The organism is Bradyrhizobium elkanii USDA 76, assembly GCF_023278185.1.
Lineage (GTDB): Bacteria > Pseudomonadota > Alphaproteobacteria > Rhizobiales > Xanthobacteraceae > Bradyrhizobium > Bradyrhizobium elkanii.
Genome location: NZ_CP066356.1, coordinates 5,857,441 through 5,915,111, shown reverse-complemented (window position 1 = coordinate 5,915,111; position 57,671 = coordinate 5,857,441). Strand labels below are relative to the sequence as shown.

Here is a 57,671-nt window from a genome sequence, read left to right as displayed (position 1 = left end):
ACGCCGCTGAACCTCGGCACCGGCGTGTTCACGATCCAGGACAGCGGCCCGACCGCCGGCACGGTGACCGGCCCGACCGATACCTTGGTGCTGGACGAGACGCGTCCTGTTGGCACCGACACCGCGGGCGGCACGGCGCCGAACGGGCTTGTTTCCGTGACGGCGAACTTCTCCGACAACTTCACCGGCGGTAGCTATGGCAGCGACGGTGCTGGTTCGACGACCTACACGCTGAAGCTGACGGGCTCGAACGTGGCCTCCGGCCTCTATGCGCTCGATGCGACCGACAAGACTGCCGGCGACGGCGATGGTATCGGACAGGGTGCGCAGATTCTGCTGAACCAGTCCGGCAACACGATCACCGGTTCGGTTGGCGCGACGACCTACTTCACGATCACCATTGATCCCGCGACCGGGATCGTGACCTTCACCCAGGTCAACAACATCTGGCACTCCGATCCGAACAATTCGGACGATGCGGCCACGCTGACGCTGGCTAGCGCCAATCTGTTGCAGGTGGTGCAGACCATCGTCGATGCCGACGGCGACAGCGTGTCGACGCCGCTCGACCTCGGCACCGGTGTGTTCACGATCCAGGACAGCGGTCCGACGGCGCCGACAGCGACGGTCAGCGCAGCTAACATCGGCGTGGACGAGACGCCCGGCGTGCAGACCATCGGTGGCGCGAGCGACGTGCTCGGCTCCACTGCGATCACGTTCAACGGTGCCGCCAGCACTGTCGCCGCGCTGTTCAGCACGGTCGCGAACAAGGGCGTCGACACCGATGTGTCGGCAGCGTCACTTGACAACGGTGCGCTCAGCTTTGCCTCGACGGGCGCGAGCAGCATCCTGGCGGTGGCCGGCGGCAGCTTCGGCTCTGACGGCGCGGGGTCTACGACCTATGCGTTGAGCGTCCTCAGCGCTGCGTCAGGTCTGACATTGACGGATGGCGCAGGGATCGAGCTGTCGCTGGATGCCAGCGGCCGGATCATCGGTACTGTGGGCAACGATGTCGCCAACCCGAGCCTGACGGGCCAAACGGCCTTCGCGATCGCCATCGATCCGATCACCGGTCAGCTCTATGTGGCGGACTATCTCTCGCTCCACCACAACAGCACCGCCAGTCCGAACGATCTGCTGACGATGACGGCCGGCAAGATCGGCGCGACGGTCACGTTGACGGACGCCGATGGCGATCATGTGACGGCCACCGCCGACATCAGCACTCATATCAGCTTCCTCGACGACGGCCCGAGTTTCGGCACGATCGAGCATGGAATCATTGCCGATTACGCGGGAGTGTCCGTGCTCGGTAACCTACCCGTGTTCTCCGGCGCCGATGGTTTTGGCGCATATGACTTCACCTTGACTGGAAACACGCCGCCGGCCGGTCTGACGTTCAATGGCCAGACCGTGCACTATTCCATCGACGCATTTGGACAGAATTTGACGGCCTATATCGGTGCGGCCCCGTCGGCAGCGAATAATATCTTCACGCTGAATCTGGATGACACAAGCGGTCACTACCTATTCACTTTGCTTCAGCCATTCACGGAGACGACGATCCAGAATGTCGGCAGTTCATCCTCCTTCGGCTCGGGACCATCGGAAGAGCAGATTCTTTCTTCGAACACCGATCAGCTGGCGGTTGTTTCGGGCTCGACCTCCGGCGGCAGCCAAGGCGGTGTGAACGGATCAACCAGCGGTTGGGGCGTCGACAACAATAACTTCGACCCCAATGAAAAGCTGCTGTTCGATTTCACGAGCGGCGCAATCGCCAGCCCGGTCGGCAACGCCGCGTTCCATCCGCCGGCAAACGAATCGGTCGCGAACTACACGTTCTCGCACTACGCCAGCGGCGACAAAATCCACTATGTCGTATCTTATTGGGACGGAGTGCACGCCGCCTCCATCACATCGGTATCCGGTGATTTCGATCCTTCCACCCACACCACGGTCGCCACCGAATGGTCGACGCCCACAGCGCCGGCCGGCATGCAGCTCTACACTGTCCAGTTCACGGACGTGACAGGCAGCGGCAAGGTCGACCTGGTTGGCGTCGGAGTTTCGTCGACCACGAACGTCTCCGAGGATCTGAGCTTCAACGTGTCGACGATTGACGGTGACGGCGACACGGCGTCGAGCACCATCAATATCAACATTAATGGCACCACGACCCTGTTGGGCACGGCCGGCAATGATGTCATTGTCGCCGGACCAACCAGCGAGACGCTCACTGGCAATGGTGGGGACGACAAGTTTGTTCTCAATCTCAGCGCCCACCAAATCATCAGTGATTTCAACAGCGGTGATACGCTCCTTCTCGACGTGGCCGGTCTGAGCCTGCCGACGGGCGCCTCAAACGCCCTTACGGCCGGTCAGTTCACGTCATCGGCAGTCACCGGCGGGACCGAGAACAGCGCCAGCGCCTGGAACGAAAGTGCCAGCACGAACAAGTTCTTCTTCAACAATACGACCCATGAGCTCTGGTACTCGGCAAATGGCACGGGCTCCGACAAGGTGGACCTCGCACATGTGAGCACCGGCTTGCCGGCGGCTACGAACGTTCATATTTTCTAGGCCAGGCTTGCAGCAAAATCGAAAATCCGCGGAGACCTCTCCGCGGATTTTTACTGATTGAATTGTCGCCTTGCTCGCGCGCAATCACATCAGCACGGGCAGGAAGCCCAAGAGCGGGCTTGCCGCGTCCAGCGCTTCCGCGCCGGTCCATTCGGTCTCCACCGCATTGGCGGCCGCCGGCGCCGCGTCGAGTTCATCGCCGAGCGGGAGCCGCTTGGCGTAAGGTGCCGCAAACAGCTGCACGCCGCGGTCGTTGATCGCGAACATCGGCGTGAAGTTGCCGAGCTCGCCGTCGTCGATCAGTTCGGAGCGGCGGCTGTCCAGGATCAGCCAATGGCCATCCAGGCGCGCCGCCAGCACGGCATGATCCTGGCGGATGGTGCGATCGCGACCCAGCACCAGGCGCAGATCCTCGCGCGGGAAGCCGGCTTCGCTGAGCGCGATGTATTTTGCGATCGCATAGTCCTCGCAGTCGCCCTTGCCGGTCGCGAAGGTGGCGAGCGGGGCGGTCCAGCGGTCGGCCTCGCCGTGCTGGGCGAAGTCGCTGACATAGCGGATCGCCTGGTTGACGGCGCGGTTGGCCTCATCCAGCCGGTCGCGTCCGGATCTGGACTTGACCGCGCCGATCAGGCGAAGGAATTGCGCGGCTTGCGATGGGCAGCCGGCAGCGCTGTCCCGGCATTGCTCGAGAACGCTCTGCTCCTTTGCGAGATCGGATTCGAGGCCGCGCCATTTGCGCCACAGGCCGTTTTCCGGTGCGCGGAAGGTGAACAGGCCAAACGGCTCGGCGCCGACAGGCGGAAGCGGCTTTGCCGCGGGCACCGCGTCGGTCGCGGTGTTTGGCGGCGTGAGCGAGGCGGTGCGAATGGCGTTCGGACCACGGCCGCGCTGCCGGTCGAGCTTGGCCAGGACGTCGGCGATGGTGAAGAAGGTGGCAGGCGGGCGGTTCGACGCGGCGTCCACGGCGCGCGCGCGTTCGCCGGCGGGTCTTCCAAGAGAGAGCTCGTCCGCGGCAAACGCGGCAGGCGTGGCGCAAAGACCGATTGTCAGTGCAGCCGCGGCCAAGACCGCCGACGAAGCAAACTTCAACGACTTCATATGACGTCCCCAATGTCGGGGACCGTCAACGTCTGTGCGTCGATCTGCGTCCCCGCTGTTATCGGGACGCAAACTGGCGCCTTGGCAGCTTAAGCGGAGTTAAGTGGAGGGGGCCGCCGCCTCGAATGTCAAAAACGCGGTCAATCCGGGGTTTGCCGGTTCGTTCGAAATTGAACGAACCGAGGTCACGATCGGTTAACCACGGACTCCCTGGTCGCGATCAGCGTTCGCGCAGGGCCTCGTCGCGCAGCAGGCGAGCGGGCTTCACGATGTAGTCCAGCACCGATTTCTCGCCGGTCAGGACCTCGACCGTGGTCACCATGCCCGGAATGATCGGCAGCGGATGCTGTTCGGTGCCGAGATGGTTCTTATCGGTGCGCACCATGACCCGGTAGAAGGTTTCCTGGCGTTCGGTCTTTTCCGCCTTGTCGTCGACGATGGTGTCGGCGCTGATGCGTTCGACCTTGCCCTTCAGCGATCCATAGACCGAAGAATCATAGGCGCTGATCTTCACCACCGCATCCTGGTCGGGACGGATAAACGCGATGTCCTGGGGACGAATCCGGCCTTCCACCAGCAGCGTGTCGTCCAGCGGCACGATGTCCATCAGGTTGGCGCCCGGCTGCACGACGGCACCGATGGTGCTGATGTTCAGTTTGTTGACGATGCCATGGACCGGCGCCTTCAGATCCGTGCGGCGCACCCGGTCCTGGGCGGACTTGATGTTCTCGTCGAGCACGGCGAGGTCGGCACGCGATTTGGCGAGATCCTCGTCGGCCTGCGAACGGAACGACGCGGTGATGTTCGCGATCTTCGACTGCGCTTCGGCCAGCTGTCCCTTCATCTCGGTTGCCTGCCGATCAAGTCGCAGCATCTCGATCTCGGGCACGACCTTCTGCTCATACAGCCTGCGCGTCAGGGTCTGCTCGCGCTCCAGGAGCTTGAGGGAGCCGGTGAGGCGGGTGACCTGCTGGTTGAGAACGTCGATGTCCTGCGCGACCTTCTGACCCCGCATCTTGAACACGCTGGTCTCCGTCGCGACGGCGGCGGGAACCATCTTGTCGAGATCATCCGGGAAGGTGATCTCGGCTCGGCCGCGCGCCTCGGCGTCGAGACGCGCCACCCGCGCCGCCATCGCCGCGCGGCGCTCGCGGATCTCGCCGAACTCGGAAGCGAATTTCGTATCGTCGATGCGCATCAGGGACTGGCCCTGCTGAACGATGTCGCCTTCCCGGATCAGGATGTCGCCGACGATCCCGCCTTCGAGCGATTGAACCACCTGCATCTGTCGCGACGGCACGACGCGGCCGCTGCCGCGCTTGACCTCGTCCAGCACGGCAAAATGAGCCCAGATCAAGAACGTCGCAAGCAGCGCGCACGAGGTCCACAGCAGCATGCGGGAGGTGCGCGGCGTGCGCAGCAGCGCCGCGGACCGGATATCATTTGCAAAGGTGAAATCGGAAGACGCCATAATGTATTTGCTCGTTATGCGGATTTCGGCTGAATCGTATTCTCCGGCGACGGGGCCGCGGACGCCGGCCGGCCCTGGAGCAGGGCGAGCACCTTGTCGCGCGGGCCGTCGGCAACCAGGCGGCCATTGTCGAACAGCAGCAAGCGATCGACCATATTCAGCAATGACAGGCGATGCGTCGAAATGATGATGGTCATGCGATCATCATTGAGCCCCTTGAGCCGCTCAAGGAATTCCTGTTCGCTGCGAATATCGAAGTGCGCCGTCGGCTCGTCGAGAAACAGCACGCGAGGCTTGCGGATCAAAACGCGCGCGAGCCCGATGGCCTGCTTCTGGCCGCCCGACAGGCTGCGGCCGCCTTCCGAGATGGGCATGTCATAGCCCATCGGGTGGCCGGCGATGAAGCTCTCGACGCCGGAGAGCCGCGCGGCAAGCAGGACTTCCTCGTCGGTCGCTTCCGGTTTGCCAAGGGCGATGTTGTCGCGCAGCTTGCCGAAGAACAGGTCGGTATCCTGCATCGCGAAGCCGATGCCGGCGCGCAGGTCCGAGGGATCATATTGGCGCGAGTCGACGCCATCGACCAGGATGCGGCCTTCCTTCGGCTCGTAAAATCCGAGCAGCAACCTGCCGACCGTGGTCTTGCCAGATCCCACCCTGCCGATGATGCCGACCTTCTCTCCGCCCTCGATCTTGAAGCTGACCTTTTCGAGCGCGTTACCCGGCGCGTTGGGGTAGGCGAACGACACGTTCTCGAAGGCGACCTTGCCGTCTTCGATTCGTCTTGCGACATAGGACCGGGTCGGCGACCGTTCCCGCTCGATCGACATGATGCGGTCGATCGCCTTGAGGGCCGTGATCGTCTGCGTACCCTTGGTGATCACCGAGGCGATCCCGGCGATCGGCGCCAGAACGCGGCCGGCGAGCATGTTTGCGGCGACCAGCGCGCCGACGCTCAGCTTGCCGTCGAGGATCAGGAAAATGCCGACGATGACGAGGAGCAGGCTCGTGATCTGCTGGGCCGTGCTCGCGCTCGTCAGCGACATCGACGACCAGAAGTGAACGTCCTCGCCGGATCGGGCGGTCGCGGCAACCGAGCGTTCCCACAACGTCTGCATGCGGGCCTCGGCGCCGGTCGCACGGACGGTTTCGAGGCCGGACAGGGACTCGACCAGCACGCCGTGCCGGGCGGCGGATTCTGCCTGCAGCCGCTTGATGGCGCGATCGAGCGGGCGCTGCAGCAGGAAGCCGATCAGCATGACCAGCGGCAGCATGATCAGCGGAATCCAGGCCAGCGGTCCGGCGATGAGGAACAGCACGCCAACGAAGAGGATGGCGAACAGCAGGTCGGTCGCCGAAACCACGCTTCCGGAGGTGAAGAACTCGCGCACCGAGTCGAAGTCGCGGAGCTGATTGGCCAGGATGCCGACCGAAGTCGGCCGCTGCGCCATCTTCACCGACATCACGTGCTCGAAAATGTTCGCTGCCAGCACGACGTCGATGGTCTTGCCGGTCACGTCGATCATGCGGCTGCGGACCATGCGGAAGATGAAATCGAAGACGATGCCGAGCCCCATGCCGATCGAGAGCGCGATCAGGGAAGGGATCGCCCCGTTGGGGATGACGCGGTCATAGACGCTCATCGTGAACAGCGGTGTCGCCAGCGCGAGGATGTTGGTCAGAAAGGCCGCGACCGCGATGTGCCCGTAGCTGCGCCAATGCGTCTTCACCACCGACCAGAACCAGTGGCTCTTGGGGATGTCGCCTGCGGCGACGGCGCGCGCATCGGCCTGCGGCGCGCTTCTCACCAGGAACGCATAGCCGGTATAGTCCGTGGCGAGCGAGGCGATGTCGGCGACGCGCGGGCTGGTCGGCGTCGCCGGATCAACGACCTTGATCGACTTGTTCGCCGGGTCCACACCCAGAAGGATCAGCGCGGAGCCGTTCTTCATGACGAGGACGGCCGGCAGGACCAGCGCGGGAATGTCTGAAATGTCGCGCTTGACGGCCTCGGTCTCCAGACCGGCGCGCCTTGCCGCGCGGTCGTAGAGCGAGACGGACAAGCGTCCGTCCGTGATCGGAAGTCCGCCGAGCAGAGCTTCGCGGCTCACCGCGCGGCCGTGATGGGCGGCGAGATAAGTCAACGATGCAGTGAGGGGATCGTCGCCCAGCGCGCGTGGCCCATTTATCGCGACAGGCTTTGAGGTTGAGTCATCCGGCGAGGGGCGGACGGCGTCGGCCGCCGCGCTGGGGGTTCGAAACAACAACTGAAACCTCGACAAGCAAAATGGAAATGCAGCAATCGCACTAGATTTCGGGCAGACTACAACAAACAGCGAACAAATTCAGCGAAACTTATCTTAACGATTAATAAGGAATCGAAAGGGCCCCGACTTGGGGCCCTTCCGGCAGTCCTGTCCTGAGCTTGTTGGCGGTCGCTATCGAGCGGAACTCGGGAAGGCCGACAGCAGCCAGTGGGGCTTGGTCGACGCATAGGAGCTCGCGTTCGCCGTGACCGACGGATCCGCGTAAATGACGTTCGGGCCGTCCGCAGCGGTCTTTTGCTGCTGCATCCATTCCGCTGAGCCGGGCACCGCTGCAGTCGTCGTCGCGCCGGTGAAGCGGTCCGCAAAGCCAACGTCCTTCGTCTGGGCTGCCGCATAGGTCTTGGCAGGACGGACGACAGGCGCCGGAACGGCGACGCGCAGCGGCTCGGACCCGGTTTGCGGGAGGTTCACGCGAAGCGTCGGGAACGAGTAGCGGGGCAGGCCAATCGAAAGCATGTCCGTCGGCGCGGCATCGACCGGCGGCGGAGCCTTCAGATACTCAATCAGCGTCCCCATCGCGGCCAGCAGCTGATAGTCCGCGAACACGACCACGCCGCGGGCGGAGGTGAGCGAGACGGACGTGTTGAAGAACTGGTTTTGCGCGTTCAGGAGATCGATCAGGGAGCGCTGGCCGAGCTCGTATTCCTTCTGGTAGGCCGTGATGGTCTTCCTGGCTGCTTCCAGCTCACGGGTCAGGGCGCCGATGCGCGTCGCCGTAATCGTACGGGCATTCCACGCCTTGTCGATCGACTCATACGCGTCGCGCTGCAGGCGGGCGTGGCGCATGGTCGCTTCGGTATAGCGCTCGGCCTTCTCCGACCGATTCCACGCATCCTGGCCGCCGCGGAAGATGTCCCACGACATCACAACCTTGCCGCTGTAGTCCTCATGCGTGATGGAGGGAGTTCCCGGGGCCGCCACGTAAGGGTAGGAGTTGTCGTAATGGGTTGCCCGTCCCTCGAGATAGAATTTCGGACCGAACGTGCCGTCGGTGGCCTTGAACGCATGCTTGGCGGCGTCGGCGTCGGACTGTGCCGCCGCGATTGTCGAATTGAACCGGAGGGTGGTCGCCAGCGCTTCGTCGCGGCTGTGCGGCAAGCCCGCCAAAGGAGCAGGGAAGCGAACATTGATCGGCTCAAGGCCAACCGTCTTGCGGTACTTCGCCCTGGCGTCATCCAGGCTGCGCTGGAATTCGGCGAGTGCCGCGCGGGCGGCCTCGACGCGCTCGCGGGCTTGCTCCAGATCGCCTTCGCCGGCCCGGCCGCCCGAGAAGCGGGAGTTCACGTTTGAAAAGATCTTTTCGTGATTGGCGACGTTTTGCTGGGCAAGGCTGACCAGCCGCATGTAGCGCACGACGTCGATGTAGCCTTCGGCGGCGTCGAGGGCCAAGAGCTCGGTTCTCTCCTTGACGCGGGAGGCAGCGGCATTGACGCGCGCGGTCTGGCGCCAGACGTCATAGATCGACGAAAAACCGTCCCACAGCAGCTGGCGCACCACCACCGATTCCTGGCTGCCATTGCGCCATGGGCCTGACCCCACGGTCGGCGCTGCCTGAATGTTCGGGCTGATGAAGCCCGGCGATTGATCGAATTTTTCCGGGCCGTAGCTGGCGTCAATGCGCACCTGCGGCAGCAGCGTGCTTTGGGTTTGCCGCAGCTCGCTTTCCGTCGCCCGCCGGTTCGCGGAAGCCTCGCCAACACCCGGATTGGTCAGCATGGCCTGGCGCAGAGCATCATTAATTGAAAAAACCTCGGCACATGCTGGCGTCGCCGCCAAGCATAGGCACGCAATGACCGTGTATGCCGACTTCATAATCTCAGCCCCTACTCACAAAAATATTCTGTAGAATCCTCCAAAGGGTAACAAAGGACAGTTCCGCGACCTATGACATTTGAGCCACACAGTGGCTCTAAGTGGGGGCATGTCATGGCGGACGGGTGAGCAGAATCTCAAGATTTTGATTAAATTTCAATACTTTAGTTGTATTTGCTTGGGCTCGGGATGGTTGCCAAGGAGCAACACCGAAACCCGGAACAGCAGGTCAGTTAAGTTTGTCCTAATGGCCGGCCAGCGAGGCTACTGTTCGTGGCAGGTCGCGAGGTAGGTCGCGACGAGGGGCGGGGCCTTTGGGTCTGACGAGGGGCCGTCCAGCCGGCTGGTCAGTTTGTAAAGCGACCTGCTGGCAAAATAGAACCGGAAGATCTCTGCAGTGGACTCGTCCACGCGGGTCGCAACGATCGACGCAGCGGTGCGTTGGGCGGCGGCGAAAACATAGGTCATGACCTTGGTTCCCCTGCCTTCAATCGCGACCGACGTTCCCCACGTGACCGTGAAGGTCTGGCCATCGATCACAACAGCGGGCCGGACCGCGTCCAGATCGTCATCGATCCATCGAACGTCACTGCCTTTGCCTGAGGTGCCAGGCTCGATCCGCTTGCCGCGCGGCGTGTCGCAGGTGAACTTTGAAGGTTCAGCTACCGCTGCGCTCGTCGCCGCCAAGAACAACAACAGGCAGCCGACCGACCTCCACATTGATTCTCCCCTCTGCAGTTGCGTTGGTTGGAATCATACTGATGTCTCCGAGCGGCCTGCGCAACTCGGTGATGTACGGATGTGGCTGACACGGCCGCGCTCCGGTATCCGGCCGATCTCAGCGGCAACGTCGGCGTCGTCCGTGGCTTCACTCCGGGGCGATCGGATGCGGCGGACGTTCGATCGATGCCCTGAGGCTTTCGAGTTCGAGGAAGACGTCAGCTTGCCTGCGAAGCTCATCGGCGATCATGGGAGGCTTGGTTCGGATGCTGGAAACGACCGTCACCCGGACACCAGCCCGCCTGACGGCTTCGACAACGGCGCGCAAATCACCGTCGCCAGAGAACAGGTACGCGTGGTCGATGCGGTGCGCGATTTCCAATGCGTCGACCGCGAGCTCGATGCCGATGCTGCGCTTCATTCGCCGCCTCCCTTCGCCGTCATCGTGGGTTTTGGCTAACTTTCTCCTGACCGCATATCCGTTGTAATCGAGCCAATCCACCAGCGGCCGAAGGCTGCTGAACTCGTCGTCGTCTCTCACGACCGTGTAGAAGTAGGCGCGGACGATCTGTCCATACTTGCCGAACTCCGAGAGCAGTCGCCTGAAATCGATTTCAAAACCGAGGTTCTTGACCGTGGTGTGAAGATTCGCGCCGTCGATGAAAAGTGCAATGCGATCGGTCATCTCAAGTCCCCATGACGCCCGGATCAGTCGCTGTACGCTTTGGTTTTGAATAATTCTCGAGCGCATCGTGGGTGAGCGCCAATACTGAAATGACTGATCCTAGAGCAAGGACTCGGCCTGGAAAAAGTGAAAATTTTCGCCAACCCGGATGCCATACGAATCATGCGCCTGTTGATAACATAACGGTCGAAAGCGCGCGGCTGGCCGCCCACGCAAACAAAACGATTGTCGTTGAACAACGATGCGGCCGTTCGCGCCGACGAAGCACGGAGGCGCATTCGCCGGCGCAGAAAAGTCGGCCGCCATGGCGATTCGATGGCACGCCGGTTCGAGCGCGTGCGCTGCGCCGATTCTGATCTCTGCAGCGTCAGAAACGAATGCACGCCCGCCGTGGATGCCGAGCAAAGGTGCAGCGCGGCCGTGCCGCCGCGCCGCTACTCACAAGGCGATTGTTGCGTCACCGACAAAACTACATCTAAAGTCAATCTAGTGTAGCGGCATCATTTCGTGCCGGCGCGATATTTCGAGATACCACTTTTTTGCAGATGCAGATTTTGGTCGATACCAATTTCGCCGCAGGAAGGACGGCCTTGCGTCCCCACATTACGCAGATGGTTATTCTAGCGGGCGGGTGTGGATGCGCGGCGGCGTGTCTGTCGCGCCGCCTCAACCAGCCTCGCGCACGCATCGCTAACGAGCCGTCGCGATCGACCCATTGCTCGATGTTCCGATCAGCAGGAGGCAGGGTGGGGCGCTCGCGATGGGGCTTGCCGTGATCGATGTGGCAATCGGGCGTCCGATCGAGGCGGGCGGCAGGGAGTGTTGGGCAAGGCGCGCGAGATGCCTGGTCGTTCTCTCGTTCTGCATCATGCTATCCTGTTGCGGGGCCGCTCGCCAGGCCATCGAGAAGGAGGCGGGACCGGCACCGGATCCAATAACGGAGACGGCAACAGCGGCCACAGAGCCGACACCAGCGGCGACAACGAGACCGACGCCGGAGGCGACAGGGACGCCGGCACCGGCGGCGGAACCGGTCAACCTGAACGGCGCACTCGCGGAATGCCGGAGCGCGTTTCCGGATCAGATCGCGCAAGCCGTGGCGCGGGCGTCCTGCGTGATCAAGGCGACCGATCTCGTCCGGCCGCTGATGCCGTTTCCCGAACTGCTCGACCGCGAGAATGCGCTGCGCAAGGCGCTGGCCGAGCAGGTTCAGACAAGAACGATGTCGCTGCTCGAGCGCAACATCCAGATCCAGAAGCTTCATTCGCAGCTCCTCGATGAAGAGCGCAGTAGGCTATCAGCCGCGACAGCGGACGGGAGCAAGCCGCAGCTCGCCGTCACGCAGTGGCGGCAATCCAATGGTGAGAGTTGCGGCCGGCTCGGCGGGGACTCTGGGGCGTGTTATTGAGTGAAGGCCGTATGTCCGCCTCTTCCGGTAGGTGGCTCGCCCCACACTGCGCGTCCGAGGGGCACTTGGGCGGTCCGAGCCGATCCTCATCACAGGAGGACGAGCCGTGACAGATTGTTGGGAAGCTTTGTCGGAATCTACGTTACGAAGCTTGGAAATGCTATTGCGATCGCCGAAACAGGCCGGGAACGAGAGGTTCGTTTTTCCAAGAGGTCGACGTGTTGGCGACGGGCATGTATGTGCCGAATCGTTGAACGAATCGCCAGCCAGTTTGTAGATGCATTTCTGTTATGAGACCGGTCCGGTTGGCTACGGCTTTCTCGCGAGATCCTGTCGCTCGGCCATGAACGCGCGACCCTAGGTGCGCCATCGCTGATCCCGGGGAGGGCGAGCTGGTGAAGGTCAACCGCTGAGGCGCGCCATCAACTCGATGATGTACGACCCGTCGTCTGGCGGATCGAGAGCGAGCTTGGCGCGCCTCCGGCCGTCACCTGGGCGCAAAACCAAGTGCTCGGCAACACCAAGGCGCACCTCGGTCTTACGTCGCTGGCAAATGGAAGGGCCAGCGCAGGATCTGGCCTGGCGCGCAGTAGTCGACCAGTGGGGCGTCATCTCGTAGATCCGCGATCAGACTTAATTAGCGTACCGCGTACCTCCGAGGGCTGCGTCGGCATGCCCGGCGCCCCAGGTTTTCTCGTCAAAGCCTGCGGATTGCATCGCGTGCCGGTCTCTCAAGGACACCTTCAGATTCGCCCCATGATCCACGGTTCGTCCCAAGCGATAAGCACTGCAACGGTCAATGCGGCGATGACATAGAGGAGGAATTCGGTTCTCGTGACGTTGAACATCATTTGAATCTTCGTTTTGCCTCTGTTTGTCTCAGGTGGCGTGTGTGGTTCTAAATCCACGGGTGCATCGTGGGTGAGCGCCCTACCTGAAATGGCTAATCCTAGAGCAATGGCTTGGCCGGGAAGAAGCGGAAATTTTCGCCAAACGCCAACACGGTTCTCATCGAGCGCTGCGGGCCGTTCGCCAGGCCATCGAAAAGGAGGCGGGACCGGTAGCGGAGCCAACAACGGAGACGGCAACAGCGCCCAGAGAGCCGGCGCCAGCGGCGGCAACGATACCGGAGGCGACACCGGTATCGATGGCGGCAACGGTCAACCTGAGCGGAGCGCTGGCGGAATGCCGAGTTTCCGGATCAGATCGCGCAACCCGTGGCGCGAGCGTCCTGCGTGATCAGGTGACCGAGCTCGTCCGGCCGCTGCTGCCGTTTCCCGAGCTGCTCGATCGGGAGAACGCCCTGCGCAAGGCGCCGGCCGAGCGGGTTCAGACAAGAACGATGTCCCTGCTCGAGCGCAACATCCGGATCCAGAAGCTTCATTCGCAGCTTCTCGAAGAGGAACGCAGCAGGCTATCGGCCGCGCCCGCGGACGCCAGCAAGCCGCCGCTGGCGCTCACACAGTGCCGGCAGTCCAATGGGGAGAGTTGCGGCCGGCTCGGAGGGGATTCCGGGACTTGTTATTGAAGCGTCCGCTGCAGGCTGTTCTTGACGTTGCCCAGCATGCACTGCATTTGGAGACAGGCTCGCTATAAGCTCGAACTGTTCAGTGACGAAACAAGGCATGGTCGGGATGGCGTCGGAGCCCGCGGCGCCCAAACCGGCGTTGCGCCCGGATACGACGTTTGGGGCGGCCCGTAAATCAACGGGGCATTGTTGAAGACAGGAGGGAACTCCATGGCGGCACGGCGTTAATCGTTAAAGTAGAGCAAATCGCTCGGCTCTAGACGGCTGCGCAAATTTGCGGCAAATTGCATTCAATTAGATTTAGAGGTTTGGGCGCCCGCAGTCTTGCGGGCCAGGCGCCGAAGCCTCTCGAAGCTGAATATTTAAAGACAAGAAAAATTGCGAGCATGCGGAGTGCAGGGCCGCACGCGAAACGGGCAGGGTAATGGCGGTCGGAGTCTTTTCACGGTAGGCGTCTAATGGCACATGGGCGGCCTTTGGCCGCGCGCCCCACGAATATTGCTGATGGGCATCGTGCGTGTTGTTGTGAATTGATTTTCGGGTGCGATCACGCCTGCTCTGCGTTAGCAGAGTTCAAGGAGTGTGTATTGAGTCGCGTCAATTTCATCCCGAAGGCCCAGCCACTGATCAACTGGTCCGAAGTTGAATCGCGCCTCCAAGGAATTTCAAATTCTGCTTCTTCATCGTCAGCCGATCTTCCGATCGAGCCTGCGCTCACTCCGGCTAGTGATCGGCCGGCTCTGATTGCTTTTCCTGTCGCTCTATCAAGACATCATTCCCGGAATCGAGCCAGCTAATCACGCATCCGTTTGATCAAATAGCAGAAGCTGTGACGCGAATTGTACGAAAAGAATTATTGGAGCATCTCTAATGGCAAGCGCCAGCGGCGACACCACCATTATCATGACGGGAACCACTAACGACAATCTGGTCGGAGGTTCTGGCAACGACACGCTGTACGGAGGTGCAGGTAGCGATCGTCTCAACGGTGGTTCTGGAGACGACACCCTTAACGGCGGCAGCGGCTTTGATACCGTTTTGGGCGGATCAGGATCCGATACCCTGATATATAAGGCCTATGAAAATCAGTACATCTTGGGATCGACCGGCTTCACCGCCACCAACCAGCAAATCAGCGGCGGGACTATTTATTCAGGAACCGATCAGACGAGTCTCGGCATTGTTGGCGCGTCTACGGTCGTCTCAGGTACAACATTCCAGGGCTACGACTCCTACGACGGCGGAAATGGTGCTGTGCAGCTCGGCAAGGCGGGGGCGACGCCGGATGTCGATACGCTCCAGATCTGGCTGAGCGCCGCGCAGTTAGCCGATGCAGATATTCGGGCCGAGATTTCATATTATAAGAACGTCTGGGTTCCTGCGCACATCAGTGCTCAAACCGGACAAGCCGACGGTACCATCTATACCTTCAAAACTCTCAATTTGCAGGTTTCTGCGATCGAGAAAGTTGAAGTACGTGATGCCTCGGGCAATCTTACTATCGCAGCCACTGCCGATACAGCATCGGCGACAGAAGCGGGCGGTATTAATAACGGCACTGCTGGCGTCAATCCGACCGGCAACGTCCTAACGAACGATTTCGATTTCAATGCAGCTTCCAAGGCGGTCGCGGGCGTTGTGGCGGGCACCACCAGTGCCGCGTTGAGCTCGGGCGCCGGCACCGATGTGGTTGGTGCGCACGGTACCCTGCATCTCAATACCGATGGCTCTTATACCTATACGGTGAACAACGGCCAGGGCGCGGTCGAGGCGCTGCGCACGTTTAGTGACACGCTGACGGATACGTTCTCCTATACAGTAAAAGATACCACGGGGGCGACGGCTACCACGACGCTGACGGTGACGATCCATGGCAGCAACGACAATCCGACGGTTTCGGCGCTGGTCGATCACAACCTCGTCGAAGCCGGCGGCGTTGCCAATGGCACGCTCGGCACCGCGACTGCGACCGCAACCATCACCAAGGGCGACGTCGACGGCACCGCCAGCTACGACACCGCCGCCTTGACCAGCGACGGCTGGACCGATGCCGGCTCCGGCAATTGGACCAAGGCCGGGACCTACGGCACCGCCACGCTGCATACCGGCAGCAACACGCTCACCTATGCGCTCGACGATACGCTGACCGCCACCCAGGCGCTCAACACCAGCAGCCATCCGACCGAGACCTTCACCGTTCCGGTCACCGATGGCACCGCCACGGCATCCACCAACGTCGTGTTCACCATCGACGGCAGCAACGACAATCCGACGGTTTCGGCGCTGGTCGATCACAACCTCGTCGAAGCCGGCGGCGTTGCCAATGGCACGCTCGGCACCGCGACTGCGACCGCAACCATCACCAAGGGCGACGTCGACGGCACCGCCAGCTACGACACCGCCGCCTTGACCAGCGACGGCTGGACCGATGCCGGCTCCGGCAATTGGACCAAGGCCGGGACCTACGGCACCGCCACGCTGCATACCGGCAGCAACACGCTCACCTATGCGCTCGACGATACGCTGACCGCCACCCAGGCGCTCAACACCAGCAGCCATCCGACCGAGACCTTCACCGTTCCGGTCACCGATGGCACCGCCACGGCATCCACCAACGTCGTGTTCACCATCGACGGCAGCAACGACAATCCGACGGTTTCGGCGCTGGTCGATCACAACCTCGTCGAAGCCGGCGGCGTTGCCAATGGCACGCTCGGCACCGCGACTGCGACCGCAACCATCACCAAGGGCGACGTCGACGGCACCGCCAGCTACGACACCGCCGCCTTGACCAGCGACGGCTGGACCGATGCCGGCTCCGGCAATTGGACCAAGGCCGGGACCTACGGCACCGCCACGCTGCATACCGGCAGCAACACGCTCACCTATGCGCTCGACGATACGCTGACCGCCACCCAGGCGCTCAACACCAGCAGCCATCCGACCGAGACCTTCACCGTTCCGGTCACCGATGGCACCGCCACGGCATCCACCAACGTCGTGTTCACCATCGACGGCAGCAACGACAATCCGACGGTTTCGGCGCTGGTCGATCACAACCTCGTCGAAGCCGGCGGCGTTGCCAATGGCACGCTCGGCACCGCGACTGCGACCGCAACCATCACCAAGGGCGACGTCGACGGCACCGCCAGCTACGACACCGCCGCCTTGACCAGCGACGGCTGGACCGATGCCGGCTCCGGCAATTGGACCAAGGCCGGGACCTACGGCACCGCCACGCTGCATACCGGCAGCAACACGCTCACCTATGCGCTCGACGATACGCTGACCGCCACCCAGGCGCTCAACACCAGCAGCCATCCGACCGAGACCTTCACCGTTCCGGTCACCGATGGCACCGCCACGGCATCCACCAACGTCGTGTTCACCATCGACGGCAGCAACGACAATCCGACGGTTTCGGCGCTGGTCGATCACAACCTCGTCGAAGCCGGCGGCGTTGCCAATGGCACGCTCGGCACCGCGACTGCGACCGCAACCATCACCAAGGGCGACGTCGACGGCACCGCCAGCTACGACACCGCCGCCTTGACCAGCGACGGCTGGACCGATGCCGGCTCCGGCAATTGGACCAAGGCCGGGACCTACGGCACCGCCACGCTGCATACCGGCAGCAACACGCTCACCTATGCGCTCGACGATACGCTGACCGCCACCCAGGCGCTCAACACCAGCAGCCATCCGACCGAGACCTTCACCGTTCCGGTCACCGATGGCACCGCCACGGCATCCACCAACGTCGTGTTCACCATCGACGGCAGCAACGACAATCCGACGGTTTCGGCGCTGGTCGATCACAACCTCGTCGAAGCCGGCGGCGTTGCCAATGGCACGCTCGGCACCGCGACTGCGACCGCAACCATCACCAAGGGCGACGTCGACGGCACCGCCAGCTACGACACCGCCGCCTTGACCAGCGACGGCTGGACCGATGCCGGCTCCGGCAATTGGACCAAGGCCGGGACCTACGGCACCGCCACGCTGCATACCGGCAGCAACACGCTCACCTATGCGCTCGACGATACGCTGACCGCCACCCAGGCGCTCAACACCAGCAGCCATCCGACCGAGACCTTCACCGTTCCGGTCACCGATGGCACCGCCACGGCATCCACCAACGTCGTGTTCACCATCGACGGCAGCAACGACAATCCGACGGTTTCGGCGCTGGTCGATCACAACCTCGTCGAAGCCGGCGGCGTTGCCAATGGCACGCTCGGCACCGCGACTGCGACCGCAACCATCACCAAGGGCGACGTCGACGGCACCGCCAGCTACGACACCGCCGCCTTGACCAGCGACGGCTGGACCGATGCCGGCTCCGGCAATTGGACCAAGGCCGGGACCTACGGCACCGCCACGCTGCATACCGGCAGCAACACGCTCACCTATGCGCTCGACGATACGCTGACCGCCACCCAGGCGCTCAACACCAGCAGCCATCCGACCGAGACCTTCACCGTTCCGGTCACCGATGGCACCGCCACGGCATCCACCAACGTCGTGTTCACCATCGACGGCAGCAACGACAATCCGACGGTTTCGGCGCTGGTCGATCACAACCTCGTCGAAGCCGGCGGCGTTGCCAATGGCACGCTCGGCACCGCGACTGCGACCGCAACCATCACCAAGGGCGACGTCGACGGCACCGCCAGCTACGACACCGCCGCCTTGACCAGCGACGGCTGGACCGATGCCGGCTCCGGCAATTGGACCAAGGCCGGGACCTACGGCACCGCCACGCTGCATACCGGCAGCAACACGCTCACCTATGCGCTCGACGATACGCTGACCGCCACCCAGGCGCTCAACACCAGCAGCCATCCGACCGAGACCTTCACCGTTCCGGTCACCGATGGCACCGCCACGGCATCCACCAACGTCGTGTTCACCATCGACGGCAGCAACGACAATCCGACGGTTTCGGCGCTGGTCGATCACAACCTCGTCGAAGCCGGCGGCGTTGCCAATGGCACGCTCGGCACCGCGACTGCGACCGCAACCATCACCAAGGGCGACGTCGACGGCACCGCCAGCTACGACACCGCCGCCTTGACCAGCGACGGCTGGACCGATGCCGGCTCCGGCAATTGGACCAAGGCCGGGACCTACGGCACCGCCACGCTGCATACCGGCAGCAACACGCTCACCTATGCGCTCGACGATACGCTGACCGCCACCCAGGCGCTCAACACCAGCAGCCATCCGACCGAGACCTTCACCGTTCCGGTCACCGATGGCACCGCCACGGCATCCACCAACGTCGTGTTCACCATCGACGGCAGCAACGACAATCCGACGGTTTCGGCGCTGGTCGATCACAACCTCGTCGAAGCCGGCGGCGTTGCCAATGGCACGCTCGGCACCGCGACTGCGACCGCAACCATCACCAAGGGCGACGTCGACGGCACCGCCAGCTACGACACCGCCGCCTTGACCAGCGACGGCTGGACCGATGCCGGCTCCGGCAATTGGACCAAGGCCGGGACCTACGGCACCGCCACGCTGCATACCGGCAGCAACACGCTCACCTATGCGCTCGACGATACGCTGACCGCCACCCAGGCGCTCAACACCAGCAGCCATCCGACCGAGACCTTCACCGTTCCGGTCACCGATGGCACCGCCACGGCATCCACCAACGTCGTGTTCACCATCGACGGCAGCAACGACAATCCGACGGTTTCGGCGCTGGTCGATCACAACCTCGTCGAAGCCGGCGGCGTTGCCAATGGCACGCTCGGCACCGCGACTGCGACCGCAACCATCACCAAGGGCGACGTCGACGGCACCGCCAGCTACGACACCGCCGCCTTGACCAGCGACGGCTGGACCGATGCCGGCTCCGGCAATTGGACCAAGGCCGGGACCTACGGCACCGCCACGCTGCATACCGGCAGCAACACGCTCACCTATGCGCTCGACGATACGCTGACCGCCACCCAGGCGCTCAACACCAGCAGCCATCCGACCGAGACCTTCACCGTTCCGGTCACCGATGGCACCGCCACGGCATCCACCAACGTCGTGTTCACCATCGACGGCAGCAACGATGCGCCGGTGGCCAAAGCCGATACTGGTGAGGTGAACGAGGATGCTACGCTCACGGTGTTGGCGGCTAATGGCGTAGTCCAGGGCACGACCGGCGGATCAGTAGCCGATACCGATGTCGACAACGCCACGAACACGCTGGTGGTCTCCGGCGTGGTTGCCGGCACTGGAGCCGTAACGCAGGGGGTTGGCGTCGCGACCTCGATCGCGGGCACCTACGGTCATCTGACGCTGAATGCGAACGGCTCGTACAGCTACGTAGCCGACACCGCCAACAGCCTCGCCACGGGTGTCACGGCGATGGACACCTTCACCTACACGGCCAAGGACCCGGGCGGGCTCGTGTCCAACAGCACGACGCTGAAGATCACGGTGACCGGCACCAATGACGCCCCAGTTCTCGATCCGTCCAAAACGCCGGTGCTCACGGCAGAGAACCAAGGCAGCGGTGCGCCAGCGGGAGCTGTCGGTACGTTGGTCTCTAGCTTGGTGGATCTTAATCCACCCAGCGGGGGGGTAGACAATGTTACCGATGTCGATACAGGGGCCGTGGTCGGCATCGCACTTACCGGTACCGATACGAGCCACGGCACCTGGTTCTTTTCCACAAATAACGGCACAACGTGGAACCCTGTAGGAGCGGTGTCAAACAGCACGGCTCTACTCCTCTCGGCGGACGCCAACACGCGGCTTTACTTCCAACCAAGCGCGGGCTTTACCGGTATAGATACAAATGCCATCACCTTCCGCGCTTGGGATCAGACCAGCGGCTCGAACGGGGCCAAGGTGGATACCTCGTTAAATGGCGGTACTACGGCATTTTCGACCACCACTGATACTGCGAACCTCACTATCAATGCGACCGACACAACTCCGCCTACGGTGATATCGATTACGGGTGGCAACTCGTTGCCTGCGGGCAATAGCGAAACGATCACGTTTACCTTCAGCGAAAAAGTTGCAAATCTGACGCTTGGAGATATATCGCTAAACGATAGCTCAAATGGGACTAGTTTGAGCAATCTTCAGACCGCCGATGGCGGCCTCACTTGGACAGCGACGTTCACCAAGGGCAGCTCCAATAGTACAACAATCACCGTTTTTAACAGTGGCACCTCGGCTGCTACGGATCCCTATTGGACTGACCTTGCGGGAAATGCCGGAGTAGGTGGTGGATCCCTGACTATTTCGAAAAAGGCTCCCGCGGGTGTCTCGGGTCAGCAAATCAACCTCGGCTTGGAGCAACCGGAAGGAAATGACACCGCTGTATCGTTGACGATAACAAATCTCCCGACGGCGTGGATCGTACCAAACGGCTCCAAGCTTAGTGACGGTTCCTGGGCCGTAACCGAGACCGACATAAGCGCGCTTACAATTGTGACGCCCGTTGAGTTTGTCGGAGCTGCGGTTATCACGGTTTCCGCCACCTGGGCGAATCCCGATGGTAGCTTCGGCACACTTCTGGTCGGCGACAATGTCGAAGCGTACGCCCCAGGATCCCCAATTTTTGCGTGGTCCGGCGACGATCACCTGACCGGCTCGAGCGGCCACGATACCTTCGTGTTCTCGCAGCCGATCGGCAACGACGTGGTACACAGCTTCGAGGTATCCTCCGACGTCATCGACCTGATCAGCTATGGCTGGCAGAGCTTCGCGGACGTTCAGGCTCATACCGCCGATAATGCGAGTGGTAATGCTGTGATCACGTTGGCCGACGGCCAAACGATCACGCTCGATGACGTACACGCGTCGGATCTCACCGCCGCGAACTTCGAATTCGACGTAACACCGACGGTCGAAAACCCGGGTCCAATGACCATCGGCGATGGCGCGATGCTGCCGCTGTCGGGTATCATGCACAATACCGGAACGATCGAGCTGCAGGCCTCTGGCGATGACACGCTGCTGCAGATCATCCAGACCGGGATCACGCTCAACGGCGGCGGCCACGTGGTCCTGTCCGACGATGATCACAACATCATCGCTGGCACGGCCTCGAACGTCACGCTGGACAACGTCGACAATATGATCTCCGGTGCCGGCCAAATCGGCCAAGGCAGCTTGACGCTGAGCAATGAGGGCACCATCGATGCCACCGGCAGCCATGCCCTGGTGATCGATACCGGCGCCAACGTGATTTCGAATGCTGGCACGCTGGAAGCGACCGGCACGGGTGGGCTGATGCTCGCTAGTGCGGTGGCCAACAGCGGCCTGATCTGGGCCAATGGCGGCACGGTCACAGCACAGGGCGAGGTTACCGGCAACGGCGGCGCTCTGATCAGCGGGGCCGGCACTATCGAGTTTGGGGCGGCCTCGGCGGCAGGCGTCATTTTCGACACAACTGCTGCCGGCCACCTGATCCTGGACGATGCCTTCCACTTCTCCGGTACAGTGAGCGGCCTCGATGGCAATGACGACATCGACATCAAGGGCGTCAGCTTCGGCGCCGGCACCACGTTGAGCTTCACGGAGAACGAGGCCGGGACGGGCGGCACTTTGACGGTATCCGACGGGGCGCACACGGCGAACATCGTCCTGCTCGGTCAATACGATCCGAATGGCTTTGCCGAGAAGGCCGACGCCGCGAACGGCACGGTGATCACCTATGATCCACACCACATCGCCTGAACGTCGTGAACGCGTCGCTCGCGGCGAATAATAACCGGGGGAGGTTGACCCCGTAAGTTTACCCTCTTGGCGGTTTCGCGCCGGCGGCGGCTGTTCGCGTGGCCGTCGGCCATGTAAAGTAGGAGCCGATTGTATGTTTGATTTTTTTGAGCTTTTCGGCTGTCGGCTCATAGCTGCCGGCCATCATGTTTAAGGGGGGCTCCGGCCAGGATTCCAAGTGAGTACCCTTCGTAAAAGAGCAGACGAATTCCGGCAGGCACTGCAAGCCTGCCAGAGCTATTTTGTGACTGCAGCGATATTCAGCCTAGCCATCAACCTGCTCTATTTGGCGGGTCCGCTCTACATGCTGCAGGTCTATGACCGCGTGATTTCGAGCGCTAGCGAGGTCACGCTGTTGATGCTGACCCTTGCGCTGTTGCTGGCGTTCATGGCGCTTGCGGGTCTCGATGCGGTACGCGCGCGCGTACTGGCGCGCACCAGCATCCGCCTTGATCGGAGGGTCGCGCCGCGGGTGATGACCGCCATCATCGATCATTCGGCAAAAATTGGCGGCGCGCGCAGCCAGCTGTTGCGCGATTTCGACACGTTTCGCCAATTCATCACCGGATCGGGAATTCATGCGATCTTCGATTTGCCGTGGGCGCCGATCTATATCGCCGTGATTTTCGCTCTGCACCCGCTCCTCGGGGCATTTGCCCTGGGGTGCTCGATCATTCTGGTGCTGATGGGCTTCCTGAATGAATGGGTCGTCAAGCCGCCGCTTTCCGAATCCAGCGAGGCGGCAAATCGAAATTACGGTTTCACCGAGATGAGCCTGCGCAACACCGAAGTGGTGCGCGCAATGGGGATGTCCGCCGGCCTTCTGAAGCGCTGGAGCAGGGACCGCGACCGGATGATCGAGCGCCAGGTCGCGGCGAGCGATCGCGCGGCCACCATGCAGAGCATGATTCGCTTCCTGCGGCTGTCGATGCAATCCTTGATCCTTGGTCTTGGCGCCTATCTCGTGATCGAGCGGCTCACAACCGCGGGTGCCATGTTTGCCGCCAGCATCCTGCTTGGCCGCGCCCTACAGCCGGTCGAACAGATCGTCGGGTCATGGCGCAGTCTCATCTCGGCCCGCGGTGCATTCTTGCGGGTGCAGGAGTTGTTGGCTGCGAATCCGCCGCGTCAGCCAGAACTGATGCTGCCGCGACCCGAAGGTCACCTTTCGGTCGAAGCGCTGTCCTTTGCCGCGCCTGGCACATCGAAGCCTATTCTGCGGGGAGTCACGTTCCAGATTGCCCCGGGTGAAGTGCTTGGAATTATCGGCCCCTCGGGGGCCGGAAAATCCACGCTGGCGCGCCATATCGTTGGTGTTCAGGCCCCATCGGCGGGTGCCGTTCGCCTCGACGGGTCCGACGTTTCGACGTGGATCAGGTCGTCGCTCGGCCAGCATCTTGGCTATCTTCCGCAGGATATCGAGCTGTTTGCCGACAGCATCGCCGCCAATATCTGCCGGTTCGACCGGAAAGAGGACAGGGAGATTATCTCGGCGGCCCAGACGGCCGGTGTGCATGACATGATTCTGCGTCTGCCGGAGGGGTATGACACTCAAGTCGGGGAGGGTGGCGCGATCCTGTCGGGAGGCATTCGCCAGCGGATCGCGCTTGCGCGCGCGGCTTACGGCAACCCGAGCCTCGTTGTGCTCGACGAGCCAAGTTCGAATCTCGACTCCGAAGGCGACGCAGCGTTGGCCGACTGCATTACCGAATTGAAGAAGCGTGGAACAACCGTGGTGATCATTTCGCATCGGCCTGCCACCATCGGCGTGGTCGACAAGATATTGGTGTTGCGCGAGGGCGTGGCCGAGATGTTCGGGCCACGCAGCGAAATCCTGTCGCGCCTGACGCGGCCTGTGCCGGTAGCGGCAGTTCGGGGAGCGGCTGGCTAGGAGAGATCATGGCGTTACTTGATGTTGCAAATCTGTCGATGCGCCCTGGAGCCGCACCGCGCGGCACAAAGCCCACGAACAACGATGGCGCGCCGAACGATTCCATTCGCAACGTTGCCATCGCGGGGTGGATGATTATCGCCGTCTTCTTCGGCGGCATCGGCACCTGGGCGGTGACCGCGCCGCTCAATGGGGCGGTGGTCGCCAACGCCGTGGTGAAGGTCGATGGCAACCGCAAGAGCCTCCAGCACCTTGATGGCGGTATCGTCAAGGTATTGCACGTCAGGGAGGGCGATAGGGTGCGCGCGGGCGATCTGCTGATCGTCCTCGATGAGACCCAGGCGCGCGCGGAACATGAGGTGCTCACACAGCAATATGCTGTGCTGCGCGCAACGGAAGTCCGGCTCCTGACCGAGCTTGACCATGGCTCCCAACTTGCCATGCCGCCGGATTTGAAGGCGCGCTCCGACGATCCCTATTTCAAGAGCGTCTGGAACGGGCAGCTTAGTCAGTTCGACACCCGCCGGGCGTCGCTCGAAGGGCAACGAAGCGTGGTCCGCGAGAAGATCAACCAGCTGGGCTCCCAGATCGTCGGCGCGGAAGCGCAGGTAAAATCGTTCACCAACCAGATCGACTCAGTGCGCAAAGAAGCCAAGGACATCGCTCCGCTCGTCGAGCGAGGGCTGATCGCCCGCCCGCGCATTCTGCAGCTGGAGCGGACCGCGTACGGTCTCGAAGGCCAGATCGCCGATGCGAACGCCAGCATTGCCAAGGCGCGCCAGGCGATTGCGGAGCAGGAGCAGCAGATCGCCCAGCTCGACAACGACCGGATGACCGACGTGACGAAGGACTTGCGCGACACGCAGGCCAAGCTGCTGGAGGTGATTCCGAAGGCGATGAATGCCAAGGCCGTGTTGGGCCGGATGGAAATTCGCGCGCCCTATACCGGACGCGTGGTCGGACTCAACGTGTTTTCGGTCGGAGGCGTCATCCAGCGCGGCGACAAGATTCTGGACATCGTGCCGGACGAGGACTCGCTGACAATCGAGGCCCAAGTCGCGGTCGAAGATATCAGCGACGTACATCCGAACACGCGCGCGGAAGTCCACCTAACCGCCTACAAGCAGCGCATCGTTCCAATCATCCACGGTGACGTCATTCAGGTCTCGGCGGACCGCTTGACGGATCCCAAGACCAACAATCCTTATTACACGGCCTTCGTTCGAATCGACCAGGACGAGTTGGCGACCATGCCCAACATTCGCCTTTACCCGGGTATGCCGGCAACGGTCATGATCCCGACGGTTCAGCGAACCGCGTTTGATTATATCGTGGGGCCGCTCATTATGTCGTTCAACCATGCGTTCCGGCAGAAGTGACGGCTGATCGCGCCTGAACCGGACAGCGATGAGTGCCGTGAGCGCACGGTCGCGGCGGTGAGCCCATGACGGACAGCATTGGCTCCGACGCTCCTCGTTACCCGCGGAACGCTTCCGTAAGGCGCTCATATTCGTTGAATTGATTGTAGGCCTGCGCCGATAGGCGTACCCAGAGTGAGCCCCTAAATGGGATAACCGCAGCATCGATTCGGTGTTTCTCACGCAAGGCGCCAGGCGGTCACCGGTGGCGACAATCCAATCTGTGCTTAAAGGTAGGCCGAAACAAAGATTGACATCCCGAGCCAGAAGGCCATGCTTTCAGACAACAATCAGGAAAGAGTGGCAATTTTTGATAGCCAACTGACGATCATGCATTGAACTTTTCTTTCAGGAGGAAATTTCTATGAAGCGATTGGTTCTGATAGTTGCAGCCTTAACGTTGTCTGGTGGTGCACTTGCTCAACCTCGCGAGGTTATTCCTACAGACCAGATTTCTCTCGCCAGAGGTCAGATCAAGGTGCTGGTGTTCGATGAGCAGATCGGGCGTATCAATGTCGTTGGCAAAGGCATCGTTGAGGCTGAGCCGCAGACGGACAAACAGATGTCGGTTGAAGGGATTGGGTCCGGTTCAAGTCAGCTTTTCGTGTTTTCCAAAGATGGTAAGCAGATATATAGCGCGGCCGTCGTGGTGACGGCGGAGTTGGGGCACCTGGTCAAGATCTACGGCAACAATAAGAATGACGATCTGAACGCGGGTCACGCGCTGGTCTGGTGCAACGAATTTGGCTGCGGACGTCCCGATGGAGACCTATCGAAACCGACATCGTTTGGCGTCGAGCGAGTGCGCAATAGGTAGTCAGCCCGCGGTTGCAAGGTAAGCGTCGTTCTCAAGCCACGGCTTTGAGGGATTGCGCGCGATAGGCCCAAGGAAGCAGCTGATCGATATCGCTGTTTAGATGGCCGTTGACGATCCTTGTGAGGACGTCGGCCAGATAGGCAAGCGGATCGACCTCATTCAGCTTACAGGTTTCGACCAGGGAGGCGATGGTGGCCCAATGCTCGGCGCCGCCATCGGAGCCTGCGAACAGCGCATTTTTCCGGTTGAGCGTGATCGGACGGATCGAGCGCTCGACAGCGTTGTTGTCGAGCTCGATACGGCCATCATCGATGAAGCGCGTCAGGCCTTCCCAGCGGGAGAGCGCATAACGGATGGCGTCGGCCAACTTGCCCTTTTTGCTAATCAGCGCGAGCTTTGCGCGGAGCCATCGCCCGAAGGCTTCGGCCAGCGGACGGCTTTTCTGTTGCCGAACGAGATGACGCTCCTCGGCGCTGCGGCCACGGATGCCCTTCTCGATGGCATAGAACTCGGCGATATGCTTGAGCGCCTCGCTTGCAACGGGCGCGGGGCCAGGGGCGGCAAGTTCGTAGAAGTTACGCCGCATGTGCGACCAGCAGAATGCAAGCTGAACGTCGCCACGCTCGGCCAGTTTGCTATAGCCGGCGTAGCCATCGACCTGCAGGATCCCCTTGAAGCCTGCCAGATGGGCGATGGGCCGGTCGGCTTTGCGATCGGCGGCATAGACATAGGCGACGCTTGGCGGATCGGCACCGCCCCATGGCCGGTCATCCGCCGCATAGGCCCAGAGCTGACCGGTCTTGGTACGCCCGCGGCCCGGATCGAGCACCGGCATCGTCGTCTCGTCGGCGAACAGCTTTGACCGTTGCCTGAGCTTGCCAAGGAGGCGCTCATGCAACGGACGTAGGTGGAAGGAGGCCTGTCCCACCCAATCCGCCAACGTCGAACGATCGATTTCAATGCCTTGGCGGGCGTAAATCTGCGCTTGCCGGTAGAGCGGCAGGTGATCGGCGTATTTGGAGACCAGGACGTGGGCGACCGTGGCCTCGGTCGGCAGTCCGCCCGCGATCAGCCTGGCCGGGGCCGGCGCCTGCATGACGCCGTCCTCGCAAGCTCGGCAGGCGTATTTGGGACGCCTGGTGACGAGGATCCGGAACTGCGCGGGGACCAGGTCCAGCCGCTCGCTCCTGTCCTCGCCGATCCGGTGTAACTCGCCTTGGCAGCAGGGACAGGTCTTGTCATCGATGTCGACAATGACCTCGATCCGCGGCAGGTGCGTCGGCAAGGCGCCACGGTTGCCGCGGCGCTTACGAGCCCGCGCCTCACGACCTTCAGGTGCGCTGACGTCCTGCGCCGTTTCGCTGTACGCTGCCACCTGCTCGACGTCTTCCAGGCCCAGCAGCATCTGATCTTCGGGCAGCGTTTCCGCCCGCCGGCCAAACCGGTGTCGCTGCATTTCCTTGATGATCTGACGCAGCCGTTCGCTCTCGCACCGTTCAGCGAGCAGCATCGCTTTCAGCGTCTCGGGATCGTCGGGCAGAGTGTCCTTCACACCCAAATCAGAGAGCTGGCCCCGGTTGTTTGGACAGCGCCCCGCTGGATTTAAGTGGATTCCTGCCGGGTTATGCTGAACGCGGGGCTTTACGATTTTGTCGTTGCGTCGGGAGGGCGTAGCCCGACCAGAGCGACGACAAAATCGTCGGCGACGGTCATGCGGCCATCACCATAGCTTGCGTGCCGAAGTAAGCCTCGTCGGGCGTGCGCCCGTCAAGGCTCGAGTGAGGGCGTCCCTGATTGTAGAAGGCCAGATACTTGGCAATTGACGCTCGCGCCTCGGACACGCTGTCGTAGGCGCGGAGATAAACTTCTTCGTATTTGACCGTGCGCCAGAGCCGCTCGACAAACACGTTGTCGCGCCAGGCGCCCTTGCCGTCCATGCTGATGGCGATCTTCGCGTCCAGCAGCACATCGGTGAACTCGAGGCTGGTGAACTGGCTGCCCTGATCCGTGTTGAAAATCTCGGGTCTGCCGTGCTTCGCCAACGCCTCCTGGACCGCTTGGACGCAGAAGGCCGCCTCCATTGTGATCGAGACGCGATGGGCCAGGACCCGTCGGCTGAACACATCGACGACCGCCGCGAGATAGACGAAGCCACGCCGCATCGGAATGTAGGTGATGTCCATTGCCCACGCATGGTCGGGCCGCTCGATCTTCAATCCGCGCAACAGGTACGGGTAGATCTTGTGACCCGGAGCCGGCTTGCTCGTGTTCGGGCGACGATAGACCGCCTCGATCCCCATGCGCTTCATCAGCGTCGCGATGTGGCGGCGACCGGCGTATACCCCCTCCCGCCGCAGCAACGATCGCAGCATACGCGCTCCCGCGAAGGGATAATCGAGATGCAGCTCATCGAGCCGACGCATCAAGGCAAGGTCCTCGGCCGAAACTGGCCGAGGTTCATAGTAGACCGTGCTGCGAGCCAGCTTCAGGACCTTCGCCTGGCGCACGATAGAAAGATCATGACCGCGGTCGATCATCGCTTTGCGCTCAGCAGGCCCGCCTTGGTGAGCGCGCCGGACAAAAAATCGTTTTCCAACGCCAGCTCGCCGATCTTGGCATGCAACGCCTTCAAATCGACCGGCGTCTCGGCCGATGTCTTGTCATGCCCAAACACGCCGGCGGCGCCTTCCAGGAGCTGGTTTTTCCAGATCGTGATCTGGTTCGGATGAACATCAAACAGTTGCGCCAGCTCCGCCAGTGTCTTGTCTCCTTTGACCGCAGCCAAAGCAACCTTCGCCTTGAATGCCGGAGAATGCGTCCGGCGGCTCTTCTTCGTCATCTTCGCTCCTGATTCGCAGCAAGAATCCTCGCCGCTGTCAGGCAGAAAATCCACTCAAGCTACTGTCCGAATTTGCGGGGCCAGCTCTTCAGAGCATATTCGCCGCCATCTCGCGACGCGCCCGACGCTCCTGATTCACTTCGCCGCAGCACTGCCAACAGCTATCCGGGCCGCGCTGGCGCCGGCGTTTCCCGTGCTTCGTGCACAAGGCGCCAGTCGAGTCCTTCCAGCAGCGCGGACAATTGCGCCGCCGACAGGCGCATCACACCGTCCTCGATCTTCGGCCAGCGGAAGATCCCATCCTCAAGCCTCTTGGCGAACAGGCACAAGCCCGTTCCATCCCAGAACACCAGCTTGATCCGATCCGCCCGCTTGGCCCGGAACACATAGACAGCTCCCGAGAACGGGTTAGCTCCCATGCTCTCGCGCACCAGGGTCGCAAGACCGTCCATGCCCTTGCGGAAGTCTACCGGTTTGGTCGCCACCATCACCCGGACAGCACCCGACGGACCGATCACCGGCTCGCCTTCAGCGCTTGGACAATCGATGCAATCATCGTTGGGTCCGCACCACGACCGGCACGGATCGTGATGCCGTCAACTTCGATCTCGATGACCCCGGTATCCGGCTTGGCCTTGCACCGCATTCCTTTGCGCTCACGGCCAAGAGCGGGCGCCGGTACCACGGCGTCCACCACCGCCGGCACAAACTGTACTTCGTCCGCCTCGAAATGACCGCCTGCGGCTTCTCGCAACTGCCGCCGCCAGCCAAACAGCTGCTGCGGTGACAAGCCATGCCGTCGTGCCACGGAACACACCGAGTCGCCACTCGACACGATCTCCGCGACAATCCGCGCCTTGTCCTCGTTGCTCCACTTCCGCCGACGACCGGCTCCGGTGAAGACCTCAAGCCGCCGCACCGGCTCCGTGATAGCAGTATGCACTGTGTTCATTCTAAGCCTAACGGTCGAACCGAACCGCAGACTCGCAGATCACCCTGTCATCCGGTAGGTGGCCGCTGAACAGCGCTTACGTTGCAAGGGCGGTATTAGCAAGATCCGCCGGCCGGCAACGCTTGCGGCGTGACTTACCTCGTCGGCACATGGGCATCGGGGCCGGTCAGATCCGTGGCCTCAAGACGATCGGCCCCCTTTGCGCGACTTGCAGGAGGGCTAAATTCCACCATGTCATGACGGATGGTTCATCCGCCTGCCATAGAGACGCCTGGCGCTGGCCGCCGCCACCACGAGCCGACGCGAGCGAGGATGAGGATTGAAACAATCAGCGTGACACCGAGCCCCGTCGGCTTCGCCGCGAAGTAGCCCGCAACAAGAACGAGCGTGCAGGCCAGTGCCGGAAGTTCGTAGCTGCGAAAGCCCACCCTTAGTCCTGTGCGGACTAGGAAAGCGACGGCAATAGCGAGCACCACCATGTCGTAGATGGCGACATAGGGTGTGGCCAGCAGTGTTCCAGCGGCCAAAGCGGCAGCCTTTAAGGAATAGGGCAGACGGCTTCGCCACATCAGCGCCAGCCCTGCTGCAACAAGCGCAGCGAGGGTAAACTGGAATGTCCAGGCTAGTTGCTCGGCACCACCGAAATAACGCACGATCGAGTAGAAGCTCTGCAACTTCCACCATGTCGCTTTGCCCTCGGTCATTATCGCCTGCGAGGATTTCGGCAGCCAGTGGAAGAATGCCAACCAGCTCTCGGTGCCAAAGGTGAGCCACGACGCCACGAACACGGCGATCGTCGTCACGGTGGCGCTGATAAACACGCGCCAATGCCCGGCCGCAATCAGCACGATCGGAAACAGCAGCCCGTACTGCGGCTTGTACGTCAATAATCCAAGACAGATGCCGGCAAGTGCCGGGCGTATCGGGATCAAATATAGCGTGCCACCGATCAGCGCCGCGGTGAGGAAGCCGTTCTGCCCAACCAACGCATTGATAAAAACAAATGGAGTTGCGAGCGCGAGCAGGATGCCGAAGTTGTGCCCTACGATCGCGCGCATGACGGCGAGATAAGGCACAAGACTCGCGAGGATCCAGCCGAGATAAGCCACCGAATAGGGCAACAGTGCCAGCGCGCATGCGACGAAGAAGAACGGCGGAGGGTAATGCCAGGGGAAATCGCCCTCAAAATCCTGGCCGAGTTGGGCGACCTCGATCCGCTTCAGGATGTCCCATTCAAACGCTTGCGCCGGAACACCCTCGATCGCGAGATGCCCGCTAGCCCAGAAGCTGATAAAGTCCGTCGGGATGCCGAGGCCATTCCGATCATAAATCCACGCGCGCGACAGATACGCCATCAAGCAAATTGTGAAGTTCATGGCGCAAAGGGCAAAACTGACCTTCCGAAGCGCCGTGGGAATTTCGATTTGGCCCTGTGCGATCCTGAAGGAGGAGCCTGAGGCAGCCATGCAATATCCTTGGTCGGAAGCACTCTTGTCGGAGAGCCGCATAGCAATACGGCGCGTAGAGAGGAGTGTCCAGAATCTCGGGCGCTTTCGGACCGAAACGCCGGTACAGGTGCTTCGATTTCCGCCTCGGTACATCCCTCACTTTCTCGCATAGCCCGTTCGGGTCAGGGTGCCTCGATCTTGTTCGATACAGCTCCCTCGATGTCCTAAGAAAGCTTCGTCCTATCCATCCTGCCATTCGACTCAAAAGCTGGGCCGCATTATCTATGCTAGGGAGAAGATTAAGCACCTTGAGAGCTTTTCGTTGCTCTAATGGGTCGAAGTAGAGGATGGTCGATCCTAGGACAGAGGCCATGCTTTCAATTCCGGTGGATCGAGAAGCGATGCGGAGCGGGGCGCCTACGCGCAGCGATCACCTTCGGCCCTGGCTGCCACTCCTATGCGCGGCGACGGTTTGGCTGACGCTCATCACCAGGATCTCCAGCCTGTTGAGGGATGCAGATGTCTATTGGCATATTGAGGTCGGCCAGTGGATAGTGGATCACCGTGCCGTACCTCACGTCGACCTGTTCTCTTTCACGATGCGCGGGGCGCCTTGGATAACCAGCGCATGGTTATCGGAGGTCCTTTACTTCGCTGCCTTCAAATTGGCGGGGTGGGTAGGACCCGCTCTGCTTTGCGCGCTGTCCGCGTCCATAGCGTTCTTCCTGCTTGCATCTCTTTTGCTGAAAAGACTGCCGAACGTACCGGTCGTGATCCTGGTGTGTGCTGGAATTGCGATGACCGCGTTCCACACGCTGGCCCGGCCGCATGTCCTGATCTTTCCGTTGATGGTGCTGTGGGCTAACGCCTTGGTTCAGGCGAGCGAAGCACGACGAGCGCCTTCGCTCGTGTATCTCCCGCTCATCACGCTCTGGGCAAACCTTCACGGCAGCTTCACCCTTGGTTTGGCATTGATCGGGCCGTTCGCGCTTGAGGCGCTTTGGACCGCAGACAAATCCGCCCGCTTGACCGTCGCGCTGCAATGGCTTCGATTTGGGGTGCTGGCTCTCGGGGCCGCCTGCATCACCCCGTATGGGCCGGAATCGATCCTGGTTACATTTCGCCTTTTGAGCTTTGGGACGACCCTTGCAACCCTCGGCGAGTGGAAGCCGGCGCTCGACTTCGGCGCACTCAACCCAATCGTAATATGCCTTATCGCCGCTATCGGCTACGTCATGTACAGCGGGTTCAAGTTGCCTCCGATCAGGCTTACGATACTGCTCGCCGTCATTTGGCAGACTCTTGCCCACGTGCGCTATGTAGACGTTTGTGCGCTGGTTGCGCCGTTCCTGATTGCCGGTCCCTTAGGCCAGCACCTCTCATGGCCTCAGTTGCAGCTCAGCCGAAAGGTCGTACCTCCGACAAGCACAGCGTTTATTATGGTCATTGCCACCCTCTTGGTCGCAAGCGGCCTGATCTTGGCGACGAAGGATCACTCGCCACCGCTTGTTCCGCGCGTCGCGGTGGAAAAGCTCAAGGAGCGCCAAACAAATCGCGTATTGAACGACTACTACTTCGGCGGATATCTGATTTCCCAGGGCATTCCGGTATTCATTGATTCACGCGCCGAATTGTATGGACCGGCTTTCCTTAACCGCTATGTGCGGGCCATCTCGCTCGATGATCTGGCGGATTTTGTCAGATTGCTCGATGAATGCAAAATTGACGCGACGCTACTTTTCCCGTCGACCCCGGCGGTAGGCCTGCTCGATCGACTGCCAGAATGGGAGCGGAGTTATGCCGATGATGTCGCCATTGTGCACATTCGGCGCACGCCTCGGTAGGCATGGATTGCGTGAATAGTCGGCTTGCCAGACTCTCCGAACTGCTGCGGACGGATGACGGAGATACGCGAGCCTGAAGCGACCTGCTGTGCCAAACTATCCCTTCGAGATCGTGCCAGGGGCGGCACAAACCTTGAGGTGCCGCGCGATCGCCTGTGCCGCGGAACTCCGCTAGCTGGTCGCGCGGCGCGGCGGTAATCCAACCGAAGAGCGGCGGGCGAATCGGAGTTAACTCGAAAACCGCTATAGAGCCCGGGATCCTACGGGGCGTCATGCCGGCTGAAGCGGTGAAAACGTTCGTCCGGCTGTCGCTTGTGTGTTTTCTGACGCCGTCACTTTTCCTGTTTCAGTTAGGTCCTTGGATGCGAGGTTGGACCTTCGGCAAACGCGCCCGTATTCGCACGGAGAGCTACCTCTGCGAGCCGCGAGCGCTGGGAATTACTAAATATACTCAAGGGATTCCGACCGCCACCTGGGCGCAGCTCTCTGCAGCTCAGCGAGGCTTACGGCTGCCCACAGTAGGGTTAACAAAGGATTACCGATGACAGCTTTCGCGCAAGGTATTATAAACTAAACTTAGTTGGCACCGGAATTGCTCGCCAACGTTTGTGGCTCATTCATCTTAAAAAGGGATATTTTCCTATGTTGAAGTATTGCGTCATGGTTACCGAAACCCTGAAGCGTCTGCGCGACAATGAGGACGGCGTTGTGTCGTTCGAGTACGTCATTGTCGCCGCCTGCATCGTTGCCGCAGTGGCCGCCGCTTTCGGTACCGGTGGTAGTGGTCCTATCGTCGACGCTCTCAGCAGTGCGATCTCGAGTGTCGCCAGCAAGGTCACGTCTGCCATCGGTTAAGCGGCAGTCATACAAGGGCCGGGGGGCCCTTGATCTGTGCCCCCCGCTCACGTTGCGGAACAAAATAGTCTAGCGCAAAAGGATTCGTCCGATGTTGAAGTATTGCATCAGGGCCACGGACGCGATGAAGCGTCTGCGTGCCGACGAGGACGGCGTTGTGTCGTTCGAGTACGTGATTGTCGCCGCCTGTATCGTTGCCGCAGTGGCCGCTGCGTTCGGTACTGGTGGTAGTGGTCCTATCGTCGACGCACTCAGCAGTGCGATCTCGAGCATTGCCAGCAGGGTCACAGCTGCCGTCGCATAGCATGGCTGCCTCAGCCCGGGGGAGGGCACTGATTGGTGCCCTCTCCGGCGCGCTGAAAAGCTGGCGTGAAGACGAAAGTGTATTGCGTGCTGTGTCCAATTTCGGGCCGGCCAACCATTTGCGCTCTAATGCTGAGTATGATCAGCACGCGAGAGACGACTGCAGGCGGAGGTTAGTACAGCGAACCGATCAAGGGGCATTGGGATACTGCCGTCATTATTTTTAAGGCATTCATTTCATGTATTGGATTATTTCTACAACCTCGCTTCTAACAATCCTGTTGTTGCTATATGTCGCAACGACCGACATCGCGACACGATTGATCCGCAATGAGATTTGCCTGGCGGTGGCGATCCTCGGGATCGCCGGACAATTGTCTGATCCAGTGCAAGTTGCCATGTCGGTGATCGTCGCCGCGATCCTCCTGCTGCTGCTGTTCGCCATCTACCAGCTTGGAAGAATTGGCGGCGGCGACGTCAAGTTGCTGGTTGCTCTGGCGGTTGGTCTCCCGCTGACGGGGGTGGCACAGTTGTTGACGGTGACCGCGCTTGCCGGCGGCGTTCTTGCGCTGGTGCATCTGATAATGCGTGCCCTGCCATATCCTGGGCTTGCACCTGCCGGATCGTCGCTCGTGCGGCGCGTCTATGCAGTCGAGCGTTGGCGGCATTTGCGACACGCACCGCTGCCCTATGGGGTTGCTATAGCGAGCGGTGGTATTTGGACGATTTTGAGCAAAGGATTTTGAGATGTCATCCGCCTTGCGCCTTTCGATCATCGCGGTGCTATTTCTGGCGACCACTGCGCTCGGGCTTATTGCCTACAACATGAACCAGCCGAAAGAGGCGCCGGTTCAGGTCGCTGAAAAGGCGCCGACCCCTGCACCAGCGACTGTCGGGTATTTCGTTGCAGCACGCCCGCTTCCGCGAGGTACCTTGGCCCGCGATGAAGACTTCTCGATACGCTCGGTGCCGCGGGAAACGGTTCCGGCGGGCGCGATCCTCGAAACGCCCGACTCCAAAGCCGGACTTCCCGGCTCCCTGGTGCGCAAGTTCGTCGACGCGGGCAGTCCCATCACATTGCAGGACATCCTTCGTCCAAAGGATCGCGGATTCCTCGCTAGCGTCCTGGCCCCCGAAAGCCGCGCCATCAGCATCAAGGTAGATGAGGAGTCGGGCGTATCGGGCCTGATCCGGCCGGGTGACTACGTCGACGTCGTGCTGACCCAGGTGTTCGAGAAGGCGGACCCAGCGCGGCGTGCTTTGGCCGAAACCGTTCTGCGCAATGTGCGAGTCATTGCGATCGACCAGGAGATCGCGCAAGGCGGGCGAGCCATTAGCGCCTCGGTTGGCAAGATGGCGCAGACCGTGTCGCTGGAGCTCACGCCTGAGCAGGTCAAGAAGGTCACGGTCGCAAAGCAGCTCGGAACGCTCTCTCTCGCCGTTCGGTCCGCGGTCGATCAGTGGGAGAAGGCGGACGCCGGCGCGACGTCCAGCTGCGATGTGTCTCCTGAACTTGCCCGCCAGAACGCAATTGCGGGTCAAACGGCTTCGATCGTCGTTCACACTGGCGGCGAGGTCAAGCAGTACTCGGTCAGGAAACAGGACGCGGACGACGTCGGTGTCGCCGTCAACTGCGACGGGGCGCCGAACGCAGGGCGCCAGACCGCAGCCGCGCAGAGTGATATCGGCAAGGCTACGGAGAAACGATGATGAACATGGCCATGCTCGATCCGCCTGAAGCTGTGTCGCTTGTCACGCGCGACCGTATCGTCTGTGTCGTGAATGATGAGCTGAGTGCCGCAGCCCTGCGCAAGGGCCTCGATGGTGGCAATCTGTCCATCCGACGTGGCACGATCCGCAATGCAATCAAGATGCTCGAAACGGACACCAATTTGTCCGCATTGGTGACGGACATCAGTGGCGTCGAGGATCCATTTGCCGATCTGGAAAGGTTGGCAAGCGTTTGTCCGCCCGATGTCCGGGTGGCTCTGGTCGGCGAGAGCAGGGAAATCACGTTCTACCGTGAGTTGATGGATTTGGGCCTGACCGAGTACTTGCCGAAGCCGATTACGCGGGACATGGTGCTAGACCAGTTGCGCCCGAAACTGATCGGTGAGGCAGTACACAGCCAGCCCGATCGCGGCGGCCATGTGATCTCGATCTGTGGCGCGCAAGGGGGCGCCGGAGCAACCAGCATCGCCATCAATCTGGCGCTGCAACTGGCCGAGACCACCAAGGCCAAGGTCGCGCTGCTCGACCTCCATCTGCAAAACGGCGAAACGGCCGTGATGCTCGGTGTCCAACCCGGGCCCGGTCTGCGCATCGCTCTGGAAAACCCGATGCGGGCGGACACCCTGTTCATCGAACGCGCGGCAATCGCAGTCAACGAGCGGGTATGCCTGGTTTCCGCCGATGAGGACCTCGATGCGCAGCTCGACATTACGGAAGCGGGCGTGCGACACGTTTTGGGTCTGCTTCGGCAACGGTTCAACTACATCGTCGTCGATGTGCCGGTCCCGTTCCCGCCATCGATTCATCCGGTCCTCACTGTTTCCCGTCACGTGCTGGTGTTGCTGGAAGCCGAAGTGACCGGACTTCGCAACGCACATTCACTCCGCAACGCCGTTACCAATATTGCCGGCAAAGACCGAGTCTTTACTTTGCTCAACCGTGCCAATCGGCCCGGGGGCCTTCCGAAGGCCACGATCGTCAAGGCGCTGGGTGGAGAACCCGACATGGTCATCCCGGATCTCGGGAAGGGGATGACCCAGGCGGTCAATCTCGGTGTTCCAGCTCTGAAGCACGTATCGGGACTGCGGCGCCACCTCACTCCGATCGTACGCGAGATCACGGGTGTCGGCGGGCAGCCGAAGGGACGGTTGAGGAGGCTGCTCGGGCTATGAAGAAATTCGGTCGGCGCGAAGACGAAACTCGTTTGGCTGCATTGTTGGCAGCCTTGCCCCCATCTCCCCCTGGCTTGCCCAAGGAGCCGCCGAGCTTGCCCACTGCGCCAAGCCTGGTCACGGCCGCACCAACCGTTGCTGTGGCTGCGCCAAGCTCGGCTGCGCCCGCGCCAGCTTCGGCGGCACCGGCGCCGAAGCGGGCCGAGCCCTCGCATCAGCATTCCGTGATCTCGGCTTCCCTCCGTGAAAGAGTAATCGAGCAGATCGAGCCGGCGGCGGCCGTATCGGTCTCACGCGATGTTCTTCGGCGGCAGATCGAGGAAATCATCCACGGAATCGCCAACCAGGAGCGGCTCGAACTCTCTGGACGCGAGCAGCTTCTGCTGGCGGAAGAGATTGCGGACGACATGACCGGCTACGGGCCGCTCCGTCCGCTTCTGCTCGATGAAACGATCAACGACATCATGGTCAACGGACCGAACAACATTTACGTCGAGCGCCGCGGTAAGCTGGAACGCATCGCGGTTCGTTTCCGCGACAATGACCACATTGCGGCCGTGGGGCAGAAGATTGCAGGGCAGGTCGGCCGGCGCGTCGACGAGTCCAGCCCGATGGTGGATTGCCGTCTGCCTGACGGCAGCCGCGTCAATATCATCTTTCCGCCGCTGGCGATCCACAGCCCGTGCATCTCCATCCGCAAATTCCCGAGTCACCGTCTGAACATTGCCGGAATGATCGCAAACGGCTCAATGACCGCGGCGATGGGACAGTTGCTAGAAATTGCCGCCCGGTCCCGGCTCAATGTCCTGGTCTCGGGCGGTACCGGCTCCGGCAAGACGACGCTGCTGAACGCGATGAGCCAATTCATTGATCACAGCGAGCGCATTGTCACGATCGAGGATGCGGCCGAGCTGCAGCTTCAGCAGCCGCACGTGATCAGCCTCGAGACGCGGCCTCCCAGCATCGAGGGAACCGGGCAGGTGACGCAACGCGATCTCCTGTGGAACGCCCTGCGCATGCGGCCTGACCGCATCATCGTAGGCGAGGTACGCAGCGTCGAAGCGTTCGACATGCTGCAGGCGATGAACACCGGCCACGACGGCTCGATCTCTACGGTGCACGCCAACAGCAGCCGCGATGCGCTGACCCGCATCGAAAACATGGTGCAGATGGGACAGGTCAACCTGCCACCGCGGGCAATTCGAGCGCAGATCGTCGCGGCGCTGGACGTCATCGTGCAGGTCGAGCGTATGCGGGATGGGCAGCGCCGCATCGTCCAGATCAGCGAGGTGATCGGCCTGGAAGGCGATGTGATCACCACCAACGACATCGCCTCGTTCCAGTACCAGGAGGAGGATGTTCACGGACGTATCGTGGGTTCCTACAGGTCCACCCACGCAATCCCGAAATTCAAGAGCCGTCTAGTCTATTACGGGCTTGATGGTGCCTGGGCGGAGGCCATGAGGCAGATATGATCCCAGCGTATGTGATCGCTATCGTCCTGACCTTGCTGCTGGGCGCATCGGGCATATCGTTGTGGCTCGACGCCCGGGAACGACGGATGGACCGTCAGCTGACAATAGCGCTGCCGGCATCGCGCGCTGCCAGCCTGACGTCCATTCGTCGCTCAGAGACCGGCTCCCGCTCGCAGTTGCTTCACAGCCTATCCAATTACAGGCCCGAGGTCGTTTACGACTGGCACCCGGCCTACACGCTGCTTGCCGGTGCCGTTGCTGCGGCAGCGATCTTTTACGTCAATGGTCGGCTGCTGCACTGGTCGACCCTCAACGTGTGCATCGCGGCTGCAATCGTGGCCTTCCTGGCGGTGCGCGGTCTGTTTGGATGGCAGCAACGTCGGTTCGCCAATCAACTTTTCCGGCAGTTGCCGGACACGATCCAGTTGGTGACGAGCACCGTCCGTTCGGGGCTGCCAGTCAACGAGGCTTTTCGCACCATCGCGCGCGAGATGCCGCAACCGACCGCCGGGCAGTTTGCGATCGTATGCAGCGAATTGAGCCTGGGCAGGCCGCCGGAAGAGGCTGTGGAAGCCATCTATCGGCGAACCCAGGTCGCCGAGTATGCGATGTTTGCGGTGACGCTGGCAGTCCAGTTGAAGTCCGGCGGCAGTCTGGCCGAAACCTTGCAGACGCTCGGGGAAACCGTGACGCAGCGTGTCGCGCTGGCCGCGCGTGCCAAAGCTCTGGCTGGAGAGGTGATCTTCTCCTCGCGCGCGCTTTCGCTCTCGCCCCTCATCATCGGCGGGTTGCTGTATTGGATCAATCCGAAAACAGTCGATCTTCTGTTCCATGATCCGACCGGAAACATGCTGCTAGCTTACGCGGCGGGATCCGTGCTCGTCGGGCACCTGGTGATACGCTGGATGATCAGAAGGGAAACTTCACTATGACGACCGGCCTCGGTTTGGTGACCCTCGCGATCGCGGCTGCGACCGTGACCTTCCTGTTGATCATTCGTGAAATACACCTTCGTGCATTGGACGCGAGGGTATCGAAGGCTGTGTTGGGCCTTCCCGGCGACGCGGCATCGTCGAAGGACATGATCGGCTGGTTTTCATCGATCGGCGCGCGGTATCGGCGCTTCTACGCCGAGGAGAACCTGGAGCAACTTCGGACCATTCTCCAGTCATCGGGCTTCATCAATTATCATCGCGTCTTGCCGATCTGGATCGGTGTCAAGACCGTCAGCATGTTCGCTTTCCCGATCCTTGCCGTGCTTCTCGCCGTGCTCTCGGGAATGCGGTCGATGGACGTGCTGTTCTACGGGCTGTTCGGCGTGGTGTTCGGGATCATGGGGCCGCGGTTCATTCTGTTGGTGCTGAAGCGACGGTTTGACGCGGCGGTTCGGCTCGGCACGCCGGATACTATCGATTTGCTGGTCGTGTGCAGCGAAGCCGGAATGGGGCTCGAAAGCGCACTGGAGCGTGTGGCGGCAGAGATCGGCACGTCCAATCCTGCAATGGCCCGGGTCTTGCGGAGCCTGCTTGATGACCTCCGGATATCGCCCAATCGCGCAGAGGCATTCGAGAAATTGGCATCGATGTCCGACGGACTTCGCCGTTTCGGCACCATGGTCAGCCAAAGCCTCCAATATGGCACGCCATTGGCCCAGGCGCTGCGCAGCATCGCCGCAGATCTGCGGCAGGAGCGCATTACCAAGCTGGAAGAACGGGCGCACAAGCTCGGCGCCAAGCTGACAATCCCGATGGTGCTGTTCCTGCTTCCGGCGATGTTCATCATTCTGGGAGCAAGTCCGTTTCTGCATCTCATTCGTTCGTTCAAGGGCATTTAGGGGCGAAACAGGAGCATGAGCACGGTTCGCGTCTGTCGAGGTCGGCAAATCAGCCGCAAAGCGTCGCTCCTCAGGGATCAGCGCGGCGCCGTCGCGTTCGAGATGCCGATTGTCTTCCTCTTCCTGATCATGGCTCTGCTCCTACCGCTGGCCGACATAGCGATCGCGGGCTTCCAGTTCATATCCGCGTGGAACGCCTTGCGCGGCTTCGGGCAATTGATCCAGTACTCGCCGCCGCCTGACGTGACGAACACCTCAAGCTGGTCGACGACCGCGACCGCAAAGGCTGATTCCAGGTATCCCATTCCCAGCATCAGTGTCCTTTGCGGCAGCAGCACCGCTGCTACCTGTTCCTCAGGCAACCTGGCGGCGCCCAGATTTTATTCTTACTCCACGAGCATCACTCTGGCGCCCATGGTGCTGGGATGGGCGTTGTGCGCGAGCCCCAATGCCAATCCCTGTACGTACACACTGGCTTATTCAGAACGGTTTCTATAGGGGTGTTCCATGCGTAACCTGCTCCGTTGCCGTCGAGGTTCTGCAGCATTCGCAACTGCGGTTGCACTGGTGCCGCTGATCGGGATGGTCGCGCTCGGGGCGGAGTCCGGAACGTGGTACGTCACCAAGCGACAGGCGCAGAATGCCGCGGATGCGGGAGCCTATTCGGGCGCCTTGACGCTGGCCTGCACACTCTCCAGCGCGACTGCGAATTGTGACACGGCGCAACTGTACGATTATCGCGGCAAAGAATTTGTTGCGAGAAACGGGTTCTGCAACGCCGGTGATTCGTTTACGGGCGTCACCTGTCCGACCGGACTGACACAAACCGTGGCGGTCGAGCGGGGCACCTACGCTGCCGGTACCTTCACCAGCTCGGCATCAGGCAATTTCGTTCGTGCCGCCGTTGGCCAGACACAGCCAGCCTACCTTGCATCGGTGCTTGGCTTTTCCAGTGTAGACATAGGGGCGACGGCCATCGCGGAAGTCCAGAATCCCAAAAACCTGTGCGCGTTGGGACTGTCGTCTAACAGCATCGCGCTTACATTGGGCGGCGGTGGTGCCCTTACCGGCGACGGTTGCGCCTTGATGTCGAACAACACCGTCAAATACGCGAGCACTCCGACGTTCAGCGGCTCAGGTTGGGCCGTTGATGCTGTCAACGGCTGCACCAACTCGGGCAACTGCAATCCTGGCGTGCCGTACAACTACAGCATGCTACCTGCGACGAATCCGCTCAAGTCCCTGGATACTGCATTCAGTACGAGGGCGACGAGCCCGTCAACATCGCCATGCGGTGGCGGTGGCAATGTTACCAATGGTCAAACCTGTAACTTAACTCCGAACAGCGCTAGCGGGGTGTACAGCAACCTCAAGGTCAACTCCGGAGGCACCCTGAATTTAGCCGCAGGAACGTACTTTTTCTATAACGCAGCGGTGACTTTTGCCGGAAAGGTCACCGGTACAGACGTGACGCTGGTATTGCTCGGGGATTCGAGCATCTCCATCACTGGCGGTCCCATTACCTTGTCAGCTCCGGCGACCAACTCTTATTCTTCTCTTCTAAACGGCGTTCTGATCGACGATCAGGCCAATGCGAAGAGCAGCAATGCTGTCACCATCAACGGCAGCAGTTCGGTGTCCCTGTTCGGCGCGATGTATTTCCCCAAGGTCGATGTCACGTGGAACGGAACGACCAACAACGTCAATACGGGTTGCACTGAAGTGATCGCCAACACTCTCACCATAAACGGTAATGCCAATCTGAGCACTGGTAGCTGTGCTCCGGGCACCGTTGCCAAAACGCAAGTTGTGGCTTTGGTCAGATGATGAGAAAGCTCGACCAGCGAGGCGCTGCGGCGATGGAGTTCGGCCTCGTCATCGCGCCCTTGTTCGTCCTAATGTTCGTGATCTTCGATTTCGGACGTTATGCCATCACGATGCAGTCCCTGCGCAACCTTGCCAGTGCGGCGGCCCGACAGAACATGATCCAGTGCTATACGCCTGCCGTGGTCGCCGGCACATCACCGTCGACCTGTACGGCTGACTACCTGACCGATACCCAGAAGCAGGACGCCGCGCCCTTCCTTTATGGTGCGGGCCTCACGCCTACGATGGGCACCACGGCCGGAGCCACGGCACTCACTGTCACGGCATCTCTCCCGGCCGGATCGTTCTCCATGATCATGCCGATCTGGGGCTCGACGTTGAATACGCCGAGCGCGTCCACCCAAATTCCCTTCTAGCCTACAACTCCCGCTCGTGCCGCCGACAGCAAGCGTAAGCGTGAAACCGCCTTTGCGGGTATAGCTTCAGCAATGTCGGGTTGTGGCTGATGTCGAAGTAGCCTGAGACTGATTTGCAGGAACTGCGTCGCCTGGTGGCTTGACGGCCTTCGGCTCCTTTTTCGTTGTGCGCCGCCAAATCAATACAAGCAAGCACGCGACAACTTCCGGACTTAGCGGGATATGCGCGAACCCGGCCGGTCTTGCCATCAGGGGCAGAAGCCAAGCGCAGGCTAGGGCGGTCCTCTCGTATGGCCTGAAGCCGTTCTCAAGACCTTCGGCTGCCAATGCAGCGATCGGCAGGGACAAGAGAACCAAGTCGTAGTCGAGCAAGAATGGTGTTCCCAGCAGAATCGCCGCGCCCGTCGCGCCTGCGCGAAGGCGCGGGGATGCGGAAGTGCGCCAAATCATGAAGAGCAAGACGGCAATCGAGATCGTAACGAGGGCTTGGATCGAGTAAGCCAGACCAATCCCGCCGCCCAACAGCCGAACGGTTGCGAACGCGCTCTGCATTTTGGCAAAGCCCATCACTCCGTATTCCAGCCACATAGCTGACACCGGAACGATCGACGCGAACTGCTGCCATACCTCGAGCCCGAAAATCAGCGTCGCCGAGATCAGCAGGGAGCAGACCGACAGCGCCGCGCCGAGTGCCATTTTCCAATTCATCCGTGCGACGACAACCACGGCCAGCATCGGTGCAAGCTGTGGCTTGAAGCACAAGGTTCCAAGAATCAAGCCGGCCGCGAAGGGGCGTCGATCCGACATAAGCAGGCCGGTCCCGACGATCGCTGTCGAAAGAAAGGCGTTCTGCCCGTGAATGGTGTTGATCAGGACCGCTGGAAAGCAAAGTATCGGGATAATGGCATCGGCTCGTTGGATGAACCTGTAGACCGTCGCGACGTATGCCGCTCCTGTTGCTGCGAGCCAGATGATCAGTGCAGGCAGGTAGGGCAAAATACCAAGCGGAGCGACGAGCAATAGCGCTGACGGCGGATAAAACCATGCGTAGTATTGAACGCCTTCTCCGAAGTGGGCCTGCTGCGCCTCGTAATGCTTGATCTGGTCGTAAGCGTCTCCGGCATGCCCGGATAGCACCAAACTGGATGCTGCCCAAAAACTCGAGAAATCCGTTCCGATCGGATGGCCGCGAAAGTCGAGGCCGCCATGCCCGGTCAGGACATAGGCCACCCATAAAGCCAGGCTGATCGAAAAAAATACCTTCGGGTACCAATATACGCGCTTAGGAGTCAGCCACAGGCCTGAGCTGATGAGTGACAATGACAGCACCCTTCCCCTGGAAAGCAGGACTATCACATATGGCTATCGGACACGTCCCATAGCTCGTCATGCCCAGCCTTTGGGCGAGGGGCGTCCGCACGATTTCGGAATAATGGAAGAATGCCGTTGATTTGCCAGACCTGTCAAGTCGCCGTGTCGAACGCCGGCAGTCGCCGGCGACTTTGCATGGGGTTGTTTTCGATATTTTGGCAAGCCCGGACAAGCCGGGCCATGACGACGTGGACATATCGATTACGGAAGCCCGCAAGCGCCATGTCCGATAGCGCTGCCCTGGAAGGGAGGCACTTCATCACCGGAACCTGAAATCTGCATCAACCTCTGGGTGAAATCCGGTGGTTGGGAAGTGAGTTGATGGAAGCGGCTGATGGCCGGGATCAGCTGTCGCTAACATTGAGCAGGGATCAGGAGGGCGTCGGTCGGGCGCAGCGATTCTGTGCTTCGGCTGGTCGGGGCGTTGCATGCGCTGCCAAGACGGGGCGGAATACGATGGCATGCCTAAGCGGACCACCAAAAGTGGTGCTCACTGGCAACATTGGGAAGTTTTCTAAGGGCTTATGACGTTCCGGCAAAGGTCTCGCCTTGCCAACGGAGCGCGCACCAGATGATGATCTTCAAGCCGCGTTAGCGGCTGGCGGAAGAGGTATTCATTGGTAACTATTTGTAGTCGGACACATTGTAGGCTCCATGGCGTAGTGAGCGAAGGAGAGTGTTCAGAGCGCTGGGGCTGTAAATTTACGGGATAGCCGCGAATCTGCGGCGGAGGGGATCGAAATGAGTGGCGGTCGCGTTTGGGGTAGCGCGGAACGTGGTCTTTTCGCCTTGAGTCTGGTGGCTCTTGGCGCGGCGCTTGCGTTTTTCAGTTCTACGGAGCGCGCGGGAGCCGCAGACCGGCGGGCCACGTCCGGCGGCGTCTTCGTCAGTGAGATGAGCGACGTCCAGCGGGTCAAGGTGACCATTAACAAGTCTCGCACCTTCAGGGTCGATGCGGCCTTTTCGACAATCGTCGCCGGCTCGCCTGACATCGTCGACGTGAAGTCGCTCAGCGACCACCTGATCTACGTCCAGGGCAAGCAAACCGGCACCACCAACGTTATCCTGTTTGATGCTTCGATGAAGCAGATCGGCGTCCTCGACGTCGAGGTTGCGATCGATACCGCCAACCTGCAGCAGAACATTCAGTCGTCGACCGGTACGCGCGGAATTCGCGTTTCGGCCGCGGAGGGTCAGGTGGTATTGAGTGGAATGGCCGCGGATGCGGTCGCGGCCGAGCGAGCCCTGGCGATTGCCACCGGCAGCGTCCCGAAGGGGTCCGTCGTCGTTAACGCCATGAATGTGGCTGCGCCGCAGCAAGTCATGCTGGAGGTGCGCTTCCTCGAGGTCGCTAGGTCCGCTGGCCGAGAACTTGGCGTGAACCTCTATGCCGGCAATGGCAACCTCACGCAGGTTGGAAATAGTGGAACTGCCGGCGCACCGCTGGCAGCGAGGACCCCTCAAGGTGTTCCTGTTCTAGGCACCGCATCAGGGCTCGCGTCAGGGCTCGTAGGTGGCGCAACCCCGTTCGGCAACCTCTTAACGAACGTGCTGAGAACGAGTAGTGGCACTTCGGTCGATCTGTTGCTGCAGGCCCTGGAAACGAAGGGGCTGGTGCGCAGCTTGGCAGAGCCCAACCTGATGGCGTTGTCGGGCGATTCAGCACGCTTCCTAGCGGGTGGCGAATTTCCGGTGCCGGTAGCTTCTAACACTACGAACGGCTTTCCCACGACCACCATCGAATTCAAGAAGTTTGGCGTCGAGTTGGGCTTCGTACCCACCGTTCTATCGCGCGGCGTGATCAACCTTCGGGTTGAGCCGTCGGTCAGCGAACTCGATTTCACCAATGCCGTAACGATCTCTGGAACGACCGTCCCGGCATTGACCAGCCGCAACGCTCGGACCACAGTTGAACTCCGCGACGGTCAGAGCTTTGCAATTGCGGGCTTGCTCCAGACTCGCAACGCACAGGATGTCCAGCAGTTGCCCTGGATCGGCTCGGTGCCAGTCCTCGGTGCGTTGTTTCGAAGCGCATCTTATCAGCAGAAAGAGACGGATCTGGTGGTGATCGTGACACCGCGCCTGGTCGCGCCGGCGGCCCCGGGGCAAACTCTAGCGTCGCCCCTCGATTCGCGATTGCCGGCAAACGATGTTGACTTCTTCCTCAACGGCCAGATGGAAGTAAAGAAGCGCTACAATGACTACGTCAATTCCGGCGGTGACGTCAAAGGTCCCTACGGGCACATCATCGCCCCCGATGTCCGGGTATCTGCGCCACCTGCGATTGCAACCGACCAGCCCGTAGTCAAAACGCTCAACTGAAGGACGACCGATATGACATGCACGGCGTTACTCGCAGTTATCACGCTCGGGGCTTGTAACGGCTTGGCCGGCAATGACGAAATGGACCGTTATTTCCAGCGTTCGGATACCATCACCTTAAGTGCCGGGGACGCGAAGCAGGTCAATGCCGTGACCCACACGATCCATCCCTGGCCGAGCTACGTCGGCGATCGCCGGATCGTCTCTCAGGCCGCGAAGACCGACGGCTCTATTAGGCGTTATCGTCTCGGTAACCAACCGCGCGATCCGTTGCCGGCGTTCGGAGGGGATGCTCCAGGGTTGGGGCACCCCCCAATGGGAGCGGCGGGTGCAATCGGAGCAGCAGTGGATGCAAATAATGGTAGTAGCATCTACTTCGGAACTGGAGCTGGCTTGGCCGGCGTAGGCGCCGCGGCCCAACGGTAACGAGTTCGAGATAGCTATTTTTCTACCGCTAATACGTCTTCAACCCCGTTCTGCTAGTGTGGGAACAATATTGGAGCGTATAGTTATGGGGCAGGGATAACGGTTATGCGGCGCCTTTTTGTTTGGCTAGCTTGCGCCTCAGTGGCCACAGCCCTTGCGGCTTGCGATACGGTGCAAGAATATACTGTGCGTGATGCCGCTGTCGTCGCGCCCGGCGCTCCAGCCGGTCCCGATCCCGTGCAGGAGCCGACCGACGTCAAATACTATCCCTCCGACGAGCCAGTGCGGATGGGGCTCGAGCACTATAACCGCGGCAATTACGGAATCTCGCAGCGCTATTTCAAGGACGCGGTCGAGAAATCGCCGAAGGACGTGACGGCCTGGGTCGGGCTCGCGGCGAGCTATGATCGGATACGCCGCTTCGATCTTGCCGATCAGGCCTACGCGCAGGCGATCCGCCTTGGCGGTGAGACCGTGCAGATCCTCAACGACCAGGGATATTCCTACATGCTACGCGGAAACCTTGGCGCGGCACGGCGAAAGTTCGAGAAAGCGTATTCGCTCGATCCGGGTAATCCAGTCATCGCCAACAATCTCGAGCTTCTCAACGGCAGCCGGAAGTTCATTGAGAGGCCGCCGAACAATCAACCATAACCTCGGTAAGCTGAACCATTTTTGTATGTAGGTGTCCCCGGGGAAGGAGGCTCAGACAAGCTAAAAATGCTTTGGATCTAAAATCAGCCAGACGCTTTTTTCATCTGGCTTGTTTCATGGATCGCCTTTTCAAGCTGCAGTCTACGCTTGGCAGGCCGACGTGCCCCACCACGGCACAGGCGTCAGTCGGACCCATCGCGATTCCATCCGGCGCCGCCTGTATGTGATGATGATGATTTTGGGCGACTGCTTGCTGTCATTTGGGATCACGCACCTGATTTATCTCGAGGCCGTGTGGTGGAAGATCGGAGCCTTGATCCGGCGGTTGCGACTCGTCTCGGCATAGCCGAGTTTTTGCTCGTGTAAGCTCGTCGGACCGATCACAGCAAATAGTGCCTGATTCGCGCACGGCGCCGAAAAAGTTGGCATACTCATTTGCGCAGGGTAAGCGTTGGATCCGCATCACTCCATAGGGAAGCAGAGATGAAAGCGAGACGGTGGGCGGAATGGCCTCCGGTTTTCGACATGCGCGTGGCCTATTTCGCCCTGCTCGCGCTGATGACACTGCCGGTGCTATTCCCGATCCCGCGCACGGCTGACCTCGTCAATCACTGGGCACGGCTGACCGTTCTTGCTATGCCGGTGTCCGATCCGCTTAACGCCTTTTACCGCGTCGAATGGGGCGTGATTCCCAATCTTGGGATCGATCTCATCTATATGTTGTTGGCGTCTCTTTTAAGCGTCGAGACCATCGTACGGCTCGCGTTCATACTGTCGTTCTGGCTGCCGGCAATAGGCATTTGGTTGTTGCATCGTGCATGGGCGCAGAAACCGTCGCCAACGATGCTCATCGTGCCAGTTCTCAGCTATAACCTCGTTACGACGGTGGGACTCGTAAACTATGGGATCGGCATCGGGATCGCTCTGATTGCACTCGCTTGGTGGGCAGGAAACGAGCGCCGACGGATTGTACGCGATCTCTTGATCCTCAACGCGGCGGCGGTCGTGTTGTTCTTTTGTCACCTAATGGCGCTCGCGGGTTTCTGCATTATTTTCGGGCTCTTAGAGGCGACACCGCGCTGCGGAGAGTCGTTCAGGGCGACATTCCTGCGCGCTCTGCAGTCTCCGCTTTATGTCGCCGTTGCATTGGTGCTGATCTGGTTCATGCCGCCGATGCAGAACGCCTATCAACTGGAGGGACAAAAATTTTGGATACTCGTTGCACCCTTCTTTAGCGGCCTCTCGTACGATATCCCTTGGGGCGCCGGATTGGCGGCGATGATCCTGGCACTGTTCGCCACGCGCCTTGTTGTTGTCGCCAAACCGGCGCGCTACGCCGTCTTCGGCTTCTTCATCTTGGCCACCTTTGCGCCTTCGTCGATCGGCACGGCGAACTTTGTTGATGCTCGCCTCGTCGTGCTTTGGGTTTGCCTGGCGCTCAGCGCAACCGTCGCGCGTTTCCCTGGGCCTAAGCATCTGACCGGCTTTATCTCGGCAGCGGCCATCGCATTTGCTTGTACACGGCTCGCGTTGCTAATTCCGGCATGGAAGTCATACAACGAGGATGCAGCCGAAATGAGGACGGCGTTCTCCGCCATTCCGCTCGGTTCGAGTGTCCTCGCCGTAACGCCACCCAATTGTCGTGATCCGGACCTGCACTTCGAATACAACCTCTCGACCTTCGCGGTCATCGACCGCCGTGCGCAGGTTAACACCTTGTTCGCTGGACAGGGCCTGCAGCCGTTGCGCGCAAGGGATCCAGCGGTTGCGGCTGCACCCCAGACGATTGCGAAGTCCGAATGGCTGACGGAAACTGCACAGTCGAAAACTGAAATGCTGGCGGAGCAGGCCGACGTCATCGCTCATTGGCGCGATCATTTCAACGTTGTCGTCGACATCCACGGTACTTGCGCGAGCGCCGTTACAGCCCCGGGCCTCGAACGTGTCGCGAATTCCAAGATCGCTGACGTCTACATCGCCAGCCGGCCGCGCTGACCTGTTGCCTTGACGGTGAAGTCAGGAACAGCGTGCTGTTGTTAGGTCACATTTCTCCCAGGCCAGGATGGGCCGAGATGGTCCCGCTAGTTGACCGGCCTCTTTGGTACTAACGCCTCATACGTCGCCGGAACCGCCCATGGCAGCCCGAGCATGAGCAATGGTGTATACAGCGCGCCCCAATAGAAGTTGAAGGGCTTCCCGACCACGGCAAAGATGCAAAGATAGGTCGTTACCGTAATCGCCGCCCTTAGACCGTGGCGCCACGCGAAGAGACCCATCAGTGCGGCCGGCAAAAGCACGGCCGTTATCAATAGCGGCGCCAGATCCAGGAGGCCGTTAAAGTGAGCAGTCTGAAGGACAAATCCGAACCCGCCAAACCTCATCCAGCCATCGGGGTAAGATATCTCGTTCGGTCCTAGTTGTTGCATTACCTCGAACCAGTGCCATGCGAAGTACACGAAATATGCCGGGAGACCGATTGCCCAGCCGGCAAATTCTCGCCAGTTCTTGTGGTAGAGGGCGAAGGTGAAGCAGATCAGGATATATGGCGCCGCGAGTTCGCGGATGAAGAGCGCCGCCAATGCTGCCAGCAGGCCAGCACCCCATAGATCGTTTCCGTAGCTAACGATCGAAAACAAAATCAGCAATCCAGCCACTACTTCGCTCAACACGACGCCGCGAGGACTAGCTATGAGTGCAATACTGGGAACGATGCCGAGTAGTGCGACCAACGCAAGAAGAGAGCTTCCGCTCTCACGAACCATTCGATATGCGAGGAACAGCGACGCTGATGCCACCCCCGTTAGCAGAGCTTGTGCCCACGCGATGGATGGGAATAGCGCCAGCAACTCGAGCCATGCCGGGGTTCGCCAATTGAACACTGACGTCGTGCCATAGCCATGCGCAAGAAGCGTGTCATGGACAGCTTTATAATACCCAGAGCCGCCACGCATGAGCTTCAAAATATCAAGATAGGCGTCTACGTCGCCATATGGACTACCGATATGTTCTGGTGGTGTGGCTTCGGCAAGAATGAAGAGAGCGAAGGCCGAGAGCGCGAAGACTGAGAATATGGCCGCAGCAAACCACCGCGGCATCACGGCAAACCGCGTCAATCTTCCCCTCCCGGCAACCGCACGTGGCCTGGAAGATTACCTTCGATCTATCCGGTCTTCCAGTCTATCGGAAGAACCCAGTTAATACGACCAGACCTGAACCGAGGATTTGGTATTTGAGAACCTTAGCGAGCCCGCGCCGTCGGGCCAGAGATGTTGGGGCGCGGCCGTCGTCGTCTTGCTGACCCCATCTCATGATAGTTCCACCCGATTACGAACGCGGACGCGACAACTCGGCCCATTCTCAAAGTGCCAAATCCCGATCGAAGAAAAAGGGCCATCGGTTAAAAGATGAATACGAGTACCACGCTGAGCGCGCCGCAGAGGGCCGTCCGCAACCGACCGACCTGTCCCTCCTAGTGCGCAGGCCCCAAAGCGTTTCATCGTCCACCCCGTCGCCTCTTTGATCCGAGTCTATGGCGCGTTTCAGATGTCCGTCATCGTGTGGTCGTTGAGAACCTCTGCCGATACAAATTGCCACTTTTTTCCGACTCCGTGATCTTACGGGATCTAAGGCTGAACAATTCCGCCAGAAGAGGCAGTTCAGAAAACGTTAGACAAGGCGAGCAGGCCTTAAGTTTGGGCTATCGCCGCAATAGCGGGCCGCCGGGCGGTTCCTGAACCACGGTCAGCTGGGCGCAATATCTCGATGGCGGCGGTATTGTGCTGTTCTTGTTGGCCTAACAGCTGCGCGGCGGGTTGTTCAGGGAGGATAGTTGCGGGACGAAAAAGTGAATCGATTGATCGATGGACGCATTGCGTATTTCGCAAAAACGGGACAGCGGTTTCGCTAACTGACGGACAGCAGTTTCGCTAAATCGCGGACAGCATGGCGGCGCTGGCTTTTGGTTGCCTGGTTGTTGAAGTCAGTTGGTATTCGTTTCGCTGTTTTCGACGTCGGTCAAGGGGCGCGCGGCTTTTTTCCTTCGCATGCTGTCGCCTTCGAGGGCGATACGGTGGGAGTTGTGGATGATCCGGTCGAGGATAGCATCTGCGATAGTTGGCTCGCCGATCATGTCGTGCCATTGGGCGACGGGCAGCTGAGCGGTAATCAAGGTCGATTTGCGCCTGTAGCGCTCTTCGAAGATTTCGAGGAGATCAAGGCGCTGCTGGTCATTGAGGGTGTGGGTGCCCCAATCGTCGAGGATGAGCAACTGGACACGTGCGAGCTTATCGATGAGGCGCGGGAAGCGACCATCGAGACGGGCCATGGCGAGGTCTTCGAACAGGCGCGGCATACGCAAATAGAGGACGGAATGATCGAGCCTGGCCGCCTGGCGTCCGAAGGCGCACGCCAGCCAGGTTTTGCCAGTCCCGGTCAGGCCGGTGATGATGAAGTTCTCATGGGCTTTCAGCCAGGCGCCTTGCGCCAGCTGCAGGGTGTTGCGCCGGTCAAGGCCGCGGCGGGACGCGAAGTCGACGTCTTCGATACAGGCGTCGACGAAGCGCAGCTTGGCTGCGGCCAGCCGATTGGTCAGGCGCCGGTCGGCGCGCATGGCGGCTTCGCGATCGAGCATCAGGCCGAGCCACTCGTCGCGGCTAAGATCGGCGGCATTGTCCTGTTCGGCCAATTGCCGGTAGGCGGCCGCCATTCCGGCAAGGCCGAGCGCCTGCATCTGCTCGAGGGTCGGGTGGGTCAGCATCGCGATGTTCCTTTCCTTCATTGATAATAGCCCCCACCACGGATGTTGGCGTGCGAGGGGGTGGCTTTGACGGAGGCGGCAGCAGGGCTCGCGCGGTCGAGCCCGGATTTGAGGATCGCGCTCACCGAGGAGTAGCTGATCGCGTTGATCACGAGTGCCCGCTCGCAGGCCGCTTCGAGCCGATCGCGCTCGTAGCGCCGCGCCAGGGCGATGATCCCCATGGCGGAGCGATAACCCTGCTCGGGATGTGGGCGCTCACGCATCATCCGCTCGACCAGAGTGGCGGCGTTGACGCCGATCCGCGCTGCCATCTTGATCAAGCTCGCCGGCGTCATATTGGCATAACGCTGATGGGCCTTGGGCATGTGCTCGTTCACGGTGACATGGCCGCTGCGCTGAGAGCGGCGCACATGGCTGGCAACACGCGTGTGATCCTGGAAGATCTCGACGGCTCGATAGGTGAGCCGGATGTCCACCCGACGGCCGATCAGCCGGTGCGGCACCGAGTAAAAGGTCTTGTCGACTTCGACGTGATAATCGGGGTGGACCTTCGCCGTTTTCCACTCGGCGTATTCGAACGGCTCGCCCGGCAGCGGCGTCAACGCAGCGCGCTCGATCTCCTCGAACAGCTGCCGGCGGGATTTGCCGATATGGCGCATCGGCCGATGGTTCAACTCCTCCAGCAGACCGGCGATCGCAGTATTGAGATCGGTCAGGTTGAAGAACCGCCGATGGCGCAGCCGTGCCAGAATCCAGCGCTCAACAATCAGCACCGCGCCTTCAACCTTGCCCTTGTCGCGCGGCTTGCGGCTGCGGGTCGGCAAAATCGTCGTGTCGTAGTGCTCGGCCATGGCGGCAAAGGTTTGGTTGAGCGTCGGCTCGAACCACAACGCCTTGACGACCCCGGCCTTCAGATTGTCGCAGACGATCGCCTTGGGAACTCCGCCGAAGTACGACAAGGCCCGGGTCTGGCCTTCGATCCAATCTGGTAGTCGCTGACCGAAGCTCCCCATAGCGAAGGTCAGCGACGAGGCCCCGAGCACCGCGACAAATATCTGCGCCTGACGGATCTCGCCGGTTTGCGGATCGATCACCTCCACCGTCGGACCGGCATAGTCGGTCTGCATCACTGCACCCGCCGCGTGGCGATGACGGAAGGTCGGGTTCGCCCGGCGCCGATAGGCGTCAAACTTCTCGCAGAACCACGTGTAACCATAGCCGTCGGGATGCGCCGTCCGGTATTCCTGCCACAGCAGCGTCAGCGTGCCGCGCGGCGAACAGGATGGAAGTGGAGCGTCGACCATGATGAGAGGGCTACGCCGGGCTCGTGACGCAGGGAGGGCGTAGCCCGACCGGAGTTACGAGCCCGGCGTCGGCGCGATCCACAGCGGACCGCGCCGACTGGTGATCGCGGCCGGCTGGTTATGCAAGTGGTTCTTCCGCCAAGAGGAATCACTCGCGTGCCAGGCCGACACATTACCGATCACCAAATGAGGCTCTACATGAAGTACCGTCAGACCGATAGCCCGCCCGTGGCCGCCGCCAAGGCGTCGTTCAGCACCTCGACCGCTTACCGGATCGAGCAGGATCGACGCCTTCCGTCGCAGAAGAAGGCTCCTCGCGGCCGTCGCCGGCCAGATCCCTTGGCCCGCGTATTTGAGACAGAGATCGTGCCGATGCTGAAGGCCGCCCCCGGTGTGCGGCCGGTCACGATCTTCGAGGAGTTGCTCCGACGCCATCCTGAGCTCGGCGCCGGCATCCGTCGCACGCTGGAGCGCCGGATCCGGGCCTGGCGGGCGATCCACGGCGAGGAGCAGGAGGTCATCTTCCGGCAGACCCACGAACCCGGTCAGCGCGGCCTGTCCGACTTCACCGACATGGGCGAATTGGGTGTCACGATCGCGGGCGTGCCGCTCGACCATCGTCTCTATCACTTCCGGCTGGCCTATTCCGGGTTTGAGCACGCCCATGTCGTGCTCGGCGGTGAGAGCTTCATCGCTCTGGCCGAAGGCCTGCAGAATGCCTTGTGGTCACTCGGTGGAGCGCCACGGGAGCATCGCACCGACAGCCTGTCGGCCGCCTTTTGCAATCTCGACCGCGACGCCAAAGACGATCTGACGCGGCGATACGAAGACCTCTGTGCCCATTACGGCATGCGCCCCTCCCGCAACAATCGTGGCATCGCCCACGAGAACGGGGCGATCGAGAGTTCGCATGGCCATCTCAAGCGGGCGGTCGGCGACGCGCTGTTGCTGCGTGGCACCGCCGACTTCGACGATCTCGCTGCCTATCGTGGCTTCATCGATGAGATCGTCAGCCGCCGCAATGCCCGCAACGCCAAGCGGATCGACAGCGAACGTACCGCACTTCAGGATCTGCCGGACCGCCGCACGTCGGACTATGAAGAGGTGATCGTCCACGTGACATCGTCCGGCGGCTTCACCTTGCGCAAGGTGTTCTACACGGTGCCGTCGCGCTTGATCGGCCATCGGCTGCGGGTGCGCCTGTATGACGATCACCTCGACGTGTTTGTCGGCGGCACGCATCTCCTCACCTTGCCGCGCGGGCGGCCGCATCCCAATGGCAAGCACGATCAGGTCGTCGATTATCGGCACGTGATCCATTCCTTGCGGCGCAAGCCGATGGCGCTCCTCAACCTGGTCTACCGCGACCAGCTGTTCCCCCGGGAAGCTTACCGCCGAGCCTTCGACGTCTTGCGCAAACGCTTACCGGACAAGAAGGCCTGCCGGATCATGGTCGATCTCCTCGCACTCGCCCATGAGCGCGGTTGCGAGGCCGAACTCGCCGATCAGCTCACGGCCGACCTGAACGACGGCCGGCTGCCCGACCTCAACCGGCTACGTACTCACTTCGCCCCGGATCCCGCCCAGATGCCGAACGTCGTGGTGCGCCTCGCACCGCTCGCCACCTATGAATGCCTCATCGGTACTGCCGAGATCGGAGGTGCCGCATGAGCACAACCAACGTAGTCGACACCGCGCGCCTCAATCTGTTGCTCAACGAGCTGCGGCTGCCCGCCATCAAGGTGCTGTGGCCGCAATTTGCCGAGCAGTCCGATAAGGAAGGCTGGCCGGCGGCGCGCTTCCTCGCCACCATTGCAGAGCACGAGATCGCTGAACGCAGCCGTCGCCGCATCGAGCGCCATCTCGTCGAGGCGCGGCTGCCCACCGGAAAGACCTTTGACAGCTTCGACTTCGAAGCCGTACCGATGATCTCCAAGGCGCAAATGACCGCGCTCGCCGCCGGCGACGGCTGGTTGAACAAGGGCGCCAATCTGCTGCTGTTTGGTCCGCCCGGTGGCGGCAAGAGTCACTTGGCAGCAGCAATCGGCTTGGCTCTCATCGAGAACGGATGGCGCGTCCTCTTCACCCGCACCACCGATCTCGTGCAGAAGCTCCAGGTGGCGCGCCGCGAACTCAACCTCGAGGGTGCCATCAACCGCCTCGATCGCTTCGATCTCGTTATCCTTGACGATCTTGCCTATGTCACCAAGGACCAGGCCGAGACCAGTGTGCTGTTCGAGCTCATCAGCGCACGCTACGAGCGACGCTCTTTGCTGATCACCGCCAATCAGCCCTTTGGAGAATGGAACAAGGTCTTTCCGGACCCAGCTATGACCCTCGCGGCGATCGATCGCCTTGTTCACCACGCCACCATCGTCGAGATGAACGTCGAGAGCTATCGCAGGCGGACTGCCCTCGAGCGAAAGCGTGGTCCAGGGCGGCCACCGGAGCACGCGACACAAAAAACGCTCGCTTGATTGACGCTCCGCGACAATCAAAGCAAACAAAACTCTTGCGCGCGACAATCATCGCGGCGATCATCATCGCGCCGCGACACTGACTCGCCATCCTGATCGCCGCGCTCTTCCGACCCAGATCGTCGCGCTATAGTCAGCGTCACGCCCTTGCGCTTGAGCTCCTGCGCCACCCGTGGCCACTCAGGCTCGCTCAAGTCCTGCGGGGGGCGCCCGACCCGCCGGAACAAGGCTCGCTGCAAGGCCGCCTCGCTCTCGTAAATCGGCGGCAGCGGCCAGCTCAAACCCGCCTCACGCGCTCGCAGCAGGTAGGTGGCAACCGAACTCTTGCTGATCTGCAGCCGTTCCGAGATCTCCCGAACCGACAGGTCCTGCTCGTACGTCAGCCTCAGGATCGATCGTAGGTCCTTCACTGTGGTTCGTTTCGCTTGCTTCCGTCTCGGCATTGCCCCTCTCAAACTCAGCTTGAGAGAGAACATTGCCTGAACGGCGCTCCCGAAAACCAACCTCCCGCAACTGTCCGCGATTTAGCGGAATCCCTGTCCCGGAATTACTGAAATCGCTGTCCGCGAATTAGCGAAATTGCTGTCCGGAAATTGCCGAAACACGCACGCATCGAGCGCATGGATCTGAAGCGCGAGAAATAGCCGATGATCATCCCCCGCTCGCCGAAGATCGGCAATCGGCCTCAGGCAGCACTGCAGCCGCTAGCTGCTCCATTTCCCTTTGAACCTAGGCTTAAACCAACAATTAATGAATCGGCTTTAGTCATTGAGCCTTTCACAATCCCGGCGGTACAAGAGGTCGAGAAATGAATTCGATCAAGGTATTTTTGATCCTCTTCGTTCTGCTTCTTGGGTGTGCCGACCTGGCGACAACTAACAAGGTCCTCGAGCTGGGGTTTCGCGAGGCCAATCCGTTCATGGAGACAGCTCAGACTTTGTTGGGAGACTGGTGGTTGATCCCCAAGCTGGGCTTCACGTTTGTCATCATGGCGCTCCTTTGGCGCAGCAAGAACGTTTTCAACGTCGCTCTTGTCGCGGCGTTTTGCTCAACACCTGTAGTTAATAACGTCCTTCTCATCGCAAGCGTGAATTGAAGCCTCACCAAGATTCAACTAAGTCCCTCGCGACAAAGCCGAACGGCGCATAGGCGAATGCCGTCCCACCAAAGTCTT

The 57,671-nt window shown here is 60.9% G+C and carries 39 protein-coding genes and 2 pseudogenes (1 of these 41 running past the window's edge); 25 read left to right on the top strand and 16 right to left on the bottom strand.

Annotated elements, in window-relative coordinates:
* On the top strand, positions 1–2,580 hold the 3' portion of the coding sequence (locus JEY66_RS28735; RefSeq protein ID WP_248887567.1) for a DUF5801 repeats-in-toxin domain-containing protein. Its footprint begins 7,143 nt before the window's first position; 2,580 of the gene's 9,723 nt are visible here — the last part of the coding sequence; its start codon lies off the left edge, out of view; its stop codon occupies positions 2,578–2,580.
* An 84-nt stretch (positions 2,581–2,664) separates the two neighbouring features.
* Here the strand turns inward: JEY66_RS28735 and JEY66_RS28730 are convergent, their stop codons facing one another.
* From JEY66_RS28730 to JEY66_RS28705, 6 genes are all read right to left on the bottom strand, one after another.
* Complete coding sequence (locus JEY66_RS28730) at positions 2,665–3,678, bottom strand: transglutaminase-like cysteine peptidase (RefSeq protein ID WP_018270879.1); 1,014 nt, start codon at positions 3,676–3,678, stop codon at positions 2,665–2,667.
* A 220-nt stretch (positions 3,679–3,898) separates the two neighbouring features.
* The gene (locus JEY66_RS28725) at positions 3,899–5,149 is read right to left on the bottom strand and encodes an HlyD family type I secretion periplasmic adaptor subunit (protein ID WP_018270880.1); all 1,251 of its coding nucleotides are present in this window, start codon (positions 5,147–5,149) and stop codon (positions 3,899–3,901) included.
* A 14-nt stretch (positions 5,150–5,163) separates the two neighbouring features.
* Complete coding sequence (locus JEY66_RS28720; RefSeq protein ID WP_051110152.1) at positions 5,164–7,335, bottom strand: type I secretion system permease/ATPase; 2,172 nt, start codon at positions 7,333–7,335, stop codon at positions 5,164–5,166.
* Between the two features lie 249 nt (positions 7,336–7,584).
* Positions 7,585–9,285, bottom strand: coding sequence for a TolC family outer membrane protein (locus tag JEY66_RS28715; RefSeq protein WP_041482632.1), 1,701 nt, complete (start codon positions 9,283–9,285; stop codon positions 7,585–7,587).
* A 264-nt stretch (positions 9,286–9,549) separates the two neighbouring features.
* Positions 9,550–10,005, bottom strand: coding sequence for a hypothetical protein (locus tag JEY66_RS28710; RefSeq protein ID WP_018270883.1), 456 nt, complete (start codon positions 10,003–10,005; stop codon positions 9,550–9,552).
* A gap of 148 nt (positions 10,006–10,153) precedes the next feature.
* Positions 10,154–10,690 (bottom strand): LabA-like NYN domain-containing protein, encoded by a 537-nt coding sequence (locus JEY66_RS28705; protein WP_018270884.1) that lies wholly within the window; start codon positions 10,688–10,690, stop codon positions 10,154–10,156.
* Positions 10,691–11,804: 1,114 nt separating this feature from the next.
* Between JEY66_RS28705 and JEY66_RS28700 the strand changes: the two genes are divergently transcribed.
* The 6 genes from JEY66_RS28700 to JEY66_RS28675 all read left to right on the top strand — a co-directional run bounded on the left by JEY66_RS28700 (position 11,805) and on the right by JEY66_RS28675 (position 26,491).
* Positions 11,805–12,098 carry a hypothetical protein gene (locus JEY66_RS28700; RefSeq protein WP_129964940.1) on the top strand — a complete coding sequence of 98 codons (294 nt, stop codon included), beginning with the start codon at positions 11,805–11,807 and terminating at the stop codon, positions 12,096–12,098.
* Positions 12,099–13,245: 1,147 nt separating this feature from the next.
* The gene (locus JEY66_RS28695; protein WP_129964941.1) at positions 13,246–13,626 is read left to right on the top strand and encodes a hypothetical protein; all 381 of its coding nucleotides are present in this window, start codon (positions 13,246–13,248) and stop codon (positions 13,624–13,626) included.
* Between the two features lie 870 nt (positions 13,627–14,496).
* Positions 14,497–22,326, top strand: a complete 7,830-nt coding sequence (locus JEY66_RS28690) for a VCBS domain-containing protein (protein ID WP_248887566.1) — start codon at positions 14,497–14,499, stop codon at positions 22,324–22,326.
* Positions 22,327–22,543: 217 nt separating this feature from the next.
* Complete coding sequence (locus JEY66_RS28685; protein WP_026192574.1) at positions 22,544–24,256, top strand: type I secretion system permease/ATPase; 1,713 nt, start codon at positions 22,544–22,546, stop codon at positions 24,254–24,256.
* Between the two features lie 8 nt (positions 24,257–24,264).
* The gene (locus JEY66_RS28680; RefSeq protein ID WP_026192575.1) at positions 24,265–25,635 is read left to right on the top strand and encodes an HlyD family type I secretion periplasmic adaptor subunit; all 1,371 of its coding nucleotides are present in this window, start codon (positions 24,265–24,267) and stop codon (positions 25,633–25,635) included.
* A 403-nt stretch (positions 25,636–26,038) separates the two neighbouring features.
* A complete protein-coding gene (locus JEY66_RS28675) occupies positions 26,039–26,491 on the top strand; it encodes a pilus assembly protein N-terminal domain-containing protein (RefSeq protein WP_018270891.1) in 453 nt (150 codons plus the stop codon).
* A gap of 31 nt (positions 26,492–26,522) precedes the next feature.
* Here JEY66_RS28675 and tnpC read toward each other — a convergent pair whose 3' ends face one another.
* From tnpC to JEY66_RS28650, 5 genes are all read right to left on the bottom strand, one after another.
* Positions 26,523–28,001, bottom strand: coding sequence for an IS66 family transposase (gene tnpC, locus JEY66_RS28670; protein ID WP_051110154.1), 1,479 nt, complete (start codon positions 27,999–28,001; stop codon positions 26,523–26,525).
* A gap of 199 nt (positions 28,002–28,200) precedes the next feature.
* Positions 28,201–29,330 (bottom strand): IS3-like element ISRj2 family transposase gene (locus JEY66_RS28665; RefSeq protein WP_085967575.1). Its coding sequence is split into 2 segments (ribosomal slippage): positions 28,201–29,078 and positions 29,078–29,330, totalling 1,131 coding nucleotides; the frame shifts between segments, so codons are not numbered across the junction.
* 161 nt (positions 29,331–29,491) lie between these two features.
* Complete coding sequence (gene tnpB / locus JEY66_RS28660) at positions 29,492–29,848, bottom strand: IS66 family insertion sequence element accessory protein TnpB (RefSeq protein WP_018270894.1); 357 nt, start codon at positions 29,846–29,848, stop codon at positions 29,492–29,494.
* Positions 29,845–30,282 carry an IS66-like element accessory protein TnpA gene (gene tnpA, locus JEY66_RS28655; protein WP_018270895.1) on the bottom strand — a complete coding sequence of 146 codons (438 nt, stop codon included), beginning with the start codon at positions 30,280–30,282 and terminating at the stop codon, positions 29,845–29,847. Before tnpA ends, tnpB begins: the two co-directional genes overlap by 4 nt.
* A 248-nt stretch (positions 30,283–30,530) precedes the next feature.
* On the bottom strand, positions 30,531–31,748 hold the full coding sequence (locus JEY66_RS28650) for a glycosyltransferase family 87 protein (protein ID WP_026192576.1): 1,218 nt from the start codon (positions 31,746–31,748) through the stop codon (positions 30,531–30,533).
* A 353-nt stretch (positions 31,749–32,101) separates the two neighbouring features.
* Here JEY66_RS28650 and JEY66_RS28645 point away from each other — a divergent pair, with 353 nt between their 5' ends.
* The 12 genes from JEY66_RS28645 to JEY66_RS28590 all read left to right on the top strand — a co-directional run bounded on the left by JEY66_RS28645 (position 32,102) and on the right by JEY66_RS28590 (position 43,187).
* Entirely contained in the window at positions 32,102–33,574 is a 1,473-nt protein-coding gene (locus tag JEY66_RS28645; protein WP_244620930.1) for a hypothetical protein, read from the top strand.
* 660 nt (positions 33,575–34,234) lie between these two features.
* A complete protein-coding gene (locus JEY66_RS28640) occupies positions 34,235–34,429 on the top strand; it encodes a hypothetical protein (protein ID WP_244620929.1) in 195 nt (64 codons plus the stop codon).
* A gap of 91 nt (positions 34,430–34,520) precedes the next feature.
* Entirely contained in the window at positions 34,521–34,733 is a 213-nt protein-coding gene (locus tag JEY66_RS28635; protein WP_018270900.1) for a hypothetical protein, read from the top strand.
* A 238-nt stretch (positions 34,734–34,971) separates the two neighbouring features.
* Positions 34,972–35,478 (top strand): A24 family peptidase, encoded by a 507-nt coding sequence (locus JEY66_RS28630; protein ID WP_018270901.1) that lies wholly within the window; start codon positions 34,972–34,974, stop codon positions 35,476–35,478.
* 1 nt (position 35,479) lies between these two features.
* Positions 35,480–36,442 carry a Flp pilus assembly protein CpaB gene (gene cpaB, locus JEY66_RS28625; protein ID WP_018270902.1) on the top strand — a complete coding sequence of 321 codons (963 nt, stop codon included), beginning with the start codon at positions 35,480–35,482 and terminating at the stop codon, positions 36,440–36,442.
* Positions 36,439–37,635, top strand: a complete 1,197-nt coding sequence (locus tag JEY66_RS28620; protein WP_244620928.1) for a CpaE/TadZ family protein — start codon at positions 36,439–36,441, stop codon at positions 37,633–37,635. Before cpaB ends, JEY66_RS28620 begins: the two co-directional genes overlap by 4 nt.
* Positions 37,632–39,110, top strand: coding sequence for a TadA family conjugal transfer-associated ATPase (locus tag JEY66_RS28615; protein ID WP_018270904.1), 1,479 nt, complete (start codon positions 37,632–37,634; stop codon positions 39,108–39,110). The genes JEY66_RS28620 and JEY66_RS28615 overlap by 4 nt, the downstream gene beginning before the upstream one ends.
* A complete protein-coding gene (locus JEY66_RS28610; RefSeq protein WP_018270905.1) occupies positions 39,107–40,042 on the top strand; it encodes a type II secretion system F family protein in 936 nt (311 codons plus the stop codon). Before JEY66_RS28615 ends, JEY66_RS28610 begins: the two co-directional genes overlap by 4 nt.
* On the top strand, positions 40,039–40,944 hold the full coding sequence (locus JEY66_RS28605) for a type II secretion system F family protein (RefSeq protein WP_018270906.1): 906 nt from the start codon (positions 40,039–40,041) through the stop codon (positions 40,942–40,944). Before JEY66_RS28610 ends, JEY66_RS28605 begins: the two co-directional genes overlap by 4 nt.
* A gap of 15 nt (positions 40,945–40,959) precedes the next feature.
* The gene (locus JEY66_RS28600; RefSeq protein ID WP_080650349.1) at positions 40,960–41,442 is read left to right on the top strand and encodes a hypothetical protein; all 483 of its coding nucleotides are present in this window, start codon (positions 40,960–40,962) and stop codon (positions 41,440–41,442) included.
* A 9-nt stretch (positions 41,443–41,451) separates the two neighbouring features.
* Entirely contained in the window at positions 41,452–42,771 is a 1,320-nt protein-coding gene (locus JEY66_RS28595) for a pilus assembly protein TadG-related protein (protein ID WP_026192578.1), read from the top strand.
* The gene (locus JEY66_RS28590; RefSeq protein ID WP_018270909.1) at positions 42,768–43,187 is read left to right on the top strand and encodes a TadE/TadG family type IV pilus assembly protein; all 420 of its coding nucleotides are present in this window, start codon (positions 42,768–42,770) and stop codon (positions 43,185–43,187) included. Before JEY66_RS28595 ends, JEY66_RS28590 begins: the two co-directional genes overlap by 4 nt.
* A 66-nt stretch (positions 43,188–43,253) precedes the next feature.
* Here the strand turns inward: JEY66_RS28590 and JEY66_RS28585 are convergent, their stop codons facing one another.
* Complete coding sequence (locus JEY66_RS28585; protein ID WP_157183446.1) at positions 43,254–44,507, bottom strand: glycosyltransferase family 87 protein; 1,254 nt, start codon at positions 44,505–44,507, stop codon at positions 43,254–43,256.
* A 792-nt stretch (positions 44,508–45,299) separates the two neighbouring features.
* Here JEY66_RS28585 and JEY66_RS28580 point away from each other — a divergent pair.
* The 3 genes from JEY66_RS28580 to JEY66_RS28570 all read left to right on the top strand — a co-directional run bounded on the left by JEY66_RS28580 (position 45,300) and on the right by JEY66_RS28570 (position 49,955).
* Positions 45,300–46,880 (top strand): type II and III secretion system protein family protein, encoded by a 1,581-nt coding sequence (locus JEY66_RS28580; protein ID WP_018270911.1) that lies wholly within the window; start codon positions 45,300–45,302, stop codon positions 46,878–46,880.
* A gap of 612 nt (positions 46,881–47,492) precedes the next feature.
* A complete protein-coding gene (locus tag JEY66_RS28575; RefSeq protein WP_244620927.1) occupies positions 47,493–47,960 on the top strand; it encodes a tetratricopeptide repeat protein in 468 nt (155 codons plus the stop codon).
* A gap of 531 nt (positions 47,961–48,491) precedes the next feature.
* Positions 48,492–49,955: a hypothetical protein gene (locus JEY66_RS28570; RefSeq protein WP_129964957.1), complete on the top strand. Its 1,464-nt coding sequence runs from the start codon at positions 48,492–48,494 to the stop codon at positions 49,953–49,955.
* Positions 49,956–50,041: 86 nt separating this feature from the next.
* Here JEY66_RS28570 and JEY66_RS28565 read toward each other — a convergent pair whose 3' ends face one another.
* The 3 genes and pseudogenes from JEY66_RS28565 to istA (JEY66_RS28555) all read right to left on the bottom strand — a co-directional run.
* Positions 50,042–51,073 carry a hypothetical protein gene (locus JEY66_RS28565; protein WP_129964958.1) on the bottom strand — a complete coding sequence of 344 codons (1,032 nt, stop codon included), beginning with the start codon at positions 51,071–51,073 and terminating at the stop codon, positions 50,042–50,044.
* A gap of 866 nt (positions 51,074–51,939) precedes the next feature.
* The gene (gene istB / locus JEY66_RS28560; protein WP_069279867.1) at positions 51,940–52,716 is read right to left on the bottom strand and encodes an IS21-like element helper ATPase IstB; all 777 of its coding nucleotides are present in this window, start codon (positions 52,714–52,716) and stop codon (positions 51,940–51,942) included.
* Positions 52,717–52,733: 17 nt separating this feature from the next.
* Positions 52,734–53,981, bottom strand: a pseudogene (istA, locus tag JEY66_RS28555) (IS21 family transposase); the annotation flags it as partial.
* A 195-nt stretch (positions 53,982–54,176) separates the two neighbouring features.
* Here istA (JEY66_RS28555) and istA (JEY66_RS28550) point away from each other — a divergent pair.
* Positions 54,177–55,691: an IS21-like element ISBj11 family transposase gene (gene istA / locus JEY66_RS28550; protein WP_026191872.1), complete on the top strand. Its 1,515-nt coding sequence runs from the start codon at positions 54,177–54,179 to the stop codon at positions 55,689–55,691.
* Positions 55,688–56,497: an IS21-like element ISBj11 family helper ATPase IstB gene (istB, locus tag JEY66_RS28545; RefSeq protein WP_016842034.1), complete on the top strand. Its 810-nt coding sequence runs from the start codon at positions 55,688–55,690 to the stop codon at positions 56,495–56,497. The genes istA (JEY66_RS28550) and istB (JEY66_RS28545) overlap by 4 nt, the downstream gene beginning before the upstream one ends.
* 128 nt (positions 56,498–56,625) lie before the next feature.
* On the opposite strand, the pseudogene JEY66_RS28540 reads toward istB (JEY66_RS28545), so the two are convergent.
* Positions 56,626–56,940, bottom strand: a pseudogene (locus JEY66_RS28540) (sigma factor-like helix-turn-helix DNA-binding protein); the annotation flags it as partial.
* Positions 56,941–57,305: 365 nt separating this feature from the next.
* Between JEY66_RS28540 and JEY66_RS28535 the strand changes: the two are divergent.
* Complete coding sequence (locus JEY66_RS28535) at positions 57,306–57,593, top strand: DUF5658 family protein (protein ID WP_018270918.1); 288 nt, start codon at positions 57,306–57,308, stop codon at positions 57,591–57,593.
* Positions 57,594–57,671: the final 78 nt, after the last annotated feature.

Coding starts and splice junctions, on each gene's coding strand:
- JEY66_RS28730 (WP_018270879.1), bottom strand. CDS start 3,678: ATGAAGTCGTTGAAGTTTGCTTCGTCGGCGGTCTTGGCCGCGGCTGCA.
- JEY66_RS28725 (WP_018270880.1), bottom strand. CDS start 5,149: ATGGCGTCTTCCGATTTCACCTTTGCAAATGATATCCGGTCCGCGGCG.
- JEY66_RS28715 (WP_041482632.1), bottom strand. CDS start 9,285: ATGAAGTCGGCATACACGGTCATTGCGTGCCTATGCTTGGCGGCGACG.
- JEY66_RS28710 (WP_018270883.1), bottom strand. CDS start 10,005: ATGTGGAGGTCGGTCGGCTGCCTGTTGTTGTTCTTGGCGGCGACGAGC.
- JEY66_RS28705 (WP_018270884.1), bottom strand. CDS start 10,690: ATGACCGATCGCATTGCACTTTTCATCGACGGCGCGAATCTTCACACC.
- JEY66_RS28695 (WP_129964941.1), top strand. CDS start 13,246: ATGGCGGCAACGGTCAACCTGAGCGGAGCGCTGGCGGAATGCCGAGTT.
- JEY66_RS28690 (WP_248887566.1), top strand. CDS start 14,497: ATGGCAAGCGCCAGCGGCGACACCACCATTATCATGACGGGAACCACT.
- JEY66_RS28680 (WP_026192575.1), top strand. CDS start 24,265: ATGGCGTTACTTGATGTTGCAAATCTGTCGATGCGCCCTGGAGCCGCA.
- JEY66_RS28675 (WP_018270891.1), top strand. CDS start 26,039: ATGAAGCGATTGGTTCTGATAGTTGCAGCCTTAACGTTGTCTGGTGGT.
- tnpC (WP_051110154.1), bottom strand. CDS start 28,001: ATGCTGCTCGCTGAACGGTGCGAGAGCGAACGGCTGCGTCAGATCATC.
- tnpA (WP_018270895.1), bottom strand. CDS start 30,282: ATGAACACAGTGCATACTGCTATCACGGAGCCGGTGCGGCGGCTTGAG.
- JEY66_RS28650 (WP_026192576.1), bottom strand. CDS start 31,748: ATGGCTGCCTCAGGCTCCTCCTTCAGGATCGCACAGGGCCAAATCGAA.
- JEY66_RS28645 (WP_244620930.1), top strand. CDS start 32,102: ATGCTTTCAATTCCGGTGGATCGAGAAGCGATGCGGAGCGGGGCGCCT.
- JEY66_RS28640 (WP_244620929.1), top strand. CDS start 34,235: ATGGTTACCGAAACCCTGAAGCGTCTGCGCGACAATGAGGACGGCGTT.
- JEY66_RS28635 (WP_018270900.1), top strand. CDS start 34,521: ATGTTGAAGTATTGCATCAGGGCCACGGACGCGATGAAGCGTCTGCGT.
- JEY66_RS28630 (WP_018270901.1), top strand. CDS start 34,972: ATGTATTGGATTATTTCTACAACCTCGCTTCTAACAATCCTGTTGTTG.
- cpaB (WP_018270902.1), top strand. CDS start 35,480: ATGTCATCCGCCTTGCGCCTTTCGATCATCGCGGTGCTATTTCTGGCG.
- JEY66_RS28620 (WP_244620928.1), top strand. CDS start 36,439: ATGATGAACATGGCCATGCTCGATCCGCCTGAAGCTGTGTCGCTTGTC.
- JEY66_RS28615 (WP_018270904.1), top strand. CDS start 37,632: ATGAAGAAATTCGGTCGGCGCGAAGACGAAACTCGTTTGGCTGCATTG.
- JEY66_RS28610 (WP_018270905.1), top strand. CDS start 39,107: ATGATCCCAGCGTATGTGATCGCTATCGTCCTGACCTTGCTGCTGGGC.
- JEY66_RS28605 (WP_018270906.1), top strand. CDS start 40,039: ATGACGACCGGCCTCGGTTTGGTGACCCTCGCGATCGCGGCTGCGACC.
- JEY66_RS28600 (WP_080650349.1), top strand. CDS start 40,960: ATGAGCACGGTTCGCGTCTGTCGAGGTCGGCAAATCAGCCGCAAAGCG.
- JEY66_RS28595 (WP_026192578.1), top strand. CDS start 41,452: ATGCGTAACCTGCTCCGTTGCCGTCGAGGTTCTGCAGCATTCGCAACT.
- JEY66_RS28590 (WP_018270909.1), top strand. CDS start 42,768: ATGATGAGAAAGCTCGACCAGCGAGGCGCTGCGGCGATGGAGTTCGGC.
- JEY66_RS28580 (WP_018270911.1), top strand. CDS start 45,300: ATGAGTGGCGGTCGCGTTTGGGGTAGCGCGGAACGTGGTCTTTTCGCC.
- istB (WP_069279867.1), bottom strand. CDS start 52,716: ATGCTGACCCACCCGACCCTCGAGCAGATGCAGGCGCTCGGCCTTGCC.
- istB (WP_016842034.1), top strand. CDS start 55,688: ATGAGCACAACCAACGTAGTCGACACCGCGCGCCTCAATCTGTTGCTC.
- JEY66_RS28535 (WP_018270918.1), top strand. CDS start 57,306: ATGAATTCGATCAAGGTATTTTTGATCCTCTTCGTTCTGCTTCTTGGG.